Annotated in this window: 49 protein-coding genes and 1 pseudogene (2 of these 50 only partly in view); 33 read left to right on the top strand and 17 right to left on the bottom strand. The window is 67.3% G+C overall.

Annotated features, from left to right (window positions below; translation table 11 throughout):
* Window positions 1-155, top strand: partial view of a non-ribosomal peptide synthetase gene (locus LJF27_RS25875; RefSeq protein ID WP_023115077.1) — the final stretch only. Its footprint begins 2,821 nt before the window's first position; only the last 155 of its 2,976 coding nucleotides appear in the window; its start codon lies beyond the left edge, outside the window; the stop codon is at window positions 153-155.
* Window positions 156-244: 89 nt separating this feature from the next.
* Window positions 245-934, top strand: coding sequence for an SDR family oxidoreductase (locus LJF27_RS25880; RefSeq protein ID WP_023115076.1), 690 nt, complete (start codon window positions 245-247; stop codon window positions 932-934).
* A gap of 14 nt (window positions 935-948) precedes the next feature.
* Here LJF27_RS25880 and LJF27_RS25885 read toward each other — a convergent pair whose 3' ends face one another.
* The 7 genes and pseudogenes from LJF27_RS25885 to LJF27_RS25915 form a co-directional block, all read right to left on the bottom strand.
* On the bottom strand, window positions 949-1,593 hold the full coding sequence (locus LJF27_RS25885) for a response regulator transcription factor (RefSeq protein WP_003093364.1): 645 nt from the start codon (window positions 1,591-1,593) through the stop codon (window positions 949-951).
* Between the two features lie 644 nt (window positions 1,594-2,237).
* Window positions 2,238-3,383: a fimbrial protein gene (locus LJF27_RS25890; RefSeq protein ID WP_003158814.1), complete on the bottom strand. Its 1,146-nt coding sequence runs from the start codon at window positions 3,381-3,383 to the stop codon at window positions 2,238-2,240.
* Between the two features lie 99 nt (window positions 3,384-3,482).
* Complete coding sequence (locus tag LJF27_RS25895; RefSeq protein WP_023115074.1) at window positions 3,483-6,539, bottom strand: GLUG motif-containing protein; 3,057 nt, start codon at window positions 6,537-6,539, stop codon at window positions 3,483-3,485.
* Between the two features lie 87 nt (window positions 6,540-6,626).
* Complete coding sequence (locus tag LJF27_RS25900; protein WP_003104547.1) at window positions 6,627-7,367, bottom strand: fimbrial biogenesis chaperone; 741 nt, start codon at window positions 7,365-7,367, stop codon at window positions 6,627-6,629.
* Window positions 7,364-9,832 (bottom strand): annotated as a pseudogene (gene cupB3 / locus LJF27_RS25905) (fimbrial biogenesis outer membrane usher protein CupB3). Before cupB3 ends, LJF27_RS25900 begins: the two are co-directional and overlap by 4 nt.
* A gap of 387 nt (window positions 9,833-10,219) precedes the next feature.
* Window positions 10,220-10,966, bottom strand: coding sequence for a molecular chaperone CupB2 (gene cupB2 / locus LJF27_RS25910; protein ID WP_003104544.1), 747 nt, complete (start codon window positions 10,964-10,966; stop codon window positions 10,220-10,222).
* A gap of 30 nt (window positions 10,967-10,996) precedes the next feature.
* Window positions 10,997-11,566: a fimbrial protein gene (locus tag LJF27_RS25915; RefSeq protein ID WP_025921190.1), complete on the bottom strand. Its 570-nt coding sequence runs from the start codon at window positions 11,564-11,566 to the stop codon at window positions 10,997-10,999.
* A 470-nt stretch (window positions 11,567-12,036) separates the two neighbouring features.
* On the opposite strand from LJF27_RS25915, the gene LJF27_RS25920 reads away from it, so the two are divergent.
* The 6 genes from LJF27_RS25920 to hpaC all read left to right on the top strand — a co-directional run bounded on the left by LJF27_RS25920 (window position 12,037) and on the right by hpaC (window position 17,786).
* Window positions 12,037-12,861: a molybdenum cofactor biosynthesis F family protein gene (locus LJF27_RS25920; protein ID WP_003104540.1), complete on the top strand. Its 825-nt coding sequence runs from the start codon at window positions 12,037-12,039 to the stop codon at window positions 12,859-12,861.
* Window positions 12,862-12,869: 8 nt separating this feature from the next.
* Window positions 12,870-14,255 (top strand): aspartate aminotransferase family protein, encoded by a 1,386-nt coding sequence (locus tag LJF27_RS25925; protein ID WP_003124050.1) that lies wholly within the window; start codon window positions 12,870-12,872, stop codon window positions 14,253-14,255.
* Window positions 14,252-15,013: an SDR family oxidoreductase gene (locus tag LJF27_RS25930; protein ID WP_003104535.1), complete on the top strand. Its 762-nt coding sequence runs from the start codon at window positions 14,252-14,254 to the stop codon at window positions 15,011-15,013. Before LJF27_RS25925 ends, LJF27_RS25930 begins: the two co-directional genes overlap by 4 nt.
* A gap of 212 nt (window positions 15,014-15,225) precedes the next feature.
* Entirely contained in the window at window positions 15,226-15,516 is a 291-nt protein-coding gene (locus tag LJF27_RS25935) for a DUF2218 domain-containing protein (protein ID WP_003093387.1), read from the top strand.
* 165 nt (window positions 15,517-15,681) lie between these two features.
* On the top strand, window positions 15,682-17,244 hold the full coding sequence (gene hpaB / locus LJF27_RS25940; protein WP_016252995.1) for a 4-hydroxyphenylacetate 3-monooxygenase, oxygenase component: 1,563 nt from the start codon (window positions 15,682-15,684) through the stop codon (window positions 17,242-17,244).
* A gap of 29 nt (window positions 17,245-17,273) precedes the next feature.
* Window positions 17,274-17,786 (top strand): 4-hydroxyphenylacetate 3-monooxygenase, reductase component, encoded by a 513-nt coding sequence (gene hpaC, locus LJF27_RS25945; RefSeq protein WP_003093392.1) that lies wholly within the window; start codon window positions 17,274-17,276, stop codon window positions 17,784-17,786.
* 43 nt (window positions 17,787-17,829) lie between these two features.
* Here the strand turns inward: hpaC and LJF27_RS25950 are convergent, their stop codons facing one another.
* Complete coding sequence (locus LJF27_RS25950) at window positions 17,830-18,621, bottom strand: helix-turn-helix transcriptional regulator (RefSeq protein ID WP_223218622.1); 792 nt, start codon at window positions 18,619-18,621, stop codon at window positions 17,830-17,832.
* Between the two features lie 173 nt (window positions 18,622-18,794).
* Here LJF27_RS25950 and LJF27_RS25955 point away from each other — a divergent pair, with 173 nt between their 5' ends.
* Together LJF27_RS25955 and LJF27_RS25960 are read left to right on the top strand one after the other, a co-directional pair.
* A complete protein-coding gene (locus LJF27_RS25955; protein WP_009877061.1) occupies window positions 18,795-19,760 on the top strand; it encodes a PDR/VanB family oxidoreductase in 966 nt (321 codons plus the stop codon).
* 28 nt (window positions 19,761-19,788) lie between these two features.
* A complete protein-coding gene (locus tag LJF27_RS25960) occupies window positions 19,789-20,901 on the top strand; it encodes a Rieske 2Fe-2S domain-containing protein (protein ID WP_023116459.1) in 1,113 nt (370 codons plus the stop codon).
* 9 nt (window positions 20,902-20,910) lie between these two features.
* Here the strand turns inward: LJF27_RS25960 and LJF27_RS25965 are convergent, their stop codons facing one another.
* Both LJF27_RS25965 and LJF27_RS25970 read right to left on the bottom strand, forming a co-directional pair.
* Window positions 20,911-21,327, bottom strand: a complete 417-nt coding sequence (locus tag LJF27_RS25965) for a PaaI family thioesterase (RefSeq protein WP_003104529.1) — start codon at window positions 21,325-21,327, stop codon at window positions 20,911-20,913.
* 47 nt (window positions 21,328-21,374) lie between these two features.
* Window positions 21,375-22,334, bottom strand: coding sequence for a helix-turn-helix domain-containing protein (locus LJF27_RS25970; protein WP_003093398.1), 960 nt, complete (start codon window positions 22,332-22,334; stop codon window positions 21,375-21,377).
* Window positions 22,335-22,652: 318 nt separating this feature from the next.
* Between LJF27_RS25970 and LJF27_RS25975 the strand changes: the two genes are divergently transcribed.
* The 6 genes from LJF27_RS25975 (at window position 22,653) to LJF27_RS26000 (ending at window position 29,534) form a co-directional block, all read left to right on the top strand.
* Window positions 22,653-23,186 carry a 2,4'-dihydroxyacetophenone dioxygenase family protein gene (locus tag LJF27_RS25975; RefSeq protein ID WP_019681396.1) on the top strand — a complete coding sequence of 178 codons (534 nt, stop codon included), beginning with the start codon at window positions 22,653-22,655 and terminating at the stop codon, window positions 23,184-23,186.
* 70 nt (window positions 23,187-23,256) lie between these two features.
* Complete coding sequence (locus LJF27_RS25980; protein WP_023117173.1) at window positions 23,257-24,516, top strand: MFS transporter; 1,260 nt, start codon at window positions 23,257-23,259, stop codon at window positions 24,514-24,516.
* Window positions 24,513-25,571, top strand: a complete 1,059-nt coding sequence (locus tag LJF27_RS25985) for a 2,3-butanediol dehydrogenase (RefSeq protein ID WP_003118211.1) — start codon at window positions 24,513-24,515, stop codon at window positions 25,569-25,571. Before LJF27_RS25980 ends, LJF27_RS25985 begins: the two co-directional genes overlap by 4 nt.
* A gap of 14 nt (window positions 25,572-25,585) precedes the next feature.
* Window positions 25,586-26,311 carry an SDR family NAD(P)-dependent oxidoreductase gene (locus LJF27_RS25990; RefSeq protein ID WP_003093405.1) on the top strand — a complete coding sequence of 242 codons (726 nt, stop codon included), beginning with the start codon at window positions 25,586-25,588 and terminating at the stop codon, window positions 26,309-26,311.
* A gap of 84 nt (window positions 26,312-26,395) precedes the next feature.
* Window positions 26,396-27,700, top strand: a complete 1,305-nt coding sequence (locus tag LJF27_RS25995) for a carbohydrate porin (protein ID WP_004351691.1) — start codon at window positions 26,396-26,398, stop codon at window positions 27,698-27,700.
* A gap of 154 nt (window positions 27,701-27,854) precedes the next feature.
* Window positions 27,855-29,534, top strand: coding sequence for a GMC family oxidoreductase (locus LJF27_RS26000; protein WP_025921191.1), 1,680 nt, complete (start codon window positions 27,855-27,857; stop codon window positions 29,532-29,534).
* 16 nt (window positions 29,535-29,550) lie between these two features.
* Here LJF27_RS26000 and LJF27_RS26005 read toward each other — a convergent pair whose 3' ends face one another.
* Window positions 29,551-30,303, bottom strand: coding sequence for an SDR family NAD(P)-dependent oxidoreductase (locus LJF27_RS26005; RefSeq protein WP_023088058.1), 753 nt, complete (start codon window positions 30,301-30,303; stop codon window positions 29,551-29,553).
* Window positions 30,304-30,461: 158 nt separating this feature from the next.
* Here LJF27_RS26005 and LJF27_RS26010 point away from each other — a divergent pair, with 158 nt between their 5' ends.
* The 3 genes from LJF27_RS26010 to LJF27_RS26020 all read left to right on the top strand — a co-directional run bounded on the left by LJF27_RS26010 (window position 30,462) and on the right by LJF27_RS26020 (window position 33,406).
* Window positions 30,462-31,337, top strand: coding sequence for a LysR family transcriptional regulator (locus tag LJF27_RS26010; protein WP_003093413.1), 876 nt, complete (start codon window positions 30,462-30,464; stop codon window positions 31,335-31,337).
* 282 nt (window positions 31,338-31,619) lie between these two features.
* On the top strand, window positions 31,620-32,864 hold the full coding sequence (locus tag LJF27_RS26015; protein WP_023117174.1) for a cyclic di-GMP phosphodiesterase: 1,245 nt from the start codon (window positions 31,620-31,622) through the stop codon (window positions 32,862-32,864).
* Between the two features lie 320 nt (window positions 32,865-33,184).
* Window positions 33,185-33,406: a hypothetical protein gene (locus tag LJF27_RS26020; protein ID WP_003101293.1), complete on the top strand. Its 222-nt coding sequence runs from the start codon at window positions 33,185-33,187 to the stop codon at window positions 33,404-33,406.
* 16 nt (window positions 33,407-33,422) lie between these two features.
* Here LJF27_RS26020 and ampR read toward each other — a convergent pair whose 3' ends face one another.
* Complete coding sequence (gene ampR / locus LJF27_RS26025) at window positions 33,423-34,313, bottom strand: LysR family transcriptional regulator AmpR (RefSeq protein ID WP_003101291.1); 891 nt, start codon at window positions 34,311-34,313, stop codon at window positions 33,423-33,425.
* 148 nt (window positions 34,314-34,461) lie between these two features.
* Here ampR and LJF27_RS26030 point away from each other — a divergent pair, with 148 nt between their 5' ends.
* Both LJF27_RS26030 and LJF27_RS26035 read left to right on the top strand, forming a co-directional pair.
* A complete protein-coding gene (locus LJF27_RS26030) occupies window positions 34,462-35,655 on the top strand; it encodes a class C beta-lactamase PDC-8 (protein ID WP_003118203.1) in 1,194 nt (397 codons plus the stop codon).
* A 64-nt stretch (window positions 35,656-35,719) separates the two neighbouring features.
* A complete protein-coding gene (locus LJF27_RS26035; RefSeq protein WP_003093424.1) occupies window positions 35,720-36,118 on the top strand; it encodes a hypothetical protein in 399 nt (132 codons plus the stop codon).
* A gap of 163 nt (window positions 36,119-36,281) precedes the next feature.
* Here the strand turns inward: LJF27_RS26035 and LJF27_RS26040 are convergent, their stop codons facing one another.
* The 3 genes from LJF27_RS26040 to LJF27_RS26050 all read right to left on the bottom strand — a co-directional run bounded on the left by LJF27_RS26040 (window position 36,282) and on the right by LJF27_RS26050 (window position 42,516).
* A complete protein-coding gene (locus LJF27_RS26040) occupies window positions 36,282-40,535 on the bottom strand; it encodes a PAS domain-containing hybrid sensor histidine kinase/response regulator (RefSeq protein WP_023117175.1) in 4,254 nt (1,417 codons plus the stop codon).
* A 127-nt stretch (window positions 40,536-40,662) separates the two neighbouring features.
* Window positions 40,663-41,853, bottom strand: a complete 1,191-nt coding sequence (locus tag LJF27_RS26045; protein WP_004345966.1) for a sugar transporter — start codon at window positions 41,851-41,853, stop codon at window positions 40,663-40,665.
* A gap of 153 nt (window positions 41,854-42,006) precedes the next feature.
* On the bottom strand, window positions 42,007-42,516 hold the full coding sequence (locus tag LJF27_RS26050) for a GNAT family N-acetyltransferase (protein ID WP_003118200.1): 510 nt from the start codon (window positions 42,514-42,516) through the stop codon (window positions 42,007-42,009).
* 419 nt (window positions 42,517-42,935) lie between these two features.
* Between LJF27_RS26050 and ppnN the strand changes: the two genes are divergently transcribed.
* The 4 genes from ppnN (at window position 42,936) to LJF27_RS26070 (ending at window position 47,887) form a co-directional block, all read left to right on the top strand.
* Window positions 42,936-44,321: a nucleotide 5'-monophosphate nucleosidase PpnN gene (gene ppnN, locus LJF27_RS26055; protein WP_003121931.1), complete on the top strand. Its 1,386-nt coding sequence runs from the start codon at window positions 42,936-42,938 to the stop codon at window positions 44,319-44,321.
* Window positions 44,322-44,438: 117 nt separating this feature from the next.
* Window positions 44,439-45,026, top strand: coding sequence for a biliverdin-producing heme oxygenase (locus tag LJF27_RS26060; RefSeq protein ID WP_003121930.1), 588 nt, complete (start codon window positions 44,439-44,441; stop codon window positions 45,024-45,026).
* Between the two features lie 27 nt (window positions 45,027-45,053).
* Window positions 45,054-47,240, top strand: coding sequence for a bacteriophytochrome BphP (gene bphP / locus LJF27_RS26065; protein ID WP_003121929.1), 2,187 nt, complete (start codon window positions 45,054-45,056; stop codon window positions 47,238-47,240).
* Between the two features lie 77 nt (window positions 47,241-47,317).
* On the top strand, window positions 47,318-47,887 hold the full coding sequence (locus LJF27_RS26070) for a hypothetical protein (RefSeq protein WP_003093439.1): 570 nt from the start codon (window positions 47,318-47,320) through the stop codon (window positions 47,885-47,887).
* Window positions 47,888-47,997: 110 nt separating this feature from the next.
* On the opposite strand, the gene LJF27_RS26075 is transcribed toward LJF27_RS26070, so the two are convergent.
* Together LJF27_RS26075 and hpaA are read right to left on the bottom strand one after the other, a co-directional pair.
* A complete protein-coding gene (locus LJF27_RS26075) occupies window positions 47,998-48,804 on the bottom strand; it encodes an APH(3')-II family aminoglycoside O-phosphotransferase (RefSeq protein WP_003121928.1) in 807 nt (268 codons plus the stop codon).
* 51 nt (window positions 48,805-48,855) lie between these two features.
* Window positions 48,856-49,767, bottom strand: coding sequence for a 4-hydroxyphenylacetate catabolism regulatory protein HpaA (gene hpaA, locus LJF27_RS26080; protein ID WP_003113010.1), 912 nt, complete (start codon window positions 49,765-49,767; stop codon window positions 48,856-48,858).
* A gap of 219 nt (window positions 49,768-49,986) precedes the next feature.
* Between hpaA and LJF27_RS26085 the strand changes: the two genes are divergently transcribed.
* From LJF27_RS26085 to hpaI, 8 genes are all read left to right on the top strand, one after another.
* Window positions 49,987-50,646 (top strand): fumarylacetoacetate hydrolase family protein, encoded by a 660-nt coding sequence (locus LJF27_RS26085; RefSeq protein WP_003110133.1) that lies wholly within the window; start codon window positions 49,987-49,989, stop codon window positions 50,644-50,646.
* Between the two features lie 10 nt (window positions 50,647-50,656).
* On the top strand, window positions 50,657-51,436 hold the full coding sequence (locus LJF27_RS26090; protein ID WP_003101268.1) for a fumarylacetoacetate hydrolase family protein: 780 nt from the start codon (window positions 50,657-50,659) through the stop codon (window positions 51,434-51,436).
* Complete coding sequence (gene hpaE, locus LJF27_RS26095; RefSeq protein WP_003110130.1) at window positions 51,433-52,893, top strand: 5-carboxymethyl-2-hydroxymuconate semialdehyde dehydrogenase; 1,461 nt, start codon at window positions 51,433-51,435, stop codon at window positions 52,891-52,893. The genes LJF27_RS26090 and hpaE overlap by 4 nt, the downstream gene beginning before the upstream one ends.
* 131 nt (window positions 52,894-53,024) lie before the next feature.
* Window positions 53,025-53,948: a 3,4-dihydroxyphenylacetate 2,3-dioxygenase gene (hpaD, locus tag LJF27_RS26100; protein WP_003093449.1), complete on the top strand. Its 924-nt coding sequence runs from the start codon at window positions 53,025-53,027 to the stop codon at window positions 53,946-53,948.
* A gap of 10 nt (window positions 53,949-53,958) precedes the next feature.
* Entirely contained in the window at window positions 53,959-54,351 is a 393-nt protein-coding gene (locus LJF27_RS26105) for a 5-carboxymethyl-2-hydroxymuconate Delta-isomerase (protein WP_003101265.1), read from the top strand.
* A 92-nt stretch (window positions 54,352-54,443) separates the two neighbouring features.
* Window positions 54,444-55,748, top strand: a complete 1,305-nt coding sequence (locus LJF27_RS26110; RefSeq protein ID WP_003159297.1) for an MFS transporter — start codon at window positions 54,444-54,446, stop codon at window positions 55,746-55,748.
* Window positions 55,749-55,765: 17 nt separating this feature from the next.
* Complete coding sequence (hpaH, locus tag LJF27_RS26115) at window positions 55,766-56,569, top strand: 2-oxo-hept-4-ene-1,7-dioate hydratase (RefSeq protein ID WP_003101261.1); 804 nt, start codon at window positions 55,766-55,768, stop codon at window positions 56,567-56,569.
* 12 nt (window positions 56,570-56,581) lie between these two features.
* Window positions 56,582-56,744: the beginning of a 4-hydroxy-2-oxoheptanedioate aldolase gene (hpaI, locus tag LJF27_RS26120; RefSeq protein WP_003113007.1), read on the top strand. It continues 644 nt past the right edge of the window; the window shows 163 of its 807 coding nt (coding positions 1-163); its start codon is at window positions 56,582-56,584; the stop codon falls past the right edge of the window.

Consider the following 56,744-nt stretch of genomic DNA (forward strand, 5'->3'; position numbering starts at 1 on the left):
GCCGCAGCACCGTCGAGTTGTACCAGGACACCTATCTCTGGGACTGCACCAACGTCGAGGAACACCTGCGCGGGAGCGCCGTGCGCGAGCCGGAGTTCGACGACCGCCTGCTCGACCTGTACCTCGCCGGCCTGGGCGGCAGCGCCATGCGGTAAGGTCGAGGCCGCCGCGGCCGGTCGCCGCGGCGGTTACCGCAGCGGGACGCGCTTGGGTATCCTGTCCGCTTTATCGCCCGGAGAACCTCATGCACAACGTTCTGATCGTCGGCGCCTCGCGCGGCATCGGCCTGGGACTGGCGGATGCCTTCCTGCAACGCGGCGCACAGGTATTCGCCGTCGCCCGGCGACCGCAAGGCTCTCCCGGGCTACAGGCACTGGCGGAGCGGGCCGGGGAGCGCTTGCAAGCGGTGACCGGCGACCTCAACCAACACGATTGCGCCGAACGCATTGGCAAGATGCTGGGCGAGCGGCGGATCGATCGCCTGATCGTCAACGCCGGCATCTACGGCCCGCAGCAACAGGATGTGGCGGAAATCGACGCCGAGCAGGCCGCCCAGCTATTCCTGACCAACGCCATCGCGCCGCTGCGCCTGGCCAGGGCACTGTCCGGACGGGTTAGCCGGGGTGGCGTGGTGGCGTTCATGAGTTCGCAGATGGCCAGCCTGGCGCTGGGCCTGTCGGCCACGATGCCGCTCTACGGCGCCAGCAAGGCGGCGCTGAACAGCCTGGTACGCAGTTGGGAGGGCGAGTTCGAGGAGTTGCCGTTCAGCCTGTTGCTCCTGCATCCCGGCTGGGTGCGTACCGAAATGGGCGGCGACAGCGCGCCGCTGAGCGTCGAGGAAAGCGCCGCCGGACTGGTCGCGGCGGTGGAGGATGCCGCGGGCGTGAATGCCTGTCGCTTCGTCGATTATCGGAACCAGCCGCTGCCCTGGTGAAGCGGGCCGATCCGTCAGGGCATCCGGCAATAGCCCTCGGCCGCATACCTGATTAGGTCGGCATCGCGCTTGATGCCGAGCTTCTTCATGGCACTGACCTTCTGCGTACTGATGGTCTGCACGCTGCGATGCGAGCGCTCGGCGATCTCGGTGATGGTCAGTCCGGAGCCGAACAGACGGACGATTTCCGCCTCCCGGGGCGTCAGCCGTTCGTTGTGCGAGGAAAGCACCTGGTTGACGAAGATGTCCCTGATCGACGGCGAGAAATACTGGTTTCGCGAATAGGCCGCGCTCACCGCCGCCAGCAGGTGACTGGTCGAGTCGGACTTGCTGAGGATGCAATTGATACCCTGCTTGAGAATGGCCCGGATAAGGCCCGGATTGTTCAGCATGGTAAAGACAACCAATTGCAGATGCGGATAACGTCGCCGCAGCAATGACAACAATGCCAGTCCATCGCCATATTTCCCGCCCGGCATCGTATAGTCGACGATAACGACATCGCAGTCGCCTTCGTCGAGCCGGCCGATCAACTCGGTAGAATTGGAAACTTGACCGAGCATCTCCAAAGAACCGCACTGACTCAGTTCGTAGGAAATACCCAGCGAAATGGCGGGATGATCATCCGCAACCATTACGCGAATGCGATGTAGGGACATCCTTGCGTCTCCTTAAGCGGTACACGGCAGGCGAAAGCGTTACCAGGAAACCTGTGGTCTCGGTCATGCCTGCCGCAGGCAGGCGGCCGCCGCTCGGCCGGCAAGGAGGAAAGCGCGGTCCGGAATCCGCCGACGCCACTGCCCCGGTTCAAAGTGAACATGTGTATTTTCTAGTGAAACCGACGATATTTAATATAGTAAAACTACTATTTTTTCGCCTCGTAAACTAACAACAAAGACACTTGAAACAGCCCCCGAAAAACGTCTACGTAGACACTTATGAAAAACGATGAAATACGAAACGGACAAGCCAGAGCAGCAAAAAGTTTGAAAAAAGAGTTCCGCGACAAGCTGAAACTATCGCCTGGAAAATAGCGTTCGTTTATTTGCGCGAAATCCTACCGAGGAAACTTGCATATCCCTCAGAAAGCCTTCGCCCATACGCAATATCGGTATTCCGTGTGCGGGAATGGCATGTGCGCACGAGACCCAGGACGAGCAGCGGAGCGATATGCACAGCGCCTTCGGCGATCTGCAACCACTGGAGGTGAGGGGCCGAGCCTTCGCGAGGGCTGGCGCGAAAGCGGCCGACGGCGCTTCCCGAGGCGGGGCGGGAAACGCCGGGGAAAGAGCGGCGGCGCCGCTCAGGGGAAGGTAAACGTGAACTCGGCGGCGCCGTCGGCGACCCCGGCCTTCAATTCGCCCTCCGCGCCGATACGGATGTAGGCGGCACTCAGCGGGAGGTCGGCGCTGTCGCCGACACGCCGCATCGGGTAGGGCGTGCCGTCGAAACGTATCCGCTGCTGGTCCAGGCCGTTCTTCACGACGATGCCGAACCCCGCCGCGCCGCCGCTCTTCAAGCTGAGGATCGTCGGGTCCGCTTGCTGCGCCGAGACATACTTGTCGCGGAAAGCGATTTCCGGCTTGGCCAGCGCCGCACACTCGCTGAGAGAGATATCGAAGGAGCGCTCCGTGGAGGTGTCGTTGACCCGCGGGAAGTTCTTCAACGCGACGCTACCCAGTTTGACGTTGATTTCCCGTCCCACCTCGACCTTGCATTTCTTCGGGATCGGCGGCGGCGGGGGACCGCCGCCGATCCCGATGGAGGCCGGGCCGATCAGCGAATAGGGCTTTCGGCAAACCCCGGTGGGGTAGTTGTCCGCAGGCACCGCCAGGACGCTGCCGATGGACGCTTCGCCCTTCAGCCTGTCCACCGCCCAGAGATTCAGGGTGGCGCTGCCGGATACGCTGGTTACCTTCAGGTCGCCGGCAGGCAACTCGCCGGGGTCGACCGTCAGGACCAGTTCCTGTAGGTAGTCGCTGGTCGTGCTTCCGGAAAAGCTCGTGACTCGCTTGTCCAGCGCATGGGGCTGGTTGTCGACCGGAATCACCCGCTTGACGCCGTCCTGGGCATCCACCGAGATCCGATAGCCGATGCCTTTGACGTCGGACGCCACCGTGCCGTAAGGCCCCGGAAAGCCCACCCCGGACCAGTTCCCCCCGATGACCAGCTCATGCGCCTCCTGGGAAGCCTGGGGCTTGTAGTTCAGGAACAGGCTCACCGGCCTGGCGAACAGCACCGTGCCTTTCGCCGTGCCGCTGGTCAGCTCGTTCACCACACGCCAGGGCAAGCCTTTGCCATTGCCGAACGAGCAGTTCAGGGCGACCTCGTTCAGGGCCCAGGCCTGGCCGCCGGTCAGGCAGCAGAGGCCGAGAACGAGCGCCTGCCGAGCCTGCGCGCCAGGCCGGCGGCGCAGGGAAACGCGGCCGGGAAATAACCTCATGCTCATGGAACTCTCCAAGATTGCGCCTGCGGAAGAGGGCCGCACTCCAGGCGAGAGCGGCCCCGGCCGGGAAGGGAGGTCCGCCAGGGACCTCCCCTGCCGGCCTTACCAGATGTTGCCGTAGTCGATACCGGCAGGCGGCAGGAGCGCCGCCTCGCCGATCACGTAGTTGCCGCCCAGGACCCCATGGTTCTCGCCGACCTGCGCACCGTAGATCTGGCCGTAATGGGACTGAGGCTTGAAGTCGATCTTGCCGCTGACGCCGGAGTACTCGATCGATCCCAGGTTGACGCCGGCCAGCCCGCCCATGGAGACGTAGTAGTCGCCACTGACGGTGCCTTCCGACATGGACGAAACGATGCGTCCCTGGATCTGGTTCTCGCCGACCAGGCCGCCGATGCGGCTGCGCCCGCCGCTGTTGACGGTACTGCTGCTGCGCGCCGACAGGATCGAACCGGCGTTGCTGCCGACCAGGCCGCCAACCGACGCACTCGCAGCGGCGCTGACCCTGCCGCTGGTATCCACGTTGACCAGTTCGCCGCCGTTGTGGCCGACGAGCCCGCCCACCAGGCTGTTGAACCCGCCGCTCACGTCGCCGCGCGAGATCGCATGGGCGACGGAACCGCCGAGGTTGTGTCCAATCAGCCCGCCGACGCGACTGTTGCTGCCGCCGCTGACCTTGCCCGTCGCCTCGGCGGTCTCGATGGCGCTCTGGCTATTGTTGCCGACCAGCCCGCCCAGATCCGCGCCGCCCTGGTCCGTGACGCTGCCGCTGGCTTTCAGGTTTCCGAGCATGCCGTTGCCTTCTGCCTTGCCGATCAGCCCGCCGGTCGCCAGGCCGCCCTTGCTGTACACCGACCCGCTCGCCTGCGAGCGGAATATCTCGCCGCCGGAACTCAGGCCGACCAGCCCGCCGGTATTCCCCGCGCCGCCGGCCTCCACCTGGCCGCTGGCGCTACTATCGGAGACGTGGCCGAACATGTTGTAGCCGACCAGGCCGCCGACGTTCAGGCCGGGCCGGTAGGTCTCGACCTTCCCCTGGCTGCCGGACGCCCTGATCATGCCCTTCGCATTCAGTCCGACCAGGCCGCCGACGCCGCCCAGGCTGTTGCGCTCGGTGGACTGTGCAGCCACATGGACGTTGCTGTGGGCGTTCTCGATGACCGCCTCCGGCCCCCAGGCAGTGGTGAAGTTCTCCCCCACCAGACCGCCGACCGCCGTGCTCGCCGCATAACCGGTGACGCCGCCGCTGACGGATGCGTTCGCGATCTGCCCGCTGATATTGCGCCCGACCAGGCCGCCCAGTGCGTTGGAGCGCAGTCGGCTGCCGACGACCGAGACCCCGCTGGCGCTGACGTTGGCGATGCGGCCGCTGTTGATCCCGACCAGGGCGCCGAGCGAAGACGGTCCGGAGCCGTAGGTGTTATCGGATACCCGCAGGTTGTTCAGCTTCAGGTTGCTCAGGGTGCCCGAGGAGCGGGCGAACAGCCCGACATTCGGCCCGGTGTTGCTGATCGAGAGATTGCCGATGCTGTTGCCGAGACCGTCCAGGGTGCCGCTGAAAACGCCGGCGGGCCCGCCGATGGATTGCAGCGCCGTGCAGTAATAGCTGCCGCCCAGGATATTGCCGCCGAGCACGTACAGGCCGTCCAGGTTCTTGTTGATCGCCTGCAACTGCGCCAGGTTCTGCACCACCGTGTAGTAATAGCCACCGGAGACGTAGGTCGCGTTGGCCCCGGCCAGGGAGACCGACGCCGTGCCGTTCACCCGGTGGCCTTCGCCGGCATCCATGGCCAGCGCGCTGCCAGCCCCGCCGAGAACGATCTTGTCATTGATATCGATAGCGCCTTCGGCCTTCAGCTCCAGCCCAGCCTTGGCGCCACTGGCATTCAGCCTGCCATTCAACGTCAGGTCGGCCGCGGAGCCCAGCCCCAGCCGGTTGCCCGATGCCCAGCTCACCGAGCCGTCGAGGTCCAGGTCGCCCTTGGTCGAAACCAGTTCGATATTGGTGCTCGCCAGGTTCCGCGACAGGGTGTCGGCATGAACGGTGACGCCATCCGACACCGCCGACGGGCGCACGTCGATCTTGTCGGCGGCAATCTTCCAGGTGCCGTTGAGGCCATTGCTGGCGAGCGTGTTCACCTGGGTGCCCAGGGCCACTTCCACCGCCTGCCCCCGGACCTCGACCGTGCCGCCGTGCCCCGGACCTTTCAGCGCATTGGCGGACAAGGCGCCTCCCACCATGACCTTGCCGTCCGGGCCGCCATCGAGCACGATCCGCCCGTTCCTGCCGCGCAGCGAACGGGCCTCGATGGCACCCTGGGAGTTCACCACCGTGTTGAGCAGCGCATTGGCGGTCCTGGCCGCCATCAGGACTCGCCCCCCGTCGGCCTTGAGCAGGCCGCCGTTGCTTGCCAGCGCATTGGCGACCCCGGCGTCGACGCGGATGTCGAGCAGCTTGTTGCCGTCGAAATTCAGCGTCAGGTCGCTGCCCGCGCCGAGCCCGACACCGCCCATCTGCGCCAGGACCGTCCCGCGGTTGTCGACCTGCGCGCCCAGCAGGGCGATGCTGCCGCCTTCTGCCGCGGTGATGGCGCCCCCGTGGTTGAGGACACCGTTGGTAGAGGGACCCGTGAAACGGTATCTGGAGGAGTTGCCGTTGAACTCGGCATCCGTGATGTCCAGCGTGGAAGCCACCAGGCCGCCGACATTGACCTGGGCACCGCGACCGAAGAGCACGCCGTTGGGGTTGACCAGGAAGACCTGGCCGTTGGCATCGATCCGACCCTGGATATCGCTGGCCTTGGTGCCGATCACCCGATTCAGGGCGATCGAGCTACTGCTCGGCTGGTTGAAGATCACCCGCTCGCCGGCGGCAACGCTGAAGGAATCCCAGTTGGCGATGAGCTTGTCGACCTTCTGGTTGACCGACAGGCTGTTGCCGCCCGACAGGTGTATCTCCCCGTTCGCGCTCCCGCCGACCACCGTTCCCCCGCTTGGCAGCGCATAGGCCGGAGCCAGGGCCGTGGCGCCCAGCAGGGCCAGGGCGGAGGCGATCGCCGCCTTGGCGCCGGCGGGCTTGCCGCGCCTGCGACTGCCTTCGCTGACGACGTTCCAGCAGCCCTGGGATACGTTCCAGACCAGTGCATAGCATTTGTTCATGTGCTTCCTTCCTCCAGTGAAACCCCGCGACCTATTCGCAGGGCCGTGCTACGGCAGGAGCCCAACTCCCCGGGCCCTGCCGAACTCCTACGGGTATCTCTCTGCCGGCGCGTCGCCACGCTCGATCTGGCCGTCATCCCCCACCGCATCGAAATGGACCCGCGCCGCCTCGCCGGGCACGGCCGGCAGACTCAACGGGGTAAGGGCGAAAGGCGGCAGGGTGACGCTGCCGAGGGACATGGCGAGGTCGCCCTCGCCCAGCTCCAGGCGCACCAGGGAAACGTGATAGGGACTGCGGTTGTCCGCCTCCAGCAGCGCCCGCTGCCCCGGCCGTACCGCCGGACGCAGGCGCCAGACGACCTGGCGCGCGGCGGCTCGCGGATCGCCGGCCAGACCCTGCGGACGGAACAGGAGCTTCATCCGCAGGCGGTAGCTCACCAGCAGCAGGTTGCCGCTGCCGTCCTCCCGCCCCGGCACCTCCAGCAGGTTGACCCAGAACAGCGATTCCCGGTCGTCCGGCAGCGGCTCGCCGGTATGGCGAAGCTGGAGCGCCTGGGTCTCCTGCGGGTCCATACGCAACAGCGGCGGCGACAGGATGAACGGCACCGTGACAGCGCTCGGGTCCGCCGTCTCGTCGCCGCGATCGAGCCAGGTCTGGACCAGGGCCGGGCGCGTCCCGACGTTACCGACGCGGATCGTCAGCGCGGAAACGCCCGCCGGATAGATGAAACGGGTCCCGATCACGGACAGCGAGGCGGAGGCATCGGCCACCAGCGCCACCAGCAGGACCCAGGCCGTGCCGCATCGTCCCAGGCCGACGCCGGTCACAGCGTGCGCTCCCGGTCGGCGGCCGACGCCGGGCGACATGCCAGTTGCAGGACGGGAGGCGTCGTCTCGCGCGGGCCCAGCGCATAGTCGACCAGGCACTGCTGCTGCGGCTCGTTGCCCCAGCGCACCCGAACCGAGCCGCGATCCTGCTCGACCCGCAGCACCAGGCGGCTGCCCTGGCCGACGGCGCCCACCGACTGCCCGCTGTGGGCATCGAGCACTTCCGCGGCGAACGGCAGGGGCTCGCCGCTGGGCATCCGGCTATCCACCAGCAAGGGCCTTGCCACCCGCGTCGGATAGTCGAGGCGCACCACCGCTCCGGCGGTGGGCGCCACGTTGCGCGAACTGGACCTCAGTTCGATCTCGTCGGCCATGCCGTTGGGGTCGAGGTCGACGCTGTTCAACTGGTAGGGCAGCAGGTTGGGAATCACCGCATAGCCGTGGCGGTCGATCCGGCTTCCCGAGTAGCCGGCAGCCGCGCCCCTGGCATTTGGCGCGTGGACCAGGCCGATCGTCTCGCCCAGGGTTTGTGCCGCGGTGATCCCGCCGCTGTGCGCGACCAGGCCCCCCGCGGCCTTGACCGACAACTGCCGATAGCCCGGTCCCTGCGAGAGGCTGGAGCCGAGTTCGACCTGCGGCAGTCGATAGTCGAGGCTGGCGCTCTTCGAGGTCTGCCGGCTGTCGCGGTCATGGGAGGCCGACAGCGATTAGGAGGCCTCGCCACGCTTGCCCAGCATGCCGGAAACCCCGCTGGTGAGCTGGGTTCCGCTGTTGCTGTCGCGGGTCAGGTAGCTGCTCAGGGTCGGCGACCCGCGTCCCGCGCCGCCCAGCGGAATGGACAGGTTCAGGCTGAACAGCGTGCTGGTCTCGCCGCGCCTGTCACCGCTGGAAAAGCCTTCGTAGTGGCTGCGCAGGCGTTGCGCGGAAATGGAGTAACTGACGTCGCGCCACTGGTTGCTGTAGCCGACGGAGAAGTTGACCGCCCGCCCGCCGCCGCTCCAGTAGCGCTGCGAGGAGCCGTTCAGGTACAGGTTGCCGCCGTTGCCCAGTTGCTGGCTGATGTTGGCGTCGAGACGGTTGCGCAAGCGCGAGAACGACTCCAGCGGCTCGCCTCGCTCTACCCGGTCCTGCATGAAGGCCGCGTCGCGCAGGCCGAGATAGCCACCGGTGGAGTAACGATAGGCGAGCAGCGAAAAGTTGGTGCCGGTGTTCGGCAGGTTCTTGCTGTAGGCGAGACGGTAGCTGGAGCCGCTAAGGCGGTCGTCGCCGGGAACCTCGGTACGCGCCAGCGTCACGTCACCGGAGAATCCGCCCACCGGCGTGTTCAGCGCCGCGCCCATCAACCCGGACATGTAGCTGCCGGTGAAGGCCCCGCCCGCGTATGCGGTGACGTCGTTGCCCAGGCCGCGCTGGTAGACGCCCTGCAGCATGTTCGGCCGACGCTCCAGGCTGGGATCGTTGAGCCGCCCGGCCGTCAGGCTGTAGCGCGTGGTCCCGGGGCGCAGCAGTTGTACGGTGGTGGCGAACGGCACGATGAAACTGCGGACTTCCCCGCTGGCTTCGGTCACCCGCACTTCCAGGTCCCCGCCATAGCTGGCGGTCTGCAGTTCGTCGAGAGCGAACGCCCCGGGTGCCACCGTGGTTTCGTAGATGAGGTAGCCGCGCTGGTAGACCGATACCCGCGCATTGGTACTGGCGGTCCCACGGACCACCGGAGCGTAGTAGCGCAGCGAATCCGGCAGCATCCGGTCATCGCTGGATAGCTGCACTCCACGGAAGGACACCGCATCGAAGAACTCGCTGCTGGTGGAGTTTTCTCCCAGCAATAACTGCGCACGCCAGGCCGGCAGGTCGGTCTGCACATAGGTTGCGCTACGCTGGTAATGGCTGCCCATGCGGCGCGACCAGGTGGCCGTGCCGTTGTGGCGCAGGCGCGCCCGCCCGAAATTGAAGCCGGCGTTCATCCCGGCATAGCCGCTGGTGGCGCTCCTGCCGTGGTTTTCCCTGACGTGGAGATTGCTGTTGTAGTTGAGCAAGGCGGCGGAAATGCCGCTGTCCCAGCTCGCCGGATCGACATAGGTCTTCGAAGAATCCAGGCTCAGGTAATAGCTGGGCACCGAGACATAGACCGACTGCTCGGCGATATCGAGCTTGACCCGGGCCCCCGGCACATAGCGCTCGAGCGGGTCGCAGTGCAAACCTTCGGGCAGAGGATCGCGAGCCGAGGAACGGTCCTGGCCACGCGCGCTCTTCTCCAGGTCGATGCCCGCCCGCTCCAGCAGGCCCCGGTCGTAGCAGAAGACCGCGCTTTCCCGCCCCGGCTGGCGGCGCAGCTCGACTTCCTCGACGCCACGCCATCGGCTGTTGAGCAGCAGGTCGAGGCGATAGCGGCCTGGCTCGATGACGTCGCCGCGCTCGAAACGCGACGTATCGATCGAGCGTCCGCCCGGCCCCAGGGCCAGCATCTGCGCGTCGAAGACGATCCGCCGCGACGGTGCGTCCAACCCACCGGCCGGTGACGCAACGGCCGCCGCGGGCGCCTGCGGCTGTTTCGCCGGTGCTCCCGTCCTGGCCTCCTTCGCCTTCGCCCCGGCTACGCCGGCGGCGCCGACGGAGGACCAGGACTGGCAGGAGGACAGCGAAGGAAACAGTGCCAGCAGACAGGCGAATCGCAGGGAACGAACGGCGATCCCTCCCTGCATCGCCATTCGCAACAGGGCGACCTGCCCACCGTAAGCGGGAGCGGACAGGCACCTATGAAGAGAAACTTTGGGCATATGTAATCCCTGCAGCGATTTTAAAATCGCCACTCATATGTCGGGCCGTAAGTAGAAAGCGGGGAAACGGAGGGGTTATTTGCCGAGTGCCCTATCGAGGGTATTGCGGCCACCGTAATCGTTGATGACTTCGTATCTGACGGAAGCGGCTTCCAGGTTCTTCGGATTTCCCTGCCAGTCGAACTCCTTCGTCGAGAATGGCGCGACCATTCCCTTTCCCACGGACATGACACGGCCATCGACAATCAATTCGACGCTGGCGAACGAAACGTAGTAAGGCGTCGGATTATTTACCTGTACTACGGTCTTTTTTCCTGCTCCCCCTGACTCCAGAAACTTCCATTGAAGTTTCCCGGCAGCCGAATCGACACTCTTCAACTGGCTGGGTCGAAAGAAGAGTTTGAAGCGCGAACGAAAGGAAAACTGCAATGCATTGTTTTCGTCTTCGTCCCTGGGCGGAACTTCCAGGATATTCAGCCAGAACAGCGATTCGCGATCCGTCGGCAACGGGGCCTTCAGGTAGGCGATGCGCAATACGGCGCCGCCATTGGGGTCCACTCGCGTCACGGCCGGCGTGACACTGAAGGGAACCTGCAGTTCCTCGGGGGGAACGTCCTGCCGGCCATCGTCGATCCAGGCTTGCGCCAGCACGGGAGTGCCGGAGGTATTGCTGACCCGCAAGGTGACCTCGCGCTCGCTGGCCGGAAAGACGACGCGAGTGCCCTGTGCGATCAGCCCGGCATGAGCCGTTCCGGCGCACAGGGCGATGGCCACGGCGCTTGCCGCCACGAAAGAATGAAAACGATGCATTAGCGGCGCCATGGCCTCACCTCTTCGTCCGTCGACCGCCGCTTACTCGTACGCCAGGAGGTAGCGGATATGGGACAGGCCGGTACCCGCGGTCACGGTCTTCTCGGTGGACACATAGGAGGCCTTGTACTTCAGGGTCGCCGTGTTCTTGTCGATGGTTGCCTTCTGCGGGGCGGCCTCGACCAAGCCCAGCGGGATCTTCGTGGTGTTGGCCGCCGAATTGTTGAAGATCTGGATCTGCACGCCCTTGGCTTTCGACGGCCCCATCAGCATCAGGTTGCCGCTGATACGGTCGACGTTGGTGACCGTATCGAAGGCGATGGAAACCTTCTTGTCATTGGTGCAGCCGGCACCGGAGAGGACCAGATCGAACTCCTGGAAAGAGGAGTTGGTTCCGACGGCGGTGAAATGGGTCGGCGCCACGATACCCAGGTCGACGTTGGTGACGTTGCCCGCACCCGGCGCCTGGCCGTTGATATCGCACGCGACGTCGGTGATGTTGCCCGAGAAGTTGACGATCCCATCGACCGCATGGGCCACGGGGGACATCAGCGCGAGAAGGGTGCCCGACGCAACGAGGGGCGCAAGAATTGCACGTTTGAACTTGTTCATCTGATTTCCTTTGGAGTTGTGGAACATCCTGGCTGCTCCCTGGAGAGCCGATGCAGTACGAACCGGCCAAGGTAGCCAAGCCTTTGCGCGCAACCGGGACGGCCGCCTAGAGCGCCTCCGACCATTACGCGACAGCCGAAGATTGCGCCCTGATAAACGCAGACCCAAATACTAGAAAGAAAGACAGGATTTAAAAATAATAATCATACGAAAACATATGTAGTCCATTTCCGATAACAGCCAATAGGCACATAAGAATAAATTCAGAAAATACTTATAGAAGAACAGGAACCCATTAACTAAAAAACCAAAAAAGAAGAAACGAAAACTCATCTAAGACTTCATCTTCGATAACTTTCCCTTCGCCGCTCCGTACTATTTCCGTGGCATATCGACCTATCAACCATCCGGTCGATATCGGGATACTCGAAGACAGGCCAGCATGGGTTTCCCACGACGAGGAGAACCCTATGTCCGCCCACTCGCATTCCGGATGGATCACCGTCGGCGCCCTGGCCGACGGCTTCGCCCCGGACAACCACGTCCTTCCCGCCTGCGGCGATCTCGCCGGGCTCGAACGGGTCCTGCACTTCGCCAACGGCTGGGTCATCGAACATGCCTTCGACTCGCAGCGCCTGCGCTGGCGCCTGGCCGACGGCAGTGCCAGCGGCGAGTCGGACTACCGCGCCAGTTCACTGCGGGAAAACCTTTACCTGGTGGATTTCCTCAAGCAGGAAAACGGCCGGCCGGTCTCGGTCAGCCTGGTGCTGGACTTCGACAACCAGGCGTTCACCGCGGTGCTCGGCCATCTGCCCGACCGCGCGGCCTGCGAACAGGGCCTGTTCGCCCGGGCCCTGGCCGGCCGGGAACTGACCGGCGTGGAGGCCGAGTTCCTGCATGGCAGCCTCGACCGCCCGTGGCAGCCCGGCGCCTGCCCGCACGTCCCCAGCGACGAGTTGGTCGGCTTGCGCAACCGCTACGTCTACAGCGCCAGCGAGGCCTACGAACACGTCTACCTCAATCCCGACTTCTACACCTGGCAATGCCTGCGCGGCGCCGAGCGAGGGCTGGCCGATACCGACCGCTGCCACTGCTACCGACTGGCCGAACGCCTGTACCTGTTCGTCTGGCGCGAGAAGATCGTGCCGACCCTCGGCGTGCTGCTGATCGACCTGGAAGCCGGGCGCACCGACGGCAAGATCTTCGGCTACCAGGACGACGACTTCGCCACCCCGGTTAACTTCCCGGTCGGCGCCCTGGCCCAGGTGCTCAACCAGACCCGCCACGACCTGTGAGGACGCCCATGGACACCACCTTCGGCCTCGACCTGGCCCGCGTCGAAGCGCTGTTCAAGCGCGAGCTGCGACGCTTCGACGAACTGCATCCGCGCTCCGCCCAGGCCTACCGGGAAAACCGCCGCCACTGGCTGTACGGCGCACCGTTGCACTGGATGCAACAGTGGCCGGGCAACTGCCCGCTGCTGGTGAAGGAGGCCCAGGGCGCGCGCGTCACCGACATCGACGGCCAGCAGTACGTCGACTTCGCCCTCGGCGATAGCGGCGCCATGTTCGGCCACGCCCAACCGGCGGTGGCCGACGCCATCGCCCGCCAGGCGCGGCGCGGCTCGACCCTGATGCTGCCGACCGAGGACAGCCTGTGGGTCGGCGCCGAACTGGCGCGGCGCTTCGGCCTGCCCTATTGGCAGGTGACCACCTCGGCCACCGACGCCAACCGTTTCGTCCTGCGCCTGTGCCGGATGCTCAGCGGACGTGACAAGGTGGTGGTGTTCAACTGCAACTACCACGGCAGCGTCGACGAATCGCAGGTGGAATTCGACGCCGCCGGGCGCATGGTTCCGCGCGCGGGCGTTCACCCCAATGGCGTACGCCACGACGCCACCACCCGCCTGGTGGAGTTCAACGACCTCGACGCGCTGGAGGCCGCCCTCGCCCATGGCGACGTCGCCGCGGTGCTCACCGAACCCTTCATGACCAACGTCGGCATGGTCCCGCCGGCCGAAGGCTTCCACGCCGGCCTGCGCGAACTGACCCGCCGCCACGACGTGGCGCTGATCATCGACGAGACCCACACCATCTCCTGCGGTCCCGCCGGCTATAGCGGCGCGCATGGCCTCGAGCCGGACTTCTTCGTCCTCGGCAAATGCATCGCCGGCGGCATTCCCAGCGCCGTCTGGGGATGCAGCCAGGCGCAGGCGGAGCGGATCTGGGCGGTACTGCCGCACTTCCGACCGGGGCAGGCGATCAACCATTTCGGCTTTGGCGGCACCCTGGCCGGCAACGCGCTGCAACTGGCGGCGATGCGCGCGACCTTCGCCGAAGTGATGACGGAGGACGCCTATCGGCACATGTTCCAGCTCGCCGCGCAGCTCGAGGCGGGCGTCCGCGCGACGCTCGAGGAACTGCGCCTGCCCTGGCACGTGACGCGCATCGGCGCGCGCGTCGAGTACCTGTTCATGACCCACGCCCCGCGCAACGGCGGCGAGGCCCACCACGCACGCAACGGCCTGATCGAGGCCTGCCTGCACCTCTACCTGCTCAACCGCGGCGTGCTCTTGACGCCATTCCACAACATGGCGCTGACCTGCCCGGCGACCCGCGCAGAGGACGTCGAACTGCACGACCGCCTGCTCCGCGATTGCCTGGGCGAACTGCTGGAGCGCCCATCGTGAGGCGCTTGGAGAACCGCGTCGCACTGGTCACCGGCGCCGGCCAGGGCATCGGCCGGGCCATCGCCGAATGCTTCGCCGCCGAAGGCGCCAGGGTTCTGCTGGCGACGCGTACCGCCAGCCGCGGCCAGGCCGTCCTGGAGGCGATCCGCCTGGGCGGAGGCACGGCCGAACTGCTGGCCGTCGACCTGAGCGAGCACGACGCCGCGAGACGAGCGGTGAGCGCGACCCTGGAGCGCTTCGGCCAGTTGGACATCCTCCTGCACAACGCCGCTGCCTTTCCCCAGTGCGCCCTCGCGGAACTGGACGAAGGCACCCTGGAACGGACCCTGGCGGTGAACCTGAAAAGCTGCTTCCGGCTGACCCAGGCCGCCCTTCCCGCCCTGCGCCGCAGCGTGGCCGGGCGCGTCCTGGTGACCTCCTCGGTGACCGGCCCGCGCACGGCGATCCCTGGGCTCTCGCACTATGCGGCGAGCAAGGCCGGGGTCAACGGTTTCATCCGCGCCGCCGCGCTGGAGCTGGCCGGCGACGGCATCACCGTCAACGGCGTCGAGCCCGGCCTGGTCGCGACTCCGGCGCTGGGCAGCCTCGGCGACGCCGCCGCGCTGGCCGCGCACATCCCCCTCGGGCGTGTCGGCCAGCCGCTGGACATCGCCCACGCCATGCTCTTCCTCGCCTCCGACGAGGCGAGCTACATCACCGGGCAGACCCTGGTTGTGGATGGCGGCGCGTTGCTGCCGGAAAACGGCGGGCTGGCCTGAAGCCGCTGGCGTTCGCCCTCTCCCTCCAGAGAGAGCGCTTTCCGACGTATCCGGCAAACACTTCCGCCGGCTCCGGTAGGGCGCTCGCCCTGTCCCACGGACAAGGGCCGACCATTTGCCGGGCGATTATCGAAAGCCCCTGCAAAATGGATGAATAAGAATGACTCTCAGCAGGTTAGTATCGGAAATCCCCAACCGAGAGGATTCGCTTCATGTTCCGCTCCACCTCCCATGTCCGTACCGAATCGGCGGCACGCTACGTCAATCGCCTGTGCAAGCACTGGGGCCACAAGTTCGAAGTCGAACTCACACCCGAGCGCGGCTTCATCGACTTCGGCGACTCCAACTGCGAGCTGCTCGCCCACCCCGACCATGTCCTGATGATTCTCAACAGCCCCGACGAGGACAGCCTCGCCCACATGCAGAACGTGGTCGCCGATCACCTGCAACGCATGGCCAACAGCGAAAGCCTGGAGATTGCCTGGCAGCCCGCCGAAAGCTGAACGCGCCGCCACCCGGCCGCCCTTCGCGGCCGGGCGCCGGGCGTCACGCGGGGCCATGGAAAGTGCAATTCATTCCCCGGAAAAGCCATTCAGCTCGCTCCGCCCCCGTCCCATCATCCCCTCCAGGCGCTCTCGCGCAGATAACAACAATGACTGGAGACGATGATGAAACCCGAAGATTTCCGTGCCTCTGCCACCCGTCCGTTCACCGGCGAGGAGTACCTCGCCAGCCTGCGCGACGACCGTGAGATCTACATCTACGGCGACCGCGTCAAGGACGTCACCAGCCACCCCGCCTTCCGCAACGCGGCCGCCTCCATGGCCCGGCTCTACGACGCCCTGCACGATCCGCAGAGCAAGGAAAAGCTCTGCTGGGAGACCGATACCGGCAACGGCGGCTATACCCACAAGTTCTTCCGCTACGCGCGCAGCGCCGACGAACTGCGCCAGCAGCGCGACGCCATCGCCGAGTGGTCGCGGCTGACCTACGGCTGGATGGGCCGCACCCCGGACTACAAGGCCGCCTTCGGCAGCGCCCTCGGCGCCAACCCGGGCTTCTACGGGCGTTTCGAGGACAACGCGAAAACCTGGTACAAGCGCATCCAGGAAGCCTGCCTGTACCTCAACCATGCCATCGTCAACCCGCCGATCGACCGCGACAAGCCGGTGGACCAGGTCAAGGACGTGTTCATCTCGGTGGACGAGGAAATCGACGGCGGCATCGTCGTCAGCGGCGCCAAGGTGGTCGCCACGAATTCCGCGCTGACCCACTACAACTTCGTCGGCCAGGGTTCGGCGCAACTGCTCGGCGACAACACCGACTTCGCCCTGATGTTCATCGCGCCGATGAACACCCCCGGCATGAAGCTGATCTGCCGCCCCTCCTACGAACTGGTGGCGGGTATCGCCGGATCGCCGTTCGACTACCCGCTGTCCAGCCGTTTCGACGAGAACGACGCGATCCTGGTGATGGACAAGGTGTTCATCCCCTGGGAGAACGTACTGATCTACCGCGACTTCGAGCGCTGCAAGCAGTGGTTCCCCCAGGGTGGCTTCGGCCGGCTGTTCCCGATGCAGGGCTGCACCCGTCTGGCGGTCAAGCTCGACTTCATCACCGGCGCCCTCTACAAGGCCCTGCAATGCACCGGCTCCCTGGAGTTCCGCGGCGTGCAGGCGCAGGTCGGCGAAGTGGTGGCCTGGCGCAACCTGTTCTGGTCGCTGACCGACGCCATGTACGGCAACGCCAGCGAATGGCACGGCGGCGCCTTCCTGCCCAGCGCCGAGGCCCTGCAGGCCTACCGCGTGCTGGCGCCGCAGGCCTACCCGGAGATCAAGAAGACCATCGAGCAGGTGGTCGCCAGCGGCCTGATCTACCTGCCCTCCGGCGTTCGCGACCTGCACAATCCGCAACTCGACAAGTACCTCTCCACCTATTGCCGCGGCTCCGGCGGCATGGGCCACCGGGAGCGGATCAAGATCCTCAAGCTGCTCTGGGACGCCATCGGCAGTGAGTTCGGCGGCCGCCACGAGCTGTACGAGATCAACTACGCCGGCAGCCAGGACGAGATCCGCATGCAGGCCCTGCGCCAGGCGATCGGCAGCGGGGCGATGAAGGGCATGCTCGGCATGGTCGAGCAGTGCATGGGCGACTACGACGAGAACGGCTGGACCGTGCCGCACCTGCACAACCCGGACGACATCAACGTGCTCGATCGCATCCGCCAATGACGCCCGCGTCGCCTCCGGAGGTTATCCCCATGTCCCAGCTCGAACCCAGGCAGCAAGCCTTCCGCAACGCCATGGCGCATCTTTCGGCGGCGGTCAACGTGATCACCAGCAACGGCCCGGCCGGACGCTGCGGGATCACCGCCACCGCGGTCTGCTCGGTCACCGACAGCCCGCCGACGCTGATGCTCTGCATCAACCGCAACAGCGAGATGAACACGGTGTTCAAGGCCAACGGTCGACTCTGCGTGAACGTCCTCAGCGGCGAACACGAAGAGGTGGCCCGCCACTTCGCCGGCATGACCGAGGTCCCGATGGAACGCCGCTTCGCCCTCCACGACTGGCGCGAGGGCCTCGCCGGGTTGCCGGTGCTGCACGGCGCCCTGGCCAACCTGCAGGGACGCATCGCCGAGGTCCAGGAGATCGGCACCCACTCGGTGCTGTTGCTGGAACTGGAGGACATCCAGGTCCTCGAACAGGGCGACGGCCTGGTCTACTTCAGCCGCAGCTTCCATCGCCTGCAGCGAGCCTGCCGAGCCGCCTGACCCCTCTCTCCGGAGCCGCCCCACAGGCGGCGTCCGGCCCTCCTCAGCCCTGCACCAGGGCGAAAAGCTGGCTGCGAAAATGGATGTCCAGGCGGGCAAAGGCGCGGTTGCGGTAGGTTTTCACCGTGCTTTCCTTGAGCCCCAGCTCGGCGGCGATACCGGCATGGCTCAACCCGCGCAGCAGGTGCAGGCAGACCGCCAGCTCCTGGGGTGTCAGGTCCGTCGCCCGGTGCAACAGCGCCAGCCGCCACTCGTCGGTCGCGCTGCGTCCCCGGCGCAAGGCCAGGTGCCCCCTCAGCAGTTGCAGCAGGGCCGGCACCCACTGCTCGAAGGCGGCGATCTCGCGCTCGCTGAAATAGCCGTCCTCGCGGTGCCGGTAGAGATTGAACAGCAGCGGCCGGCCTTCCTCGTCCCAATGCAGGCTCGACAGCCGCTCGCTCAGGCCATTGTCCCGATAGATCGCCTCGCGGTAAGCATCGAACTCGATGTCCTCGGCCAGCAGGTGGCCCAGCAGCGGCACCGGGCCGCGGCGCTGGCGCTGCATGCGCAGGAACAGCGGGTCATGGCTGTGGTAGTACCGCGAATAGGCCTGCCAGCAGCGCCACACTAGTTGCGCGTCGCGATGGCGAGTGCCGGCCAGGAGCAGTTCGGGGCGCGGTGCACCGATGCGCAGCACGTTGAAATGACGGGCGGCAACCCAATGGCCAAGGGTTTCCAGCAGAGCGGCGGGGAAGCCTTCGCCACCCAAGGCGCAGGCCAGCTCGACGAAGGGGCGCAGGTCCGCCGACGGCGACCCCGGCGGGGCATTCCAGAAGCTGATCATGGTGGCGGGCACGCATCGTTGTTCTTGTTGTAATGGGTGAGGAAGGGCAGGTCCTGTCCAGGCCTCGACCGACACGTTAGCAACCGCGACGGACGCCGGTAAACCCGCTGTCCACCTCTGGGGGGACAGGCCGGCACTGGAGGAGCGCTAGCCTCGCTGCATGTCTGCCGAAGGAACCCCCGACAATGAGCGCATCGCCTTCCTCCCGCCTGCACCTGCAGGTCACCGATTTCCGCGCTGTTGCGCGCGACGTGGTGCTGGTCGAGCTGGCCGCCATGGACGGCACCGAACTGCCGGCCTTCACCCCCGGCGCGCATCTGGAGCTTCACCTGGGCAACGGCCTGATCCGCCACTACTCCCTGCTCAACGACTGCCGCGAACGCCTGCGCTACCAACTGGCGATAGGCCTTGGCGACGACAGCCGTGGCGGCGCCCGCTTCATCCACCGCCAACTGCGCACGGGCGACCGCCTGCACGCGGCGGCACCGCGCAACCACTTCATGCTGCGCGAAGACGCCGCGCGCTACTGTTTCGTCGCTGGCGGCATCGGCATCACCCCGATTCTCTCGATGGTTCGCTGGTGCCAGGCGCAGGGCAAGGACTGGCGCCTACTGTATGCGGTCCGCGAACGCCAGCGCGCAGCCTTCCTCGCCGAACTGATGACGCTCGGTGGCGAACGGACGCGGCTGCATTGCAGCGACGAAGGCGACCCACTCGACAGTACCGCGCTGATCGCCGGCCTAGGTGCCGACGAAGAACTCTACTGCTGCGGACCCGACGGGTTGATGCAGGCCATCCGCGACGCCGGGAGCGGCTGCGCGGAACGCCTGCACTTCGAACGCTTCGACGCTCCAGTAGCGCCGGCGTCCTCGTCCGGCGGCACCGACGCCTTCCGCCTGGAGTTGCGCCGCAGCGCCCTGAGCCTGCGCGTCGAAAGCCACCAGAGCATCCTCGAAGTCCTCGAGGAACAGGGCCTGGAGCCTCCCTACGCCTGCCGCGCCGGGATATGCAGGACCTGCGAGACACGCGTCTGCGCCGGCGAGCCGGAGCACTTCGACCATGTGCTTTCCGACACCGAGCGGGCCAGCGGGGAAACCTTGCTGATCTGCGTATCACGCTGCCGCGGCAACTACCTGGAACTCGATCTCTGACCCCGAAGAACAACCACGGAGACGCCTCATGAGCCTGCCCAACGCCAATCTCATCGCCAGTTCACGCAAGGCCGCCGCGCAGATGGCCACGCGCGACACGTCGTTCATCTTCAACGAGTGGTACGTCGCCGCCTTCGCCGAGGAGGTCGGCCGCGAACTGCTCGCGCGCACTCTGCTCGGCAAGCGCGTGGTGCTCTATCGCACCCTCTCCGGCCAGGCGGTAGCCCTGGAAGACCGCTGTGCGCATCGCTCCTTCCCGCTATCGCGCAGTCGCCTGGAGGGGGACGGGATCGTCTGCGGCTATCACGGTTTCCGCTACGACAGCCAGGGCGAGTTGATCGAGACACCGTCGCAGAAAGCCTGTCCGCGCGGCGTCGGCATCCGTCACTACCCGCTTCTGGAGCGCGGCCCGCTGGTCTGGATTTGGCTCGGCGACCCGCGACTGGCCGACCCGAAGCGACTGCCGCAGCGGCCCTGGCTGGAGGATCCGGGCTGGGCCTGCTCCAAGGGCTACTTCCTACACCCGGGCAACTACGTGAGCATGCACGAGAACCTGATGGACCTGACCCATCTCACCTACCTCCACGCCAATACCATCGGCACCCCGGATTACGCCGGGGCGCCCTATGAGCTGGACCTGAAGGAAGGCCACTACCGGCTGGTACGGCACGTGCTGCCGACCACCCTGTCGCCGGTCTGGGGCCGCACCACCGGCCTCGACGGCTGTCCCACGGCGGCGCGCATCACCACCTCGGAGTTTCTCTCGCCAGGCCTGCACCAGGTCAGCGCGACCTTCTACGACACAGCCCTGCCCGCCGAGCGGCGACCGGAATTCCACATCCGCACGGCGCACATCCTCACCCCGGAGACCCACGGCAGCATGCACTACTTCATCGTCCACGGACGCGATTTCGCCCAGGACGACGAGACCGTCGGCGCTTTCATGCACGAGCAACTGTTCGCCGCCTTCGTCGAGGACGTGGAAGGCCTCGGCGCGCTGGAAAAGGTACTCGCGGAGGCCGATGAGGATAGCTACGAGATCTCCGTCGCCAGCGACGCGCCGGCGGTGGCCACCCGCACCTACCTCAAGCGCCGCGCCGATGAGGAAGCGCGCCAGCGCGCGGCGCACCGGGTGGCCTGAGCGCCGCCCTCAGCGGCGGTGCGCCGGCGGGATCGAGTAAGTGCCGACCACATGGGCGACCGGTTCCGCGTCGCCTTCGGAGAACAGCGAGACCTCGCCCATCGCCAGGGTCTTGCCGACCTTCATCAGGCGGCACTCGGCGACCACCCGGCGGTCCGCCGCGGGACGCCGCAGGAAGTTGATGGTCAGGCTGGTGGTCACCGCCAGCGGGACGATGCCGATCTCGCCCAGCACCGCCACGTACAGCGCGACATCGGCGATGGCCATCAGGGTCGGCCCGGAGACCGTGCCGCCGGGGCGCAGGTCGCTGGCGTCGACCGCCTGCCAGACCGTGGCGCTACGCTCGCCGACGGCTTCGACCACGACCCGGGTCTGGGGAAATTCGCGCTGGATGAAACGGGCGATCTGCTCTTTCTTGTCGGTCACGGAACGGGTCCTTGGCAGTAGGAGGAGGAAAGGTACGGTAGTCGGGTCTAGCGGCCACGCGCCTCGCTCGGCGTCATCCCGTAGCGCGCCTTGAAGGCCCGGGCGAAATGCGCCTGGCTGGAGAAGCCGTGGCGATAGGCGACCTCGGCGACATCCAGGCGCCGGCCCTGGGGCGAAGCGAGCAACTGGCGGGCCCGCTCCAGGCGCCGCTCCTGCAGGTAGCGCCCGGGCGAGCTGCCTTCCTGGGCGAACAGCCGCGCCAGGTGCCGGCTGGAGACGCCAGTGGCGGCGGCCACCCGCTCGCAGCTCAGGGCGGGTTCGTCGAGGTGCTGCTGGATGTACTGCTTGGCCGCCAGCAGGTAGGACGCGCCCAGGGCGCTGGCACGGTGCTCGCCGGCATGGTCGCTGATGATGCTCGCCAGCAGGTCGTAGGCTTCCTCCTGGTAGCGCTCGGCATCCTCGCCATGGGGGCTGTCGAGGAAATCCCGGGTACGCTCGCCGAGGGTCCGCACCAGCAGGCGCTGCACCGGGCTTTCCGCGCCGATCTTCAGCGGTCCCTTGAAGTCGCGCAGGCAGCGCTCGGCGAAATCGTCCTGGGGAATGTCGAAGATGAACTGCCGCATCGGTCCGGAAAAACCGAACAGGTAGGGCTTGTCGGTCCGGTAGATAACCAGCTCGCCCGGTTGCAGGAGGTTGCAGCCGTTGTCCTGGTAGAAGAACGACTGGCTGCCCTGCACCAGGGAGACGAAGATCGACTCCTTGGGCACTGCGCGGATCATCGAGCGGTCGCGCTCCACCACGTGCTCGTTGCCGCCGATGCGGGCCAGCCGCAGGCGTTCGAGGCAGAGGTTGTCCTGGGTCGCGGCGAAGCCGGCCTGGGAATACGACGAACATTTCAGGCCAACCAGGATGGAAGCGTTGTAGTCCTCCCAGAACGCCAGCCGCTGCTCCAGGGGAATGTCCTGGGTGCTGGCCCGCCGGGTTTCGAGCAAGGCATGTGCGGGCATTTTTATTCTTCTCGTCGAACGCTGCGTGGACCTCCCGGACCTCAGGCAAGGCCTCCGGGGCCAGGCGCCGGGCCGCTCCGCCGACCTGTCGCGGTCGGTCGGCGAGGCGCCTGGCACCCCGTCATTAACATCTGAATCCTTTCCTCCGTCAATCGCCCTCCAGCCGGCTCCGACGCTGGGCAGGCCAGCTTGGCGGCGCGTCGCGGGGCGCGCCAGGCCATGTCCGAAAAGCGCAAGCTTCCTGGCCGCCAGGGTCAAACCCGGAGGCCCGCCCATGGCTAGAGTCGGCTCGACGATAACAACGACAGAGGCCGCCCCATGCCCGAACTCGCCACCCGTGAATTCTGGAAAGACCTGCAACCGATTCCCGACTGCTTCAAGCCGGACGCCAAGCCCGAGGTCTACCTGCGCAACGCGCCGACCGAGGACGAGCGCCTCTACGTGCCCTTCACCGAGACCGTGAAGTCGCGTCCGCTGTGGATCTCGCCAAGCGAAAACCGCTGGTGCGACATCCTGATGGCGACGAGCGCCGGCCTGGTCAACCGCCACTACCACCCGCACGAGGTGTTCGCCTACACCATCAGCGGCAAGTGGGGCTACCTGGAGCACGACTGGACCGCCACCGCCGGCGACTTCATCTACGAGACGCCCGGCGAGGGCCACACCCTGGTGGCCTACGAGCACGAGCAGCCGATGCGTGCATTCTTCATCGTCAAGGGACCGCTGGTCTGGCTCGACGAGAAGGGCAACGCGGACGGCATCTTCGACGTCCACGACTACATCGCGATGTGCCGTGAGCACTACGACAAGATCGGCGTCGGCGCCGCCTACATCGACTCCCTGTTCCGCTGACCCCGGGCGCGCGCCGCCCTGGCGGACGCGCGCCTCCCCGCCGGCCGGCCCGCCCGGCCTGGAGACCGACATGGCGCATAACAACAATTCCGCCAGTTACGAAAACGTCCTGCTCTGCGTGCTGTTCCTGACCTTCGGCTTCGTCTTCTTCGACCGCCTGGCGCTGTCCTTCCTGTTTCCCTTCATGGAACAGGAGCTGCAACTGAGCAACAGCCACCTGGGCATGCTCTCCTCGGTGCTGGCCCTGGCCTGGGCGGTATCCGGCGCGCTGGTCGGCGCCTGGTCCGACCGCCGCGGGCAGCGCAAGCCGCTGCTGATCGTGGCGGTGATCCTGTTCTCGCTGTGCTCGGCGCTGTCCGGGCTGGTCGGCGGCTTCCTCAGCCTGCTGCTGTTCCGCGGCATCATGGGCCTGGCCGAGGGGCCGATCCTGCCGCTCTCGCAATCGCTGATGGTCGAGGCGTCCTCGCCACATCGCCGCGGCCTCAACATGGGTCTGCTACAGGGCTCGGCGGCCGGCCTGCTCGGCGCGGTGATCGGCCCGCCGCTGCTGGTGGCCCTGGCCGAAGCCCTCGGCTGGCGTCACGCCTTCATCGTCTCGTTGCTGCCGGGTCTGCTGATCGCCTGGTTGATCTGGCGCCATGTGCGTCCCGACCCGCCCCGCGCGCAGCGCCCGGCGCCGCGCGCAGAAGAAGCGAAAGGCAAGCGCCTGGCACTGCTGAAGAGCCGCAACATCCTGCTCTGCACCCTGATCAGTTGCGTATTCGTCACCTGGTTCATCGTGCTGATTTCCTTTACCCCGACCTTCCTGGTCAACGCCCGCGGCTTCAGCCCGGCGACCATGGGCAGGCTGATGAGCTGCCTGGGCGTCGCCTGGGTGGTCTGGGGCTTCGCCGTACCGGCGATATCCGATCGCATCGGCCGTCGACCGACCCTGGTGGCGTTCTCCCTGCTCGCCGCGTGTTGCCCGCTGGCGCTGCTCTATGCGCCGAACGCGACCAGCCTCGGCCTGCTGTTGTTGCTGACCTACACCGGGCTCGGCTGCTTCACCCTGTTCATGGCGACCATCCCGGCGGAGACCGTCTCGCGCGGCGTCATCGCCACCGCCCTCGGCCTGATCATGGGCCTCGGCGAACTGGTCGGCGGTTTCCTCGCGCCGACCGTGGCCGGCTTCGCCGCCGACCGCTTCGGCCTGTCCATCGTCATGTGGATGTCCTGCGGCGGCGCCCTGCTCGCCGCGTTCCTCTCGCTGTTCCTGCGCGAAACCGCGCCCGCCGTGCTGGCGCGCCAGCTCAGCGCGCCTACCTCCGTCCTGCAAGGAAACCAACCATGAAAGCACTGCGCTGGCACGCTGCCCGCGACCTCCGCCTGAGCGAACTGGAACGCCAGGCGCCGCGGCCCGGCGAAGTCGAACTGGAAGTCGCCTACTGCGGCATCTGCGGCAGCGACCTGCACGAATACCAGAGCGGCCCGCACTCGATTCCCCAGGCCGAGGCGCACCCGCTGTCCGGTTGCCGCGCGCCGCTGACCCTCGGCCATGAGTTCTGCGGCGTGGTCGCCGCGCTCGGCCCTGGCGTGGAGGGACTGCGCATCGGCGACCGCGTCGCGGTGGAGCCGGAATACCGCTGCGGCGAATGCCGCTACTGCCGGGAAGGCCGCTACAACCTCTGCGAGTCGATGGGCTTCATCGGCCTGATGGGCGACGGCGGCTTCGCCGAGCGCGCGCGAGTGCCGGCCTACATGCTGCACCGTCTGCCGGACGCGGTGGGCTTCCGCCAGGCCGCCGTGCTCGAACCGGCCGCCGTGGCCCTGCACGCGCTGCGCCGCAGCAGCCTGGCGCCGGGCCAGCGCTGCGCGGTGTTCGGGCTCGGCCCGATCGGCCTGCTGCTGGTGATGCTCGCCCGCCTGCGCGGAATCGAGGACATCGTCGCGATCGACGTCAGTCCCGAGCGCCTCGCCCTGGCCGGGGAGTTCGGCGCCAGCCGGGCGCTCGACGCCCGCGACGGCGACACGGCGGCGCGCCTGCGCGAGGGCGGCGCGCTCGACTGCGCCTTCGAGGCCGCCGGCAGCCAGGCCAGCCTCGACGCCGCCCTGGCCAGCCTGCGCAAGGGTGGCGAGCTGGTGCTGGTGAGCCTGATGGGCGAGGTCCGGCTGGACGCCTTCGACCTGGTCAACCGCGAACTGCGCCTGCTCGGCAGCGTCGGCTACCGCGACGCCTACCCGGAGCTGATCGCCCTGCTCGCCGACGGCCGCCTCGACCTGGCCCGCGCAGTGACCCGCAGCGTGCCCCTGGAGCAGGCCGTCGAGCACGGTTTCGAGGCCCTGCTGCGCGACAAGTCGCAGGTCAAGGTGCTGGTCAATCCCAACCCGGCCCTGGCCGACGCCTGAAGGAACGATCGCCGATGGTTTTCCAACACGATATCTACGCCGGCCAGCAGGTGCTGGTCACTGGCGGCAGCTCCGGCATCGGCGCGGCCATCGCCATGCAGTTCGCCGAACTCGGCGCCGAAGTCGTCGCCCTCGGCCTGGACGCCGACGGCGTGCACGCACCGCGTCATCCGCGGATTCGCCGGGAAGAACTGGACATCACCGACAGCCAGCGCCTGCAACGGCTGTTCGAAGCGCTGCCGCGCCTGGATGTGCTGGTGAACAACGCCGGCATCAGCCGCGACCGCGAGGAATACGACCTGGCTACCTTCGAACGGGTGCTGCGCCTCAACCTGAGCGCCGCCATGCTCGCCAGCCAACTGGCCCGGCCGCTGCTGGCGCAGCGCGGCGGCAGCATCCTCAACATCGCCTCGATGTACAGCACCTTCGGTTCCGCCGACCGCCCGGCCTACAGCGCCAGCAAGGGCGCCATCGTCCAGCTCACCCGTTCCCTGGCCTGCGAGTATGCCGCCGAGCGCATCCGGGTCAACGCCATCGCCCCCGGCTGGATCGACACGCCGCTGGGCGCCGGGCTCAAGGCCGACGTCGAGGCCACCCGCCGGATCATGCAGCGCACGCCGCTGGCGCGCTGGGGCGAGGCGCCCGAGGTGGCCAGCGCCGCGGCCTTCCTCTGCGGTCCCGGCGCCAGCTTCGTCACCGGCGCCGTGCTGGCGGTGGACGGCGGCTATCTCTGCGCCTGAGCCGCCTTCGCTCCGGATGCACCTGTCCGCTTGGGGCGGACAGCGATTCGCACGACAGAACAACAACAAGACGAGTGCCTTGCCATGAAAACCCTCCGCACCTTGCCGGCGCTGCTCTGCGCCGGTTTCCTCGGTCTCTCCGCGCAGGCCGCCGAAGACAGCCGCAGCGGCCCGCTGGCCGGGTTCGGCGAACGACTCCAGCGCCACGGCGTGAAGACCCACGCGCAGTTCTGGAGCCTGTCGCTGAAGAACCTCGACACCGGCCCGCGCCAGCACAGCTTCGGCAACAGCGGCGACCTGTTCCTCGGCGCCGACCTCGACCTCGCCACCCTCGCCGGCCTGGACGGCGCCTCGCTGCACATCGAGGAAACCCTGTTCATCCTCGACCGCGGCACCGGTCAGCCCACCGGGCCGAGCTGGCAGGGCGCGGTGGGCAGCTACTTCGGCGGCGCGCCGCTGCACAACGACATCGGCGCCAACCAGCTGAGCCTGCTCACCTGGCAGCAGCAGTGGCTGGGCGGACGCCTCGACAGCCATCTCGGACGGACCAATGCGCGGCGCTATTTCCTGATCTACAACTGCGAGACCGTGGTCACCTGCAACGACCCGATCATCGACGCCTCCACCGGCATCCTGCCGCCGCCCTACGGCGCCTGGGGCGGCTACCTGAAGTACCGGGCGACCCCGACCCTGTACCTGCACGCCGGGGCCTTCGAGTCCAACCCGGTGGATTACCTGAAGAAGCGCCATGGCCTCGATTTCGGCACCGACGACGCCAGCGGCACCAGCCTGCTGCTGGGGATCGGCGAAAAGCGCGAGGAAAGCCTCGATCCCTACCGCTCGCACTATGAACTCAACGCCTACCTGAACACCGCCAACCAGGTCGACCCGCTCACCGGCGCCAGCGACCACGGCAGCGCCGGCGGCTTCTTCAAGTTCCAGCAGCTGTTCTGGCGCGCCGACGGCGGCCGCCTCGATTCGCCGAGGGCGCTGGGGCTGTTCGGCTCGCTGTCGGTATCGGCCGACGACAAGCAGCCGTTCCGTCATTTCGCCGAGCTGGGCCTGACCTACCATGCGCCCTTCGACCGCACGCGGGACAAGCTCAACCTCAAGGCCAGCTACCTGCGCCTGAACGATCACCAGCTGGAGTTCCAGCGCCAGGCGCGGATCGCCGCTGGCGGCGATGCGAAACTCGGCCAGCGCGACGTGTACGCCCTGGAAACCAATGCGCACATCGCACTGACCCCGCACATCGCGCTGGAGCCGTCGGTGCAGTACATCTTCAACCCGGACAACTACTACAACCCCGGCGCTCGCGAACTGAGCGGAGACGGTTTCGTCGTCGGCCTGCAACTGATGGTCGACATGGGCTCGCTGCTGGGGCTTTAGCGCGCCGCCTGGCAGCCTCGGTCAACCCCGCCGGCAGGCTGGGACAAGCGGCCGGGCGCGCTTCCCCGTCCAATGGAGTAGCGTCGCGCCCATGGGCGCGGGGCGAAAAAGAACGCCGGGCGAGGCCCGGCAGCACACCCAGAAAGGTGCCGACATGACTTCCACTGCCCGCCGTTCGTTCGACTACATCGTGGTCGGCGCCGGCTCCGCCGGTTGCGTCCTGGCCAACCGTCTTTCCGCCGATCCCGCCGTCTCGGTCTGCCTGGTCGAGGCCGGCCCCAGCGACCGCACGCCGCTCCCCGCCGCCTACATCCGCACGCCGGCCGGGATCATCCGCCTGATCGCCAACCCGAAGTGGAACTGGATGCATCGCTTCGCCGCCCAGCCCGGCACCGCCAACCAGCCGATCGCCTGCCCGCGCGGCAAGGTCTGGGGCGGCTCCAGCGCGATCAACGGGATGATCTACATCCGCGGCGACCGCCACGACTACGACCGCTGGGCATCCCTCGGCAACCGTGGCTGGAGCTACGACGAGCTGCTGCCGTACTTTCGCCGCTCGGAACATTTCGAGCCGGGCGAATCGCCCTGGCACGGGCGCGGCGGCGAATTGAACGTCGCCGCGCAGCGCAGCCCGGGCCCGATCAACCAGGTGTTCTTCCAGGCCGCCGAGGAAATGGGCTGGCCGTACAACGCCGACTTCAACGGCGAGCGCCAGGAAGGCATCGGCCCGTTCCACGTCACCCAGGTCAACGGCGAACGCTGTAGCGCGGCGCGCGCCTTCCTGCACCCGGCCCTGGCGCGGCCCAACCTCACCGTGCTCAGCTCGGCGCTGACCCTGCGCGTGCTGCTGGAAGGTACCCGCGCCACCGGCGTGGAGATCAGCCAGGCTGGCGAGGTCGTGCAATTGCAGGCACGCCGCGAAGTGATCCTCAGCGCCGGCTCGATCAACTCGCCGCAGCTCCTGTTGCTCTCCGGCATCGGCCCGGCGGCGGAACTGGCGCGCCACGGCATCGTCCAGCGCCATGAGTTGCCTGGGGTCGGCGAGAACCTGCAGGACCACCAGGACATCGTGCTGATGTACCGCACCGAGGCCAAGCTCGGCTACGGCCTGGGCTTCTCGCCGAAGGGCTGGCTGCCGCTGCTGCGCTCGCCCTGGCAGTACCTGTTCGGCCGGCGCGGGGCGCTGACCTCGAACACCGTCGAGTCCGGTGGCTTCCTCCGCCTCGACCCGCAGGCAGAGACCCTGGAGCTGGGTCTGATCGTCGCCCCCGCGCTGAAGAACCAGCCGCAGCGCCTGGTCCCCTTCGGCCACGGGGTCAGCCTGCACGTCGCGGTGATGCACCCGCAGAGCCGCGGGCGGGTCCGCCTGAACTCGCCGGACCCGCACGACCGGCCGCTGATCGAAGCCAACTTCCTCAGCCACCCTGCCGACCTCGATACCCTGGTCCAGGGTTTCCAACTGGTCCGCAAACTGGCCGCCAGCCGCAGCTTCGCCCGTCACCTCAAGGGCGAGCTGGTACCGGGCCCGCAGGTTTCCAGCCGCGGCCAGATCGAGGCCTGGATCCGCGCCAACCTGGGCACCGTGTTCCATCCGGTGGGCACCTGCAAGATGGGCCACGACCAGCTCGCGGTGGTCGACGACCAGTTGCGCGTGCACGGCCTGCAAGGCCTGCGGGTGGCCGATGCGTCGATCATGCCGACGCTGATCACCGGCAATACCAACGCCCCGGCGATCATGATCGGCGAGAAGGCCGCCGACCTGATCCTCGGCAAGCCGGCGCCCCATGCGCCGACGGAACAGCGGCGGGATGCGCCGGAGCTGGTAGAGGCCTGAGCCTCCGGCACTCTGCTCAGAACTGCACGCCCCGGGTCAACCCGCCGTCCACCAGCAGGTTGGTTCCGGTGGTGAAGCTGGCCGCCGGGCTGGCCAGGAACAGCACCGCCCGCGCCACCTCGTCGGGTCGCGCCATGCGCCCCATGGGATTGGCGGCGAGACAACGGGCGAAGGTTTCCGGGCTATCCCGTTCGATCGCGCCCCATACGCCATCTTCGAAATAGACGTTGCCCGGCGACACCGTATTGACCCGAATGCCGTCCTCCGCATGGCGGCTGGCAAGCGTCTTCCCGTAGTGGACCAGGGCCGCCTTGAGCACGCCATAGGGCTCGGCGAACATGTCCACCTCGCGGCCGGAAACACTGGAGATCAGCACCACCGAGGCAGCCTCGGAGCGTTTCAACCACGGCAGGGCGGCAGCGACCATGCCCACGCTGCCCAGCAGGTCGGTCTCGAAAGCGCGCCGCCAGGTGTCCAGGTCTCCGCCACCGGCCAGCGCGCTGACGTTGGGCACAACGATGTCGATGCCGCCCAAGTGCAGCGCCGAGCGCGTTACCCAACCGCGCACCTGCTGCGGGTCGGTGATGTCCACAGACATGCCAAAGGCACGCTCGCCGAAGCAATCCGCTGCTTCGGCCACGCCCGCCTCACCACGGGCGCAGAAGGCCACCTCGGCCCCTTCGGCGAGAAAATGTTCGACGATGGCGCGGCCGATACCGCGCGAACCGCCACTAACCAGCACCCTGCGCTGTGCGAGTTGCAGATTCATGTAATCTCTCCATGAGCGGACGCGATGGGCCCGCAAGCCGGGAAGGAACGCCGGGATCCGATCACCGGACGTAAGGACGGGCGAACGGTAGCGAACGACAAGGTATTCTGGAAATCGAAAAATATTCAGCCAACGATTCGCAAAGCGAGAATACCCAGGTGCAATTGTCTCAGCTCCGCGCTTTCTGCGCCGTGGCCCACACCGGCTCGATCAACGCCGCGGCGAAGGCGCTGAACCGTGTCCCGTCGAGTCTCTCCGTACGCATCCGCCAGCTTGAGGAAGACCTCGGCTGCCAGCTGTTCCTGCGCGAGCACCAGCGTCTGCGCCTGTCGCCGGACGGTCGGCGTCTGCTGGAGCATGCCCGGCGAATCCTCGATCTCAGCGACAGTACCCGGGCCATGATGCGCAACGAAGAGAGCGGCGGCCGCCTGGTGGTAGGTGCCCTCGACGTGGTTCTGGTCGCCTTCATGCCATGCCTGATCGGGCGGTTCCGCCAACGCCACCGCGCGATCGAACTGGACATCCGCAGCGAAGCCTCGGAAGCCTTGGTGCAGCAGGTCTCGGATGGAGTGCTAGACCTGGCCCTGAGCGATGGTCCCGTGCGCTCTCAGACCCTGGAAAGTAGCCTGGCCTTCGTCGACGAAATGGTGCTGGTTACCGAGCTGGATCATCCACCGATCACCAGTCCGCGCGACCTGCGTTGCGCCGAACTGTATGGGTTCCGTCACGACTGCTCGTTCCGCTTCCGCATGGATCGCTGGCTGGAGGAAGCCGACTGCCTGCAACAACTGCCAGTGCTGGAAATCGAGTCCTACCACACCATGCTCGCCTGCGTCAGCGCAGGCATGGGTGCCGCCTGGGTGCTGCGCTCCGTGCTTGCGACGCTACCTGGCAACCACCAGGTCCGCGCGCATCCGTTGCGCGACTATGGCACCACCGAGATCCATTTCATCTGGCACAGCGGCCATCTCACGCCCAACGCGCAACGCTTGATGGCTGTACACCAGGACGCGCTCGTCGAGCGCCGCGACTGAGATTTGGCCCGTGCTATCGCCGCCGTAGGTTTCCACCGCCGTCTCCGCCAGCGCGAGGACCTGGCTGGCGCCGGTTTGGATAGGGCCACTTCGCCAGGGCGATGTATCGGGGCTGTACCGTCGGCGGAGGGATTTGTATGCCGGGAGTACGCGGATACAGAACGATACGCAGCCAAGCGAAGGTCACGCCGACGAACTGACGGGCATCTCTCACTCCCGCCGGCCCATCTCGGCTACCGTTAGGAGACAGCCACCTGGCCCAGTCTCGAGGTCGAGCCCATCGTGCTGAAACGCATTCCGGTAACCCAGCTTCGCCTCGGTATGTTCGTCCAGAGCCTTTGCGGCTCGTGGCTGGACCACCCGTTCTGGAAAAGAGGCGGCTTCCTGCTCGACAACCAGTCCGACCTGCAGCGCCTGCGCGAAAGCGCCGTGAAGGAGGTCTGGATCGACGTCGGCAAGGGCCTCGACCTCCCGGAGGAAGCGGCGGTCTCGGCCGCTGCGGTCCTGCCGGTCACCATGCCGGCCGGCCCTTCGCCGGCGCGGGTCGCCCTGGAGGAGGAAATCCGCCACGCCGCCCTGCTCTGCAGCCGTGCCAAGGCCGCCGTGGTCAGCATGTTCCACGACGCGCGCATGGGCCAGGCCATCGACACCGCGCATGCATCGGACCTGGTGGACGAAATCTCCGCCTCGGTGCTGCGCCATCCCAACGCGCTGCTCAGCCTGGTACGGCTGAAGACCTCGGATGAATACACCTACATGCATTCGGTGGCGGTCTGTGCGCTGATGATCGCCCTCGCCCGCCAGCTCGAACTGCCCGACCCGCTGGTACGCGAGGCGGGGCTGGCCGGACTGCTGCACGACATCGGCAAGATGGCGGTGCCCGATCCGATCCTGAACAAGCCCGGCAAGCTCACCGACCAGGAGTTCGGCCTGGTTCGCCGGCATCCGCAGAACGGCGCGCGGATGCTGCTCGATTGCCGCCAGGTCAGCGCCCTGGTGGTGGATGTCTGCCTGCACCACCACGAGCGCATCGACGGCACCGGCTACCCCTTCGGCCTGGCGCAGGAGCAGATCAGCCTGCTGGCGCGAATGGGCGCGGTGTGCGACGTCTACGACGCGATCACCTCCGACCGTCCCTACAAGAAGGGCTGGAACGCCGCCGAGGCGATCCGACGCATGGCCGAATGGAACGGGCACTTCGACCCGCAGGTGTTCCGCGCCTTCGTCAAGGCGGTGGGCATCTACCCGGTCGGCGCGCTGGTCAGGCTGGAAAGCGGGCGCCTCGGCGTGGTCCTCGAACAACACGGCCGCTCGCTGCTGACGCCACGGGTCAAGGTATTCTTCTCGGCCCGCTCGAAGGTGCCGATCCCGCAGCAGGTGGTAGACCTGGGTAGGGCCGGACAGACCGACCGAATCGTCGGCTTCGAGCCGGCGGAAGCCTGGAACTTCCGCAATCTCGACGAGATGTGGACGGGACTGGCCAAGTCCACGGGCTCTTATTTCGACGCGGGAACCGGAAATCCGTAGACGCCTTCCGCCGGCAAGCCGAGCACCGCTCCCGTAGGGCGCATAACGCGAAGCGTTATCCGCCGTTTCGCCGCAATCTCCGCCTGCTCCGCGTTGCTTTAAGCGCACCATCGTCGATACTGCTGGCAATCCGCCGACAGTTTTCAAGAGGCCATATGAGTCCGCTCCTGGAGACAATCGAAGAGCACAGCAGAAATGGCTGTGCTCCATCCAAAGCGTTGATTGCCCTGTGGTCCGCAGGCGCCGACCTGAGGGTTTCCCCGAGGAAGGCTGGCCGCCTATGCGAACTTGCCGTCGTTGCCGCAGCAGGGAAAGCAGGCATGCTCGAGAGCGAGATCGTTGCGGCACGCCGGGCCTATGCCGCCAGCCTGGGAGTGACGCTTAGCGGAGCGATCAGCAACGCCGACGAGCCGGTCCATATCCGCCACGCCGTCAGCAATTCCAATCACAACCCCAACGCCTCAAACCGTATCAACCTTGGGAGGGCCCGAGCGTATAAAAAAAGGCGCGAGGAAGGTGATTACTTCTTCATCGACACTTGAATCGCCTGCATAACCGTTATCTCCCCCGCGCCTCAACGGCAGCCATCTCCAGCAACCACCCCCGGAACGCCAGCATCGCGCTGGTCTCCCCCCGCGACTGCAAGCGCGTCAGCCAGTAGCTGCCGGTACTCACTTCGGTGGCGAACGGACGCCGGATGCTCTCGCTGGCCAGTTGCCGGGCAAACATCGCCGCCGGCGCCAGGGCCACGCCGACACCCTGGCGGGCCGCCTCGAGCATGGCCAGCGAGGTGTCGAAGACGATGCTCCGGGTCAGTGGCGCGTGCGCCGGCAGTCCGGCCGCCTGGAACCACAGCGGCCACTCGTCGGCGCGGTAGGAGCGCAGCAGGGTGTGCTGCAGCAGGTCGGCGGGACTGTGCAACTGGGCGGCGACCTCCGGGCAGCAGAGCACCGTCAGCGGCGCCTCGAACAACGCCAGCGCCTCGGTGCCGTGCCAGGCGCCGCCGCCGAAGCGGATCGCGTAGTCGAGCCCCTCGGCGGCGATGTCGACGCGGTTGTTGTGGGTGGACAGGCGCAGATCGATGAAGGGATGGCGCGCCTGGAAGTCCTCCAGCCGCGGCAGCAGCCAACCGACCGTGAAGGTTCCGACCGCGCCGACGGTGAGCACGTCCCGGTAGTGGCCACCCTCGAAACGTTCCAGCAGGCCGGCGATGCGGTCGAAGGAGTCACACAGCACCGGCAGCAGGCTCTCGCCCTCGTGGGTCAGCATGAGGCCGCGCGGCAGACGCTTGAACAGGGCCACGCCGAGACGCTCCTCGAGGCTCTTCACCTGGTGGCTGACCGCCGCCTGGGTCACGCACAGCTCGATGGCCGCGCGGGTGAAGCTCAGGTGCCGGGCCGAAGCTTCGAAGGCGCGCAGGGCGTTCAGCGGCAAATGGGGTCGAACCAATCTCTGCTCCAAATTTTTCTAATGGCTGCCGCGAGTATTCGTCGTTTGCCGCAAATCCTGCGCAAGCCTAGATTTTCCCCGCCCGCCGATCAAGGAGCGCTCCCGGGGCGGTTTCTCATGCAGCCAACGACAAAGGACGCCAATCCTCATGCGCGATACCAGATTCCCCTGCCTGTGCGGCATCGCCGCTTCCACACTGCTGTTCGCCACCACCCCGGCCATTGCCGGCGAGGCCCCGGCGGATCGCCTGAAGGCACTGGTCGACGCCGCCGTACAACCGGTGATGAAGGCCAATGACATTCCGGGCCTGGCCGTAGCCATCAGCCTGAAAGGAGAACCGCATTACTTCAGCTATGGGCTGGCCTCGAAAGAGGACGGCCGCCGGGTGACGCCGGAGACCCTGTTCGAGATCGGCTCGGTGAGCAAGACCTTCACCGCCACCCTCGCCGGCTATGCCCTGGCCCAGGACAAGATGCGTCTCGACGACCGCGCCAGCCAGCACTGGCCGGCACTGCAGGGCAGCCGCTTCGACGGCATCAGCCTGCTCGACCTCGCGACCTATACCGCCGGCGGCTTGCCGCTGCAGTTCCCCGACTCGGTGCAGAAGGACCAGGCACAGATCCGCGACTACTACCGCCAGTGGCAGCCGACCTACGCGCCGGGCAGCCAGCGCCGCTATTCCAACCCGAGCATCGGCCTGTTCGGCTATCTCGCCGCGCGCAGCCTGGGCCAGCCGTTCGAACGGCTCATGGAGCAGCAAGTGTTCCCGGCACTGGGCCTCGAACAGACCCACCTCGACGTGCCCGAGGCGGCGCTGGCGCAGTACGCCCAGGGCTACGGCAAGGACGACCGCCCGCTACGGGTCGGTCCCGGCCCGCTGGATGCCGAAGGCTACGGGGTGAAGACCAGCGCGGCCGACCTGCTGCGCTTCGTCGATGCCAACCTGCATCCGGAGCGCCTGGACAGGCCCTGGGCGCAGGCGCTCGATGCCACCCATCGCGGTTACTACAAGGTCGGCGACATGACCCAGGGCCTGGGCTGGGAAGCCTACGACTGGCCGATCTCCCTGAAGCGCCTGCAGGCCGGCAACTCGACGCCGATGGCGCTGCAACCGCACAGGATCGCCAGGCTGCCCGCGCCACAGGCGCTGGAGGGCCAGCGCCTGCTGAACAAGACCGGCTCCACCAACGGCTTCGGCGCCTACGTGGCGTTCGTCCCGGGCCGCGACCTGGGCCTGGTGATCCTGGCCAACCGCAACTATCCCAATGCCGAGCGGGTGAAGATCGCCTACGCCATCCTCAGCGGCCTGGAGCAGCAGGGCAAGGTGCCGCTGAAGCGCTGAAGCGCGCTCGCGAGGGCGACGGAGCGTAGCGGCGCGGGACGCCGGTCCTGGCTATGATGGTGCCATGAGCGCTTCCCCGCCCCTCCGCCAGCCCTGCCCGCCCGGCGCCTGCGTCTGCGAACGCGAGCGCCTGGAGGCGCCCGGCGCGGACCGTCGCATCCTCCTCCTGACCCGCCAGGAAGAGCAGCGCCTGGCCGCTCGCCTGGAAGCCCTGCGCAGCCTGGAAGACCTGGAACACCTGCTGCGGCGCATGGAGGAACAACTGGGCATCCGCCTGCGGATCGCCCCGGCCTTCGGCGAGGTGCGCAGCATGCGCGGCATCCGCATGCGCTTCGAGGAGCAGCCGGGGCTCTGCCGCAAGACCCGCCAGGCGATTCCCGCCGCCATCCGCCGCGGCCTGGAGAAGCGCCCGGAAGTCGCCTACGCCCTCCTCAACGCCCACGACCTGCTGCGCGACGCCTGAAGGCACTGAACGACAGGAAGAGGATGTCGCTCAAGACCTGGGCGGGCTTCAGGAGTATCGGCGGATAACGCCCATGGCGTTATTCGCCCTACAGGCCGCAGCGGATGCAGGCGAGCCCCGGGTCCGCCTGAATCCTTGGCGGGACTGGCCACCGCGCCGGGGTTCAGCTCGCCGACTCCGCCTGCACGTCGCCGAACATCGCCTGCAGGCGGAGCAGGCAGGCATCGCACAGGGTGCGCAGTTCGTCGAGGCGGATGCCGGCGAGGATTTCCATGCCGCGCAGCGGATCGGCGCGGCGCAGGGCCTGCTCCAGCTCGCTGGCACGGCCGGCCAGGGCGCTGGCGCCAACGGTGGAAGCGCTGCCCTTGATGGTATGCAGGGTCGCGGCGCTGCCCTGGACATCGCCCTCGCCGAGCTGGCGTTCGAGCTGGGCGAAGAGGTCCTGCATGTCCGGAACGAAGCGCCGCAACACCTGGACGATCAGCTCCAGGCTGCCGCCAAAACGCCCGACGATATCGCCCCGCGCCTCGACCAGTTCGCCCACGTCCGCTGCCGTTGCCGGCGCGCCCCTGGCGCCGCTCCTGCCGAGATGACCGAGCAGGCAAAGCACCAGGCGCTCCTTGTCGATCGGCTTCGCCACATGGTCGTTCATGCCCGCCGCCAGGCAGGCTTCGCGGTCGGCCAGCGAGGCGTTGGCGGTCATGGCCAGGATCGGCAGCCCGGCGAAGCGCCCGTCGGCGCGGATTCTCCGGGTCGCCTCGAGACCATCGATATCCGGCATCTGCATGTCCATCAGCACCGCGTCGAACGGCACGCTCGCCTCCAGCACCTGCTGAACGCCCGCCAGCCCGCCGTCGGCGAGGGCCACCCGGGCGCCCTCGCTGCTCAACAGCTCGGCGGCGACCTGGCGGTTCAGCGCGTTGTCCTCCACTACCAGCAGACGCACGCCCCGCAACCGCTGGGTGCGCTCCACCGGGCGCGGCGGCGGGTTGGCCGGGGCGCCCTGTTCGCCGTGCAACGCATGCAGCACCGAGTCGGCCAGTTGCTTGGGCGTGACCGGCTTGGTGAGAAAATCGACGAAGGGCGGCGCGCTGTGGTCGCGCGCATCGGCCAGCACCTCGCGGCCATAGGCGGTGATCATGATCACCATGGGCGGCGGCAGGTCGCCCTGCAACTGGCGGATCAGTTGCGCCGCGCTGAGGCCGTCGAGATCGGGCATGCGCCAATCCATCAGCACCACGTCGTAGCGACGGCCCTCGGCCATCGCCGCCTGGACCCGCGCCACCGCCTCGCTGCCGCTGCCGACGCAGTCGGCGCGCCAGCCGAGGGCGCCGACCGTGCGTTCGAGCAGCTCGCCGGCCACCAGGTTGTCGTCCGCCACCAGCAGCCGCAGCGGTTCGCCGGCCCCGGGGCAGGCCGCACGCAGCGGTTGGTCGTGGGCGACGTCGAGGTCCAGGTCGAACCAGAACCGGCTACCGCTGCCCGGCGCGCTCTCGACCCGCAATTCACCGCCCATCAGGTCGACCAGGCGTTTGCATATGAACAGGCCGAGGCCGGTGCCGCCGAAGCGTCGCGAGGTGGACGCCTCGGCCTGGGTGAAACCTTCGAAGATGCGCTGCTGCTGTTCCGCGCTGATGCCGATGCCGGTGTCCGCCACCAGCACCCGCAGGCGCACCAGGTGGGCGTCGTGCGCCAGACGCCGCAAGCTCACCAGGACGTGCCCGCGGGCGGTGAACTTCAGTGCGTTGCCGGCCAGGTTGATGAGGATCTGCTGCAGGCGCAGGCGGTCGCCGACCACCGCGCTGGGCAGCTCGGGATCGATGTCGAAGATCACCTCGACGTCCTTGTCGCCCTGGTTGCCGGAGAGCACCACGGCCAGGTCCTGCATCAGCGGCTCCAGCTCGAAGGGGAGCATTTCCAGGACCAGTTTGCCGGCCTCGATCTTCGAGTAGTCGAGGATGTCGTTGAGCAGGCCGAGTAACGAGGTTGCCGCCGAGCTGGCCTTGTCCAGGTAGTCGCGCTGGCGTTCGTTGAGATCGGTCTGCCGGGCCAGTTGCAGCATGCCCAGCACGGCATTCATCGGCGTGCGGATCTCGTGGCTCATGTTCGCCAGGAACGACGACTTCGCCGCGCTGGCGGCGTCCGCCTGCTCCTTGGCCTCGCGCAGGCGCGCCTGCAGTTGCTGGTCGCTGGTGATATCGATATTGATCCCGGTGACCTGCAGCGGGTTGCCGTCGGCGTCGCGCTCGACCTGCGCGCCGGCCTGGATGAAGCGGATGCCGCCGTCGGGCAGCACCACGCGGAAGATCACATCGTAGTTGCCGCGCCCCTCCACCGCCGCGCGCAGGCTGGCCTCGGTGCGCTCGAGGTCTTCCGGATGCAGGCGGCTGCGCCAATGCTCGTAGACCAGGCCGCCGTCGCGCAACGCCAGCGGCTGGCCATACAGCTCGCACATGCGCTCGTTCCACTGCAGGCTGTCGTCGGCCAGGTTCCAGCGCCAGATGCCCAGGCGCGCCACGTCGGCGGCCATTTGCAACTGGTCGCGCGCCGCGGCCATCTCGCGCTCGGCGTTGCGCCATTCGGTGACATCGACGGCGATGCCCAGGTAGCCGTTGATCGCCCCAGCCTCGTCGCGCAGGACGGTAACCGAAAGCGTCACGCTGAGCGGCGAGCCGTCCTTGCGCAGATAGGTCCATTCGCGGGTCTCGGCGCCCTCCTGTTCGGCCCGCGCCACCAGCACGCGGAAACCCTCCTCGCCCAGCTCCTGGCCGCGGGCGAGCAACTCCCGCTCGCTGTGCAGCAGGGTCGGCGAGGCCTTGCCGACCACCTCGTCGGCGCGGTAGCCGAGCATCCGCTCGGCACCGAGATTGAAGCCGCTGATGATGCCGTCGCGGTCGAGGGTGATGATCGACACCTCGGACGCCGCCTGCAGCACGCTGCCGAGCAGTACGTTCAACCGACGCAGTTCGGCGGTACGCTCGGCGATCTGGTGCTCCAGGCCGGTATTGAGTTCGCGGATGCGGGCCTCAGCGGCCTTCTTCGCGGAGATGTCGCGTACGGTCTTCGAGGCGCCGACCACGCCGCCGTCCGGACCGAGGATCGGCGAGACGGTCACCGCCACGTCGAGCAGGTGGCCATCCTGGTGCCGGCGCACAGTATCGAAGCTGACCACCTGTTCTTTACGGGCGATGCGGGCGAGGATGTCGAGTTCCTCGTTCTCCTTGGATGGCGGCACCAGCAGGTCCACCACCCGCCGCCCAACCGCCTGCTCCTCGCGGTAGCCGAACAACGCCTCGGCCCCGCGATTCCAGTCGCTGATGACGCCGTCGAGGCCGACGCCGATGATGCCGTCCGCCGAATTGCCGACGATCGCCGCCAGTCGCGCCTGGGTCGCCGCCTCCCGACGCCGGCGCAGGCGGCCGAGGGCGCTGGCGTTGACCAGCGCCGCCAGCAACAGGCTGACCAGGCTGCCGGCCAGGAACAGGATGCGCGGCGAAGGCTGGTGCAGGCGCTGGACGAACAGCGGCAGTGCGCTGAACGCCATCTGCCAGTGCCGACCGTAGATCTCCCGCCGCAGCATGTGGCCGAACAGGCGTTGAGCCGGCGCCGCGGCGCCGTTGACGAAGAAGGGCACGGCAGCGCCGTCGCCGGTGACGTCGCTGAGTTCGAGGTGGATCGCCGCGTTGTCGATGGGCAACCCGGCCAGCACCTCGCCGGTCAGCAGCGGCGCATAGCTCCAGCCGAAGCCTTCGAGTTCGCGCTGGGGCCCCGGCGGTGGAGTGATGCCGCTGCGGTAGATCGGCATCAGGATGAGGAACGATTGCTGGCGCAAGCCGCTGGCCTGGACCAGGGTGATCGGCCCCGTCAGGCGCACCTGCCCGGTCTCCAGGGCGGCGCGGGCGGCCTCCCGGCGATTGGCTTCCGAGGCGATGTCCAGGCCCAACGCCTGGCCGTTGCGCGCCACCGGCTCGATGTACTGGATGACGTAGCGCTCGCCATCGTGCGGAGTCAGTTGCTGGATGCGGAACTCCGGCTGGCCGTCGGCCCGCGCCTGGCGCAGGAACCCGGCCTCGTCGGCGGCCGCCACCCGGCGTATGAAGCCGAAGCCGCGGGCGCCGGGAAACTCGCGGTCGATGTCGCGGGTCAGGCTGTAGCGGCGGAACAGTTCGCGGTCGATGTGCGCCTCGCCCGCCGTCAGCAAGGCACCGCGCACCCCGCGCAAGCCATACTGGTAGAGTTCCACGCGGCGGGTCACCGCCTCGGCCAGCAGTTCCGCCTCGCGTTCCAGCGCCATCCGCGCCTGTTGCTCGTTGACCAGCGCCAACCCCCAGGCGCCCAGCCCGGACAGCAGCAGTCCGAGCGCCAGTGTCGCGCCCGCCCAGCGGCTCAGCCTGAACTTGCTCTGTTGTACGTTCACCCGATATACCGTCCCTGCGCCGGCCCGGCGCGGGGCAATCCCGCACTCCCTGCGCCTTTTCGTCCCAGAAGACTAGATCAAGCGGGCGGATTCCTCCGCCGAATCATCCGACCCCAGGTATGACCGCTCACAACGACGTGCTTTTCAGCGCCTCCGCGTAGCGCAGTGCGGCGAACAGGGCGAGCAGCAGGCCGGCCAGCGCCAGCACGGCGCCGACGTTGCCGATCGAGGCCAGGCCCATGCGTTCGCTGACCACGCTGCCGAGCAGCGCGCCGGCGCCGATGCCGACGTTGTACAGGCCGGAGAACAGCGCCATGGCCACGTCGGTGGCGTCCGAGGCGAGGCGCAGGACGCGGGACTGCTGGGCCAGGCCGAAGCACATGATCGACATGCCCCAGAGCAGGCAGAGCGCCATCAGCCAGGTCGGCTGCGCGGACAGCGGCAACAGCAGCGCCAGGCTGCTGCCCAAGACGAGGATCGCGGCCAGCAGGAAGCCTCGCGGGAAAGCCTCGCTGTAGCGGCTGAAGAGGATCGAACCGAAGATCCCGGCGCCGCCGAACAACAGCAGCAGCAGGGTGGTCGCCTCGCCGCTCATCCGCGCCACCTGCTTGGCGAAGGGCTCGATGTAGCTGTAGGCGGTGAACTGGGCGCTGATCACCACCACGGTCAGCACGTACAGGCAGACCAGCGCCGGGCGTCGGAACAGCATCGGCAGGCTGCGCAGGGAACCGGAGTTCTGGCTTGGCAGCAGCGGCAGGGAGCGCGCCAGGTAGAGCAGGGTCAGCACCGAGAGTCCGGCGATGGCCATGAAGGTGGTACGCCAGCCCAGGGCCTCGCCGACCACCCGCCCCAGCGGGATGCCCAGGACCATCGCCAGGGTGGTGCCGGTGGCCAGCAGCCCTAGCGCCTTGGCCTGCTGTCCCGGCGGCGCCACGCGCACCGCCAGCGAAGCGGTGATAGCCCAGAACACCGCGTGGGCGAAGGCAATGCCGATCCGGCTGAGCATCAGCACCTGGAAGCTCCAGGCCAGCCCGGACAGCACGTGACTGGCGATGAACAGCAGGAATACCCCGACCAGCAGCTTGCGCCGCTCGATATTGCGGGTCAGCAGCATCATCGGCAACGAGGCCAGCGACACCACCCAGGCATAGATGGTCAACATCAGGCCGACCTGCGAGGTGGGCATCTCGAAGCTGTGGCCGATGTCGCTGAGCAGGCCGACCGGGACAAACTCCGTGGTGTTGAAGATGAAGGCGGCCAGGGCCAGGGCGATCACGCTCAGCCAGCTGCCGCTGCGGGTTTCGGAGGTGCTGTCCATGGGGCGTTCGGTTCCGGAGCAGGGGGCGGACGGGCAGGTCCCGCGACCCTCGCCACACACGACGGAAAACGCCCCGGACGCAAGGGTCCGGGGCGGCGATGTGCGTTGGATGGTCGTTATAGGTATTGGAGGGAACTGCCGAATCCCGCGATTCTACGCCGGGACGCCGTGCGCTGCACGCCCGCCCGGCGCTCCGGCGACCGTCCCGGAGCGATGGGACGGCTCCGGCAGCATCAGGCAGGCCATCGTCTCGCCCCAGGGCGCGAGGCCCTGTTCGACGAAGCCGGCGTCCCGATAAAGCTGGCGAGCCACGTCGTTGTCGACGGCGTAGGCGACCATCAGGCGATCGCTGCGCCGCCTCGTCCGGCGCACGCTGGCGATGATCCGTTGCAGGGCGGCGCGGCCATGCCCCTTGCCCTGGTAGCGGCGGTCGATCATCAGACGGTAGAGCCAGTAGTGGCCGTCGTCGGCGTCGGGGCCGTAGAGGGCGAAGCCGACCATGCGCCCGCCGTGGTGGATGCCGACCGCGCGGAACCCCGGCAGGAAGCGGCTCTGGGCCAGCGAATAGAGGTTGGAAGCGACGAAGTGCGCCTGGTGGCGGGCGACCTTCAGGTCAATGCAGGTTTCCCAATCGTCGCGGGTGATGGTTCTGAGTTCGATCATGGATGACAGGCTCTTGGAAAAAGGAGGAAAGAAAGTCGCTAGGTACGCTGCTGGACTGTTCATACGACATGCTTCGTTCCTCCCTTCGACTGGCCGAGCATCCGGCGGAAACGCAACGATATCAGGAGAAGAGTCGATTATCCCAGCCGATGCCGGATCTTTTCGTCCACGGCTAGTGGCAGGATTTCCCCGGTGCCAGGCCGGCGACAGATAAATTCGAGATTTTCCTTGTCAGATCAGTCAGGTTCTCGCTATTACATTTAACCAAGACCCTGGAGCCAAGCCCCAGCGCACGGTTGCCTCGTCGCCCCACTCCGACGGCTGATCGCCCTCTCCCCCGGCACGCAACCTGCCCGGCGCTCCCTTATCCGGATGCCGCGGCTCTTCTACGCCGCCGCATCCCCTGCATGGAATCGCACATGTCTCATCGCCCTGTGATCAACGCCTCGGTCAGTCCGAAAGGCACGCTGGAAACCCTCTCCCAACGCGAAGTGCAACAACTGAGCGAAACCGCCAACGGCAAGACCTACCAACTGTTCCGCCAGTGCGCCCTGGCGATCCTCAATACCGGCGCCCACAGCGACAACGCCAAGACCATCCTCGACGCCTACAAGGACTTCGAGGTGCGTATCCACCAGCAGGACCGCGGCGTGCGCCTGGAGCTGATCAACGCGCCGGCCGACGCCTTCGTCGATGGCGAGATGATCGCCAGCACCCGCGAGATGCTGTTCAGCGCCCTGCGCGACATCGTCTACACCCAGAGCGGGCTGGACAGCCAGCACGTCGACCTGGACAGCTCCCAAGGCCTCACCGACTACGTCTTCCAGCTGCTGCGCAACGCCCGTACGCTGCGCCCCGGCGTCGAGCCGAAGATCGTCGTCTGCTGGGGCGGTCATTCGATCAGCAGCGAGGAATACAAGTACACCAAGAAGGTCGGCCATGAGCTCGGCCTGCGCAGCCTGGACGTCTGCACCGGCTGCGGACCGGGGGTGATGAAGGGACCGATGAAGGGCGCCACCATCAGCCACGCCAAGCAGCGCATCGTCGGCGGTCGCTACCTGGGCCTGACCGAACCGGGAATCATCGCCGCCGAGGCGCCGAACCCGATCGTCAACGAACTGGTGATACTCCCGGACATCGAGAAGCGCCTGGAAGCCTTCGTCCGCGTCGGCCACGGGGTCATCATCTTCCCCGGCGGCGCCGGGACCGCGGAAGAGTTCCTCTACCTGCTGGGCATCCTCATGCACCCGGACAACCAGGACCTGCCCTTCCCGGTCATCCTCACCGGTCCCCGCAGCGCCGAAGCCTACCTGCAGCAGCTCCATGAATTCGTCGGGGCGACCCTCGGCCATGCGGCGCAGCGCCACTACCGGATCGTCATCGACGACCCGGCCGAGGTGGCCAAGCAGATGGCCCAGGGCCTGAAGGAAGTGAAGCAGTTCCGCCGCGAGCGCAACGACGCCTTCCACTTCAACTGGATGCTGAAGATCGATGAAAGCTTCCAGCGCCCGTTCGAGCCGACCCACGAGAACATGGCCAGCCTCCAGCTCAGCCGCAGCCTGCCGCCCCACGAACTGGCGGCCAACCTGCGCCGCGCGTTTTCCGGAATCGTCGCCGGCAACGTCAAGGACAACGGCATCCGCATGATCGAGCAATACGGGCCCTACGAGATCCACGGCGACCCGGCGGTGATGCTGCCGCTGGACCGCCTGCTGCAGGCCTTCGTCAAGCAGCACCGGATGAAGCTGCCCGGCGGCGCGGCCTACGTCCCCTGCTACCGGGTGGTGCAGACCGAGGCGGCCTGAGCGCGCCCGCTCCGGCATCCCTGCGCCGCGCGCGGGGATGCCCATTTATTCCGAGCCGGGCGTACGGCTTCCTGCTACTCTTTTCCGTTCATGCCTCGAATCGCTGGCCCTGACCTCATGTCCCCATCTCCATCGCCAGCCCTCGCCGCACTCCGCGACGCCACCCGTGACCTGCACGCAGAACTGGACCGCCGTTCGCCGTTGGGCGACGACGATCTCGACGACCGCGCCTACCTCGACCATGCCGGACGCATCCTTGGCTGGCTCGAACCCCTGGAGCGCGCGCTGCGCGACAACCGCAGCGGCTGGCCGGCGGCGCTGCGGGCCGAAGCGCGGCTGGTCAAGAGCGCCTGGCTGGAAAGCGACCTGCTGGCCGGCGGCATGAGCCGCGCGCAGGTGGAGGCGCTACCGCGCTGCGCCGACCTGCCGAATGCGACACGGGCCGCGGAGGTCTTCGGGGTGGCCTACGTGATGGAAGGCGCGACGCTGGGCGGCGCGTATCTCTACAAACGACTAGCTCCACGCCTGCCCGGTCTGCCGCTACAGTGGTTGCAGGGCTACGGCCAGGCAACCGGGGTGCGCTGGCAGGAGTTTCTCGAACAGCTCGCCCGGCAGATCGACAGCCCCGAAGCCATCGGCCTTGCGCAGGATGCGGCACAGGCTACATTCCTTTCGTTTCGTCGATGGGTTCTCGACGAAGCCTGACTGCCTGGAGACCAGGCTGGACGATAGATGACGAGCATCACCCCGGTTACCCTGGCGAACTGCGAGGACGAACCCATCCACGTGCCTGGCGCGATCCAGCCGCACGGGGCGCTGATCGCCCTGCGCGCGGACGGCATGGTCCTCGCGGCAAGCGAGAACATCCAGGCGCTACTGGGTTTCGTCGCCTCGCCGGGTTCCTACCTGACGCAGGAGCAGGTGGGGCCGGAGGTCCTGCGCATGCTCGAAGAGGGACTGACCGGCAACGGCCCATGGTCGAACAGCGTCGAGACGCGGATCGGCGAACACCTGTTCGACGTGATCGGCCACAGCTACAAGGAAGTGTTCTACCTGGAGTTCGAGATCCGCACCGCGGACACGCTGTCGATCACCTCCTTCACCCTCAACGCCCAGCGCATCATCGCCCAGGTCCAGTTGCACAACGACACCGCCAGCCTGCTCAGCAACGTCACCGACGAACTGCGCCGGATGACCGGCTACGACCGGGTGATGGCCTACCGTTTCCGCCATGACGACTCCGGCGAGGTGGTCGCCGAGAGCCGTCGCGAAGACCTCGAAAGCTACCTGGGGCAACGCTACCCGGCCTCGGACATCCCGGCCCAGGCGCGTCGCCTGTACATCCAGAACCCGATCAGGCTGATCGCCGACGTGGCCTATACGCCGATGCGCGTGTTTCCCGCGCTGAACCCGGAGACCAACGAATCGTTCGATCTCAGCTACAGCGTGCTGCGCAGCGTTTCGCCGATCCACTGCGAATACCTGACCAACATGGGCGTGCGCGCCTCGATGAGCATCTCCATCGTGGTCGGCGGCAAGCTCTGGGGACTGTTCTCCTGCCATCACATGTCGCCCAAGCTGATTCCCTACCCGGTGCGCATGTCGTTCCAGATCTTCTCCCAGGTCTGCAGCGCCATCGTCGAGCGCCTGGAGCAGGGGCGTATCGCCGAACTGCTGCGCGTGTCCACCGAGCGCAGGCTGGCCCTGGCTCGCCGCGCGCGGGACGCAGACGACCTGTTCGGCGCACTGGCCCACCCGGACGATGGCATCGCCGCACTGATTCCCTGCGACGGCGCCCTGGTCATGCTCGGCGGCCGCACCCTGAGCATCCGCGGCGACTTCGAGCGCCAGGCCGGGAATGTCCTGCAACGCCTGCAGCGCGACCCGGAACGGGACATCTACCACACCGACAACTGGCCGCAGCCCAGCGTGGACTCTCCGGACGGCGGCGACTGCTGCGGTGTGCTGGCGATCCGTTTCCACCGCCAGGAATCGGGCTGGATCTTCTGGTTCCGCCACGAGGAAGTGCACCGCATCCGCTGGGGCGGCAAGCCGGAAAAGCTGTTGACCATCGGCCCGTCCGGTCCGCGGCTGACCCCGCGCGGCTCGTTCGAGGCCTGGGAGGAGGTGGTCCGCGGCCACTCCACGCCCTGGAGCGAAACCGACCTGGCGATCGCCGAAAAGCTGCGCCTGGACCTGATGGAACTGTGTCTCAACCATGCGGCCGAGGTCGACCGCATGCGCCAGCGCCTGATCGCGGTGCTCGGCCACGACCTGCGCAACCCGTTGCAGTCGATCTCCATGGCGGCGGCCCTGCTGTCGTCCAGCGACACCCGCACCACCGAACTGCGCCAACACATTTCCGCGTCCAGCAGCCGCATGGAACGGCTGGTCAGCCAGATCCTCGACATGAGCCGCCTGCAATCGGGCATCGGCCTCACCGTGAACCCGGTCGACACCGACGTCTCGCAACTGGTGCGGCAGATCGTCTGCGAAACCGACGTCGCCTATCCCGGCCTGGTGATCGAGATCGCCATCGACCCGCAGGTTCGTGCCGTGGTCGACCCGGACCGCTACGCCCAGGTCGCCGCCAACCTGCTGAGCAACGCCCGTCATCACGGCCTGCCCGGCCGGCCGGTGCTGGTCACCCTGACCCGCCAGGGCGACGAGGTGTGCCTGAGCGTGCTCAACGAAACCAGCGGCCTCTCCGAAGCGCAACTGGCCAACCTGTTCGAACCGTTCAAGCGCGAGTCGGCGGACAACCAGCGCAACCGCAACGGCCTCGGTATCGGCCTGTACATCTCCCAGGCCATCGCCCAGGCCCACCAGGGGCGTATCGACGTGGACTGCCGCGACGACGTCATCACCTTCTGCCTGCGCCTGCCGGTGCGCCAGGCGGAGACCGGCTCCTCGTCCTGACGACGAGGACCGTGCACAATGCAACGCTTGCAGGTATCTTCGGCAGCCATCGCCGTCTGACAGGATCGCCCCGTTCCATGCCCCGCCTCCGCCTCCGGACCGTCCTCGCCTGCCTCGCCGTGTTCTGCGCGACTCCCGCACTGGCCAGGGTCGAAGTGCATTCGCTGCAACACAAGAGCATGGGGCGGGTGCTGACGGTCCGCGTCTCGGAGGAGATCGCGCCGGGCGACTACGAAACGCTGCTCAAGGGTTTGCGCAACAATCCGGGAACCTACTCGCGCAAGCTGCTCCTGCTGAACAGCATCGGCGGCAGCGTGCCGGAGGCGATCCGCATGGGCCGCCTGCTGCGCGAATCCGGCTTCGACGCGCTGGTGCCGTCGAGCAGCGTCTGCCAGGGCACCTGCGTCTACCTGCTGGCAGCCGGCAAGCGCAAGACCGTACGCGGCTACGTCGGCCTGCACCGCCCCTACTACGCCCACGGCGACTCGCTGCACTCGCGCTCGGCCAACGGCATGCGCTACGACTCCGCCGCCTACTTCCGCGAAATGGATATCCCCAGCACCTTGGTACAGGCCATGCAAAGCACCGATCCCAAACGGATGCGCGTGCTTTCGGCGAAGGAACTGGCGCAGTACCGGCTGAACTGAGCCGGCGTCTCTACGGAGCAGTCAAGAAAAGACGCGATGGCGGGTGCCGTCGTACCCCGTTTCCGTGCAAAGACAGGCCGAATCCGCACCGGATCCGAACCGGCCCTACTCTAGAAGAACTCGTCCAATAGCCTGAAGTACGCCAGCCGTTCGCCATCGATATCGCCGCCGTATTCGACGAGGAAGGCCTCGGCCCAGGCCGCGCCGAGTTCGGCCTCGATGTCCCGCGCGGCCAGGGCCAGGTCCTGGTGCCGGTCGGCGACGCCGAGCCTCCCGCAATCGATGAAGCCGCTGAAGCGCCGCCCCTCCGCCAAGAGGTTGGGCAGGCAGGCGTCGCCGTGGGCGACCACCAGGTCTTCGACCGCCGGACGCCGGTCGAGGAGCAGGCGGTACAGCTCCGTGGCGCTGCGACCGCGATGGTCGTCATCGAAGTCCGCCTCGTCCACCAGCCCGGCCTCGACCCGCTGGCGCACGGTGTCCAGGCGCCGTTCCAGGCGATGGTCGAAGGGACAGGCGGCCGGATCGAGATCGTGCAGCCGGCGCAGGGCGGCGGCCACCAGGCGCACCAGGCGCTCGGGCTCCAGCTCGCCGCGCTGCGCCAGCGCGGACAGCGTGTCCCCCGGCACGGCGCTCATCAGCAGCCATTGCCGGCCGTCGCTCTGGGTTTCGTTCAGCACCTGCGGGCAATCGATGCCGGCACCGTGCAGCCAGCGCAGGCGGGCGATTTCGGCGGGCAGCTCGGCATGTGCGGACAGCACTTCCTGCTTGACGAACAGGGTCGGCCGCCGCGCAGCCTCCAGGCGGTGGACCGTGGCCGCGGAACATCCTTCGCCCTGCCCTCGCCAGCGGTAGCCGGCAAGGTAGTCGGCCCAGGTAGCGGGAGCCTGCGGCGGCATGGAGGTGGCTGCATCATGCATGGAGAAACGCTTCCTGTTCGAGTGGGAGCGCGAGTATACCCGCCCACCCGCTCAGCGACGGGACTCCCCGTCGGCCTGTCGCTGGCGGTAAGCGCTGGGGGTGAGCCCCGCGTAACGCACGAAGAAACGACTGAAGTAGGCCGGGTCCTTGAAGCCGAGCTGGTAGCAGATCTCGTTCACCGAGCCGCCGGTGAACAGCAGCAGGCGCTTGGACTCCTGCATAAGCCGTTCGTACACCAGGCGCTTCGACGGCAGGTCGGCGATGCGCCGGCAGACGTCGTTGAGGCGCGCCTCGGTGACGCCGATCCGGCTGGCGTAGAGCGACAGCGGCCAGTGCTCGGCATAGCGCTCCTCGATCAGCGCGTTGAAGCGCTGGAAGATCTGCAGGTCTTCGTGGCGCATCGGCCGCGCAGCCACCGAATTGGCCGAGAGACGCAGCAGGCTGATCATGACCAGGCGGGTCAGCGCCAGCAGCGCCTGCTGGCGGCCGGAGCGGCTGGCCATCGACTCGCTGCGCAACTGCTCGAAGAGCAGCGCCAGGCGCGCCGCCTCCTCGGCCGCGCCGCCCTCCAGGTTGCCCAGCGCCACGCAGGCCGGCGCCACCTGCGGGCCGGGCGCCAGGCCCGGCTCTGCCTCGGTGAGGCTCCACACCAGTTGCTGGCGCACGGTCAGCACATGGCCATCGGCGTCCGCCTCGGTGACGAAGGCGTGCGGCACGGTCGGCGGGGTGAGGAAGAACATCGGCCCCGACTCCAGGTACTGGCGCTCGTCGAGATAGACCCGCACCGCGCCGTTCTTCACGTAGTGCACCTGGAAGAAGCGGTCGTGCCGGTGCGCCGGCATGTTGCGACCGAAGAATCCGGCCAGGTTGCCCAGCGCATCGTAGTGCACCTCGGCGTCGGCATAGCGCTGGTCGTAGACCTGCCCGATGTTGATGTTGGGGATCGGCTGGCGCTCTGGCATGGCGATCTTCTCTTTGTTGTTCTTCCCGGCTGCGCACGCAAGCCGTCGCGGGCATCCGTATACCGCAGACGGCGCCTCTTGCCACCTCCCCGGGACGAATGGCGCAGCAACCGGGGTTGACGATCATTAACATGTTAAATATAACGTTAACACATTAACGAGTTTTCGCCAGGACGGCCCCCTCGCCGTTCGCTTATCGCGCCAGGAGACACCACCACAATGAGCCGCGCACTGAATGACGTCGCCGCCGGCACCCTGTTCGGCGTCGCGCTGAACTACAAGGGCCTGCTCGACAGCCGCCTGCCGGAGTTCCAGCAGCCGCCCTACCAGAAGCCGCCAGTGAAGCCGGTGTTGTTCATCAAGACACCGAATACCCGCAACGAGCACGACGCCCCGGTGCTCTTCCCGCGCGGCGTCGAGCGCCTGCAACCGGGCCCGGCGCTGGGCGTGGTGATCGCTCGCGACGCCAGCCGGGTGAAGGAGGAAGAGGCCATGGCGCATGTCGCCGGCTACGTGATCGTCAACGAGTTCAGCCTGCCGGAAGACAGCTACTACCGCCCGGCGGTGAAAGCCAAGTGCCGCGACGGCTTCTGCCCGTTCGGTCCGCAACTGGTGCCGACGCAGGAGATCGCCGATCCCCATGCGCTGGAGCTGAAGCTGTACGTCAACGGCGAACTGCGCCAGCGCAACAACACCGCCAACCTGGTGCGCGACATCCCGCGGCTGATCGCCGAGATCAGCGAGTTCATGACCCTGCACGCCGGCGACGTGCTGATCACCGGCACCCCCGAAGGGCGCGTCGACGTGCATCCCGGCGACCGCGTCGAGGTCGAGATCGACGGCCTCGGCCGCCTCGCCAACAGCATCGTCGCGGAATGAGGAACCGACCATGAAACACGCACGCATCCGCTACCAGGGCCGGGTTCACCAGGTCACCGTGGAAGACGCCAACGCCGTCCGCCTGGCCGACGGCACCCTGCTCGCCGAGGACCGGGTGGAGTGGCTGCCGCCGGCCACCGGGAGCATGTTCGCCCTCGGCCTGAACTACGCCGACCATGCCGCCGAACTGTCGTTCAAGGCGCCCAGCGAACCGCTGGCGTTCATCAAGTCGCCGGGCACCTACACCGGCCACCGCCAGGTCAGCTGGCGTCCGGACAACGTCGACTACATGCACTACGAGTGCGAACTGGTGGCGGTGATCGGCAAGCCGGCGCGCAACGTCCGCCGCGAGGACGCCCTCGGCTACCTGGCCGGCTACACGGTGTGCAACGACTACGCGATCCGCGACTACCTGGAGAACTACTACCGGCCCAACCTGCGGGTGAAGAACCGCGACGCCACCACCCCGGTGGGGCCGTGGATCGTCGACGCGGCCGAGGTTCCCGAGCCGAACCGGCTGGTCCTGCGCACCTGGGTCAACGGCGAGCTGCGCCAGGAAGGCAGCACCGCGGACATGATCTTCGACATTCCCTACCTGATCGAATACTTCTCCAGCTTCATGACCCTGCAGCCGGGCGACATGATCGCCACCGGCACACCGGAAGGCCTGTCCGACGTGGTCCCCGGCGACGAAGTGGTGGTGGAGGTGGAAGGCGTCGGTCGCCTGGTCAACCGAATCGTCAGCGAGGCCGAATTCTTCCGCGCCCGCGCACAGGAGCACGCAGAATGATCAAACACTGGATCAATGGCCGCGAGGTCGAAAGCAAGGACGTCTTCGAGAACTACAACCCGGCCACCGGCGAGCTGATCGGCGAGGTTGCCAGCGGCGGCGCGGCGGAAATCGACGCGGCGGTGGCGGCGGCCCGGGAAGCCTTCCCGAAATGGGCCAATACCCCGGCCAAGGAGCGCGCGCGCCTGATGCGCCGGCTCGGCGAGCTGATCGACCGGAACGTGCCGCACCTGGCGGAACTTGAGACCCTCGACACCGGCCTGCCGATCCACCAGACGAAGAACGTACTGATCCCGCGCGCCTCGCACAACTTCGAGTTCTTCGCCGAAGTCTGCACGCGGATGAACGGGCACAGCTATCCGGTCGACGACCAGATGCTCAACTACACCCTGTACCAGCCGGTGGGCGTCTGCGGCCTGGTCTCGCCGTGGAACGTACCGTTCATGACCGCCACCTGGAAGACCGCGCCGTGCCTGGCGCTGGGCAACACGGCGGTGCTGAAGATGTCCGAGCTGTCGCCGCTGACCGCCAACGAGCTGGGCCGCCTGGTGCACGAGGCGGGCATTCCGCCGGGGGTGTTCAACGTGGTCCAGGGCTACGGCGCCAGCGCCGGCGACGCGCTGGTTCGCCACCGCGACGTGCGCGCGGTGTCCTTCACCGGCGGCACCGCCACCGGGCGACGGATCATGGAGGCGGCCGGGATCAAGAAATACTCGATGGAACTGGGCGGCAAGTCGCCGGTGCTGGTCTTCGAAGACGCCGACCTCGAGCGGGCGCTGGACGCCGCTCTGTTCACCATCTTCTCGCTGAACGGCGAGCGCTGCACCGCCGGCAGTCGCATCTTCGTCCAGGAAAGCGTCTACCCGCAGTTCGTCGCCGAGTTCGCCGCGCGCGCCAGGCGCCTGATCGTCGGCGATCCGCAGGACCCGAAGACCCAGGTCGGCTCGATGATCACCCAGGCCCACTACGACAAGGTCACCGGCTACATCCGCATCGGCCTCGAGGAAGGCGCCACCCTGGTGGCCGGCGGCCTGGAGCGTCCGGCCGGCCTGCCGGCGCACCTGAGCAAGGGGCAGTTCATCCAGCCCACGGTGTTCGCCGACGTGGACAACCGCATGCGCATCGCCCAGGAGGAGATCTTCGGCCCGGTGGTCTGCCTGATCCCGTTCAAGGACGAAGCCGAGGCGCTGCGCCTGGCCAACGACGTGGAATACGGCCTGGCCTCCTACATCTGGACCCAGGACATCGGCAAGGCCCATCGCCTGGCACGCGGCATCGAGGCCGGGATGGTCTTCATCAACAGCCAGAACGTGCGTGACCTGCGCCAGCCGTTCGGCGGGGTGAAGGCCTCGGGCACCGGACGCGAAGGCGGGGAATACAGCTTCGAGGTATTCGCCGAGATCAAGAACGTGTGTATATCCATGGGCAGCCATCACATCCCCCGCTGGGGCGTGTAGGGCGCGCTCGTGCAGAGCGGCCGCCCGAGGCCGCCAGCAGCGCCGGCGTGCAGACACAATCAGAAGAATCCGGGCCAGCCGCCAACGGCCGCGCCCGCTGCCAGGCCCAACGGGCCACCAGGAGAATCGTCATGGGCAAAGTCGCTCTGGCTGCCAAGATCACCCACGTACCCTCGCTGTACCTGTCCGAGCTGCCCGGCCCGCGCCACGGCTGCCGCCAGCCGGCGATCGACGGGCACCGCGAGATCGGCCGGCGCTGCCGCGAACTGGGGGTCGACACCATCGTGGTGTTCGACACCCACTGGCTGGTCAACGCCGGCTACCACATCAACTGCGCGCCGCACTTCGAGGGGCTCTACACCAGCAACGAGTTGCCGCACTTCATCGCCAACATGGAGTACGGCTTCCCCGGCAACCCGGAGCTGGGCCGCATCCTCGCCGAGGGCTGCAACGCGCTCGGCGTGGAGACCCTGGCCCACGACGCCACCACCCTCGGCCCGGAGTACGGCACCCTGGTACCGATGCGCTACATGAACCAGGACCGCCACTTCAAGGTGGTCTCGGTCTCCGCCCTGTGCACCGTGCATTACCTGAACGACAGCGCGCGCCTGGGCTGGGCCATGCGCAAGGCGGTGGAAGAGCACTACGACGGCACGGTGGCGTTCCTCGCCAGCGGCTCGCTGTCCCACCGCTTCGCCCAGAACGGCCAGGCGCCGGACTTCTCCGACCGCATCTGGAGCCCGTTCCTCGAGGTTCTCGATCATGAAGTCGTGCAGATGTGGCAGGAGGGCCGCTGGGCCGAGTTCTGCGGGATGCTCCCCGAGTACGCCTCCAAGGGCCATGGCGAAGGCTTCATGCACGACACCGCGATGCTCCTCGGCGCCCTCGGCTGGTCGGCCTACGACGGCAAGGCGGAGGTCGTGACGCCCTACTTCGGCTCCTCCGGCACCGGGCAGATCAACGCGGTATTCCCGGTCACCGCCCAGGACGGCTCGGCGATCCCCGCCGCCCAGGCCGGCAACCCGGCCGGCGCCAGTTGCGCCAGCCGCCTCTGAGGACGCCACCATGCCGCACTTCATCGCCGAATACACCGACAACATCGAAGCCGAAGCCGACCTGCCCGGCCTGTTCGAGAAGGTCCACGCCTGCCTCGGCGCCAGCGGCGTTTTCCCGCTCGGCGGCATCCGCAGCCGCGGCGTGCGCCTGGACACCTGGCGCATGGCCGACGGCAGGCACGACTACGCCTTCGTCCACATGACCCTGAAAGTCGGCGCCGGTCGCGACCTGGAGACTCGCCGGCAAGTCGCCGAGGCACTTTTCGAGGTGATCACCGCGCACTTCGCCGAGCTCCAGGCGCGACGCCTGCTGGCGCTGTCCTTCGAACTCACCGAACTGGACGCGGAGCTGAACTACAAGCGCAACAACGTGCATGAATTCCTGAACAACCCGGCGGACTGACCAGCCCGCCATAACGCTGCACTCACCCAGCTCGCCTCCCGGCCACCGACAGGTCGCCGGGACGTCCGGGCGCTCACAAAAAGTACAAGATCATGAGCACAGCCAGCACCCTGAACAGCACCACCCTGCCTCTCAGCGACAGCACCCACGACCGCGTCACCTGGCGGCTGATGCCGCTGCTGCTGGTGTGCTACGTCTTCGCCCATCTGGACCGCATCAACATCGGTTTCGCCAAGTTGCAGATGAGCGCCGACCTGCACTTCAGCGACACCGTCTACGGTCTCGGCGCCGGGCTATTCTTCATCGCCTATGCGCTGTTCGGCCTGCCCAGCAACCTGATGCTGGAACGGATCGGCCCGCGCCGCTGGATCGCCTGCCTGATGCTGGTCTGGGGCTGTCTCTCCACCGCCATGCTGCTGGTGGAGACCGCACGCGGCTTCTACCTGCTGCGCTTTCTCCTGGGGGTCGCCGAGGCCGGCTTCTTCCCCGGAATCCTGGTCTACCTGAACCGTTGGTTCCCGGCGCGCCGACGCGGGCAGATCACCGCTCTGTTCGCCATCGCCGTGCCCATGGCCGGGGTGATCGGCGGACCGCTTTCGGGCTGGATCCTAGAAGGCTTCCATGACGCCCTCGGACTGCGCGGCTGGCAGTGGATGTTCCTGATCGAAGGCCTGCCGGTTGTGTTGCTCGGCGTGGTGGTCTGGTGCTCGCTGCCGGAAAGCTTCGAACGGGTGGCGTGGCTCAGCGACGAGCAGAAGCACCTGCTGCGCGAGGAACTGGCCGGCGAGGAGCAGCGCAAGACCATCACCTCCTTCTCCGGCATCTTCAGCAATCCGCAGGTGTGGCTGCTGGTGGCGATCTATTTCGCGGTGATGCTGGCGGTGAACACCATCGCGTTCTGGATGCCGAGCCTGATCCACGGCGCCGGCATCGCCCAGGACAGCCGCATCGGCATGCTCAGCGCGGTGCCCTATCTCGCCGGCTGCGCCTTCATGATCTTCATCGGCCGTTCCTCCGACCGCCTGCGCGAGCGCCGCTGGCACCTGGGCATTCCGTTGCTGATGGCCGCCGCCGGGCTCAGCCTGGCGGCCCTGGCACCGACCAGCGCCTGGCTGGTGATGGGCGGCCTGGTGATCGCCGGGATGGGCGCCAGCGCCGCCCTGCCGATGTTCTGGCAACTGCCGCCGGCCTTCCTTTCCAGCGCCACCCTGGCCGCCGGAATCGCCCTGATCAGTTCCTTCGGCAGCATCGCCGCCTTCCTCGCGCCCTACCTGATCGGCTGGATGCGCGACACCACCCAGAGCGCCAGCCTGGCCCTGTACCTGCTGGCCATCCTCATCGCCCTCGGCGCCGGCCTGGTCCTGCGGACCCCCGCCGCCGTGGTCAACCCACGCTGAACCGAGAGACCCCGACCATGCTCGATCCCCGTCTGATCCAGGAAGCCGCCAACCGCCTCGACGCCGCCGAACGCTCGCGCCAGCAGGTAAGGCAGTTCTCCCTCGACTACCCGGACATCGCCATCGAGGACGCCTACGCCATCCAGCGCGCCTGGGTCGAGCGCAAGATCGCCGACGGGCGCGTGCTCAAGGGCCACAAGATCGGCCTGACCTCGCGCGCCATGCAGGTCTCGTCGAATATCAGCGAGCCGGACTACGGCGCCTTGCTCGACGACATGTTCTTCGAGGAGGGCAGCGACATCCCCTTCCAGCGCTTCATCGTGCCGCGGGTCGAGGTGGAGCTGGCGTTCATCCTCGGCAAGCCGCTGAAGGGACCGGGCTGCACCCTGTTCGACGTGCTCGAGGCCACCGAGTGGGTGATCCCGGCGCTGGAAATCATCGATGCGCGCATCCAGCAGGTCGACCCGCAAACGAAAGTCACGCGCAAGGTCTTCGACACCATCTCCGACAACGCCGCCAACGCCGGCGTGGTGATGGGCGGCCGGGCCGTACGGCCAGGCGATATCGACCTGCGGCGGGTACCGGCGATCCTCTACCGCAATGGCGTGATCGAGGAGTCTGGCGTCTCCGCCGCGGTGCTCAACCACCCGGCCAAGGGCGTCGCCTGGCTGGCCAACAAGCTGGCGCCCTACGGCGTCTGCCTGGAGGCCGGCCAGGTGATCCTCGGCGGCTCCTTCACCCGCCCGGTGGCGGCCGCGCCGGGGGACACCTTCCACGTCGACTACGACCTGCTCGGCAGCATCTCCTGCCGTTTCGTCTGAGGAGGCATTTCCATGGACCTGCCCGTCAATCGCTTCAAGCAACGCCTGCGCAGCGGCGAGGCGCAGATCGGCCTGTGGCTCGGCCTGGCCGATCCCTACTGCGCGGAGCTGGCCGCCAACGCCGGCTTCGACTGGCTGCTGCTGGACGGCGAGCACGCGCCCAACGACCTGCGCA

The sequence above is a fragment of the Pseudomonas sp. 203-8 genome (genome assembly GCF_020708595.1).
In the GTDB taxonomy this organism is placed as follows: Bacteria; Pseudomonadota; Gammaproteobacteria; order Pseudomonadales; family Pseudomonadaceae; genus Pseudomonas; species Pseudomonas aeruginosa.

Excerpts from the sequence above, each read along its gene's own strand:
- LJF27_RS25880 (WP_023115076.1), top strand. The coding sequence starts at position 245 with ATGCACAACGTTCTGATCGTCGGCGCCTCGCGCGGCATCGGCCTGGGA.
- LJF27_RS25885 (WP_003093364.1), bottom strand. The coding sequence starts at position 1,593 with ATGTCCCTACATCGCATTCGCGTAATGGTTGCGGATGATCATCCCGCC.
- LJF27_RS25890 (WP_003158814.1), bottom strand. The coding sequence starts at position 3,383 with ATGAGCATGAGGTTATTTCCCGGCCGCGTTTCCCTGCGCCGCCGGCCT.
- LJF27_RS25895 (WP_023115074.1), bottom strand. The coding sequence starts at position 6,539 with ATGAACAAATGCTATGCACTGGTCTGGAACGTATCCCAGGGCTGCTGG.
- cupB2 (WP_003104544.1), bottom strand. The coding sequence starts at position 10,966 with ATGGCGCCGCTAATGCATCGTTTTCATTCTTTCGTGGCGGCAAGCGCC.
- LJF27_RS25915 (WP_025921190.1), bottom strand. The coding sequence starts at position 11,566 with ATGAACAAGTTCAAACGTGCAATTCTTGCGCCCCTCGTTGCGTCGGGC.
- LJF27_RS25920 (WP_003104540.1), top strand. The coding sequence starts at position 12,037 with ATGTCCGCCCACTCGCATTCCGGATGGATCACCGTCGGCGCCCTGGCC.
- LJF27_RS25925 (WP_003124050.1), top strand. The coding sequence starts at position 12,870 with ATGGACACCACCTTCGGCCTCGACCTGGCCCGCGTCGAAGCGCTGTTC.
- LJF27_RS25935 (WP_003093387.1), top strand. The coding sequence starts at position 15,226 with ATGTTCCGCTCCACCTCCCATGTCCGTACCGAATCGGCGGCACGCTAC.
- hpaB (WP_016252995.1), top strand. The coding sequence starts at position 15,682 with ATGAAACCCGAAGATTTCCGTGCCTCTGCCACCCGTCCGTTCACCGGC.
- hpaC (WP_003093392.1), top strand. The coding sequence starts at position 17,274 with ATGTCCCAGCTCGAACCCAGGCAGCAAGCCTTCCGCAACGCCATGGCG.
- LJF27_RS25955 (WP_009877061.1), top strand. The coding sequence starts at position 18,795 with ATGAGCGCATCGCCTTCCTCCCGCCTGCACCTGCAGGTCACCGATTTC.
- LJF27_RS25960 (WP_023116459.1), top strand. The coding sequence starts at position 19,789 with ATGAGCCTGCCCAACGCCAATCTCATCGCCAGTTCACGCAAGGCCGCC.
- LJF27_RS25970 (WP_003093398.1), bottom strand. The coding sequence starts at position 22,334 with ATGCCCGCACATGCCTTGCTCGAAACCCGGCGGGCCAGCACCCAGGAC.
- LJF27_RS25975 (WP_019681396.1), top strand. The coding sequence starts at position 22,653 with ATGCCCGAACTCGCCACCCGTGAATTCTGGAAAGACCTGCAACCGATT.
- LJF27_RS25980 (WP_023117173.1), top strand. The coding sequence starts at position 23,257 with ATGGCGCATAACAACAATTCCGCCAGTTACGAAAACGTCCTGCTCTGC.
- LJF27_RS25985 (WP_003118211.1), top strand. The coding sequence starts at position 24,513 with ATGAAAGCACTGCGCTGGCACGCTGCCCGCGACCTCCGCCTGAGCGAA.
- LJF27_RS25990 (WP_003093405.1), top strand. The coding sequence starts at position 25,586 with ATGGTTTTCCAACACGATATCTACGCCGGCCAGCAGGTGCTGGTCACT.
- LJF27_RS25995 (WP_004351691.1), top strand. The coding sequence starts at position 26,396 with ATGAAAACCCTCCGCACCTTGCCGGCGCTGCTCTGCGCCGGTTTCCTC.
- LJF27_RS26000 (WP_025921191.1), top strand. The coding sequence starts at position 27,855 with ATGACTTCCACTGCCCGCCGTTCGTTCGACTACATCGTGGTCGGCGCC.
- LJF27_RS26005 (WP_023088058.1), bottom strand. The coding sequence starts at position 30,303 with ATGAATCTGCAACTCGCACAGCGCAGGGTGCTGGTTAGTGGCGGTTCG.
- LJF27_RS26020 (WP_003101293.1), top strand. The coding sequence starts at position 33,185 with ATGCTCGAGAGCGAGATCGTTGCGGCACGCCGGGCCTATGCCGCCAGC.
- LJF27_RS26030 (WP_003118203.1), top strand. The coding sequence starts at position 34,462 with ATGCGCGATACCAGATTCCCCTGCCTGTGCGGCATCGCCGCTTCCACA.
- LJF27_RS26035 (WP_003093424.1), top strand. The coding sequence starts at position 35,720 with ATGAGCGCTTCCCCGCCCCTCCGCCAGCCCTGCCCGCCCGGCGCCTGC.
- LJF27_RS26045 (WP_004345966.1), bottom strand. The coding sequence starts at position 41,853 with ATGGACAGCACCTCCGAAACCCGCAGCGGCAGCTGGCTGAGCGTGATC.
- LJF27_RS26050 (WP_003118200.1), bottom strand. The coding sequence starts at position 42,516 with ATGATCGAACTCAGAACCATCACCCGCGACGATTGGGAAACCTGCATT.
- ppnN (WP_003121931.1), top strand. The coding sequence starts at position 42,936 with ATGTCTCATCGCCCTGTGATCAACGCCTCGGTCAGTCCGAAAGGCACG.
- LJF27_RS26060 (WP_003121930.1), top strand. The coding sequence starts at position 44,439 with ATGTCCCCATCTCCATCGCCAGCCCTCGCCGCACTCCGCGACGCCACC.
- bphP (WP_003121929.1), top strand. The coding sequence starts at position 45,054 with ATGACGAGCATCACCCCGGTTACCCTGGCGAACTGCGAGGACGAACCC.
- LJF27_RS26070 (WP_003093439.1), top strand. The coding sequence starts at position 47,318 with ATGCCCCGCCTCCGCCTCCGGACCGTCCTCGCCTGCCTCGCCGTGTTC.
- LJF27_RS26075 (WP_003121928.1), bottom strand. The coding sequence starts at position 48,804 with ATGCATGATGCAGCCACCTCCATGCCGCCGCAGGCTCCCGCTACCTGG.
- hpaA (WP_003113010.1), bottom strand. The coding sequence starts at position 49,767 with ATGCCAGAGCGCCAGCCGATCCCCAACATCAACATCGGGCAGGTCTAC.
- LJF27_RS26085 (WP_003110133.1), top strand. The coding sequence starts at position 49,987 with ATGAGCCGCGCACTGAATGACGTCGCCGCCGGCACCCTGTTCGGCGTC.
- LJF27_RS26090 (WP_003101268.1), top strand. The coding sequence starts at position 50,657 with ATGAAACACGCACGCATCCGCTACCAGGGCCGGGTTCACCAGGTCACC.
- hpaE (WP_003110130.1), top strand. The coding sequence starts at position 51,433 with ATGATCAAACACTGGATCAATGGCCGCGAGGTCGAAAGCAAGGACGTC.
- hpaD (WP_003093449.1), top strand. The coding sequence starts at position 53,025 with ATGGGCAAAGTCGCTCTGGCTGCCAAGATCACCCACGTACCCTCGCTG.
- LJF27_RS26105 (WP_003101265.1), top strand. The coding sequence starts at position 53,959 with ATGCCGCACTTCATCGCCGAATACACCGACAACATCGAAGCCGAAGCC.
- LJF27_RS26110 (WP_003159297.1), top strand. The coding sequence starts at position 54,444 with ATGAGCACAGCCAGCACCCTGAACAGCACCACCCTGCCTCTCAGCGAC.
- hpaH (WP_003101261.1), top strand. The coding sequence starts at position 55,766 with ATGCTCGATCCCCGTCTGATCCAGGAAGCCGCCAACCGCCTCGACGCC.